50 protein-coding genes (1 of these 50 running past the window's edge) are annotated in these 57671 nt (G+C 63.1%); 20 read left to right on the plus strand and 30 right to left on the minus strand.

The window, feature by feature from the left end; all coding sequences use genetic code 11:
* Window positions 1–314 precede the first annotated feature (314 nt).
* Together SLW74_RS26500 and SLW74_RS26505 are read right to left on the minus strand one after the other, a co-directional pair.
* Complete coding sequence (locus SLW74_RS26500; RefSeq protein ID WP_410930611.1) at window positions 315–806, minus strand: copper chaperone PCu(A)C; 492 nt, start codon at window positions 804–806, stop codon at window positions 315–317.
* Window positions 806–1414: an SCO family protein gene (locus SLW74_RS26505; protein WP_410930612.1), complete on the minus strand. Its 609-nt coding sequence runs from the start codon at window positions 1412–1414 to the stop codon at window positions 806–808. The genes SLW74_RS26500 and SLW74_RS26505 overlap by 1 nt, the downstream gene beginning before the upstream one ends.
* Window positions 1415–1849: 435 nt before the next feature.
* Between SLW74_RS26505 and SLW74_RS26510 the strand changes: the two genes are divergently transcribed.
* From SLW74_RS26510 to SLW74_RS26520, 3 genes are read left to right on the plus strand one after another with little or no spacing between them, the layout of a single operon-like run.
* Complete coding sequence (locus SLW74_RS26510) at window positions 1850–2896, plus strand: acyl-CoA dehydrogenase family protein (protein WP_410930613.1); 1047 nt, start codon at window positions 1850–1852, stop codon at window positions 2894–2896.
* Complete coding sequence (locus SLW74_RS26515) at window positions 2893–3654, plus strand: PIG-L deacetylase family protein (RefSeq protein WP_410930614.1); 762 nt, start codon at window positions 2893–2895, stop codon at window positions 3652–3654. The genes SLW74_RS26510 and SLW74_RS26515 overlap by 4 nt, the downstream gene beginning before the upstream one ends.
* Window positions 3651–4250, plus strand: coding sequence for a class I SAM-dependent methyltransferase (locus SLW74_RS26520; RefSeq protein ID WP_192135900.1), 600 nt, complete (start codon window positions 3651–3653; stop codon window positions 4248–4250). The genes SLW74_RS26515 and SLW74_RS26520 overlap by 4 nt, the downstream gene beginning before the upstream one ends.
* A gap of 29 nt (window positions 4251–4279) precedes the next feature.
* Here the strand turns inward: SLW74_RS26520 and SLW74_RS26525 are convergent, their stop codons facing one another.
* The 3 genes from SLW74_RS26525 to SLW74_RS26535 form a co-directional block, all read right to left on the minus strand.
* A complete protein-coding gene (locus tag SLW74_RS26525; RefSeq protein WP_410930615.1) occupies window positions 4280–5011 on the minus strand; it encodes a GNAT family N-acetyltransferase in 732 nt (243 codons plus the stop codon).
* Between the two features lie 170 nt (window positions 5012–5181).
* Entirely contained in the window at window positions 5182–5937 is a 756-nt protein-coding gene (locus tag SLW74_RS26530) for a DUF4239 domain-containing protein (RefSeq protein ID WP_065987123.1), read from the minus strand.
* A gap of 15 nt (window positions 5938–5952) precedes the next feature.
* Entirely contained in the window at window positions 5953–6318 is a 366-nt protein-coding gene (locus SLW74_RS26535) for a hypothetical protein (protein ID WP_065987122.1), read from the minus strand.
* Window positions 6319–6831: 513 nt separating this feature from the next.
* Here SLW74_RS26535 and SLW74_RS26540 point away from each other — a divergent pair.
* A complete protein-coding gene (locus SLW74_RS26540; protein WP_410930616.1) occupies window positions 6832–9234 on the plus strand; it encodes a glucose/quinate/shikimate family membrane-bound PQQ-dependent dehydrogenase in 2403 nt (800 codons plus the stop codon).
* Between the two features lie 98 nt (window positions 9235–9332).
* On the opposite strand, the gene SLW74_RS26545 is transcribed toward SLW74_RS26540, so the two are convergent.
* Entirely contained in the window at window positions 9333–9581 is a 249-nt protein-coding gene (locus tag SLW74_RS26545) for a hypothetical protein (RefSeq protein ID WP_296313978.1), read from the minus strand.
* A 575-nt stretch (window positions 9582–10156) separates the two neighbouring features.
* Here SLW74_RS26545 and SLW74_RS26550 point away from each other — a divergent pair.
* Entirely contained in the window at window positions 10157–10702 is a 546-nt protein-coding gene (locus SLW74_RS26550; protein ID WP_141695115.1) for a sterol desaturase family protein, read from the plus strand.
* On the opposite strand, the gene crtB is transcribed toward SLW74_RS26550, so the two are convergent.
* From crtB to fni, 5 genes are read right to left on the minus strand one after another with little or no spacing between them, the layout of a single operon-like run.
* On the minus strand, window positions 10584–11573 hold the full coding sequence (gene crtB, locus SLW74_RS26555; protein ID WP_410930617.1) for a 15-cis-phytoene synthase CrtB: 990 nt from the start codon (window positions 11571–11573) through the stop codon (window positions 10584–10586). The genes SLW74_RS26550 and crtB overlap by 119 nt on opposite strands.
* Window positions 11570–13060: a phytoene desaturase gene (locus tag SLW74_RS26560; RefSeq protein ID WP_410930618.1), complete on the minus strand. Its 1491-nt coding sequence runs from the start codon at window positions 13058–13060 to the stop codon at window positions 11570–11572. The genes crtB and SLW74_RS26560 overlap by 4 nt, the downstream gene beginning before the upstream one ends.
* 1 nt (window position 13061) lies before the next feature.
* Entirely contained in the window at window positions 13062–14252 is a 1191-nt protein-coding gene (gene crtY / locus SLW74_RS26565) for a lycopene beta-cyclase CrtY (protein WP_410930619.1), read from the minus strand.
* The gene (locus SLW74_RS26570; RefSeq protein ID WP_410930620.1) at window positions 14249–15523 is read right to left on the minus strand and encodes a glycosyltransferase; all 1275 of its coding nucleotides are present in this window, start codon (window positions 15521–15523) and stop codon (window positions 14249–14251) included. Before SLW74_RS26570 ends, crtY begins: the two co-directional genes overlap by 4 nt.
* Window positions 15520–16575 (minus strand): type 2 isopentenyl-diphosphate Delta-isomerase, encoded by a 1056-nt coding sequence (fni, locus tag SLW74_RS26575; protein WP_410930621.1) that lies wholly within the window; start codon window positions 16573–16575, stop codon window positions 15520–15522. Before fni ends, SLW74_RS26570 begins: the two co-directional genes overlap by 4 nt.
* A 198-nt stretch (window positions 16576–16773) precedes the next feature.
* On the opposite strand from fni, the gene SLW74_RS26580 reads away from it, so the two are divergent.
* On the plus strand, window positions 16774–17703 hold the full coding sequence (locus tag SLW74_RS26580; RefSeq protein ID WP_065987097.1) for a polyprenyl synthetase family protein: 930 nt from the start codon (window positions 16774–16776) through the stop codon (window positions 17701–17703).
* On the opposite strand, the gene SLW74_RS26585 is transcribed toward SLW74_RS26580, so the two are convergent.
* From SLW74_RS26585 to SLW74_RS26600, 4 genes are all read right to left on the minus strand, one after another.
* A complete protein-coding gene (locus tag SLW74_RS26585; protein ID WP_410930622.1) occupies window positions 17693–18169 on the minus strand; it encodes a hypothetical protein in 477 nt (158 codons plus the stop codon). The genes SLW74_RS26580 and SLW74_RS26585 overlap by 11 nt on opposite strands.
* 342 nt (window positions 18170–18511) lie before the next feature.
* Window positions 18512–18943: a RidA family protein gene (locus SLW74_RS26590; RefSeq protein ID WP_065987093.1), complete on the minus strand. Its 432-nt coding sequence runs from the start codon at window positions 18941–18943 to the stop codon at window positions 18512–18514.
* Between the two features lie 96 nt (window positions 18944–19039).
* Window positions 19040–20224: a DUF2252 domain-containing protein gene (locus SLW74_RS26595; protein WP_065987092.1), complete on the minus strand. Its 1185-nt coding sequence runs from the start codon at window positions 20222–20224 to the stop codon at window positions 19040–19042.
* Between the two features lie 117 nt (window positions 20225–20341).
* The gene (locus SLW74_RS26600) at window positions 20342–23173 is read right to left on the minus strand and encodes an EAL domain-containing protein (protein WP_410930639.1); all 2832 of its coding nucleotides are present in this window, start codon (window positions 23171–23173) and stop codon (window positions 20342–20344) included.
* A 377-nt stretch (window positions 23174–23550) separates the two neighbouring features.
* On the opposite strand from SLW74_RS26600, the gene SLW74_RS26605 reads away from it, so the two are divergent.
* The 4 genes from SLW74_RS26605 to SLW74_RS26620 all read left to right on the plus strand — a co-directional run bounded on the left by SLW74_RS26605 (window position 23551) and on the right by SLW74_RS26620 (window position 28906).
* Window positions 23551–24615 carry an NAD(P)-dependent alcohol dehydrogenase gene (locus SLW74_RS26605; protein WP_410930623.1) on the plus strand — a complete coding sequence of 355 codons (1065 nt, stop codon included), beginning with the start codon at window positions 23551–23553 and terminating at the stop codon, window positions 24613–24615.
* Window positions 24616–25005: 390 nt separating this feature from the next.
* The gene (locus SLW74_RS26610) at window positions 25006–25677 is read left to right on the plus strand and encodes a (2Fe-2S)-binding protein (protein ID WP_296310476.1); all 672 of its coding nucleotides are present in this window, start codon (window positions 25006–25008) and stop codon (window positions 25675–25677) included.
* A complete protein-coding gene (locus tag SLW74_RS26615) occupies window positions 25677–26660 on the plus strand; it encodes an FAD binding domain-containing protein (RefSeq protein ID WP_192131935.1) in 984 nt (327 codons plus the stop codon). Before SLW74_RS26610 ends, SLW74_RS26615 begins: the two co-directional genes overlap by 1 nt.
* A gap of 14 nt (window positions 26661–26674) precedes the next feature.
* Complete coding sequence (locus SLW74_RS26620) at window positions 26675–28906, plus strand: xanthine dehydrogenase family protein molybdopterin-binding subunit (RefSeq protein WP_410930624.1); 2232 nt, start codon at window positions 26675–26677, stop codon at window positions 28904–28906.
* Between the two features lie 253 nt (window positions 28907–29159).
* On the opposite strand, the gene xylB is transcribed toward SLW74_RS26620, so the two are convergent.
* The 5 genes from xylB to SLW74_RS26645 form a co-directional block, all read right to left on the minus strand.
* A complete protein-coding gene (xylB, locus tag SLW74_RS26625; protein ID WP_410930625.1) occupies window positions 29160–30644 on the minus strand; it encodes a xylulokinase in 1485 nt (494 codons plus the stop codon).
* An 87-nt stretch (window positions 30645–30731) separates the two neighbouring features.
* Window positions 30732–31730 (minus strand): LacI family DNA-binding transcriptional regulator, encoded by a 999-nt coding sequence (locus SLW74_RS26630; protein ID WP_065987080.1) that lies wholly within the window; start codon window positions 31728–31730, stop codon window positions 30732–30734.
* Between the two features lie 26 nt (window positions 31731–31756).
* A complete protein-coding gene (locus SLW74_RS26635) occupies window positions 31757–32698 on the minus strand; it encodes an ABC transporter substrate-binding protein (RefSeq protein ID WP_065987079.1) in 942 nt (313 codons plus the stop codon).
* A 64-nt stretch (window positions 32699–32762) separates the two neighbouring features.
* A complete protein-coding gene (locus tag SLW74_RS26640) occupies window positions 32763–33755 on the minus strand; it encodes an ABC transporter permease subunit (RefSeq protein WP_065987077.1) in 993 nt (330 codons plus the stop codon).
* A 16-nt stretch (window positions 33756–33771) separates the two neighbouring features.
* On the minus strand, window positions 33772–35349 hold the full coding sequence (locus tag SLW74_RS26645) for a sugar ABC transporter ATP-binding protein (RefSeq protein WP_192131925.1): 1578 nt from the start codon (window positions 35347–35349) through the stop codon (window positions 33772–33774).
* Window positions 35350–35879: 530 nt separating this feature from the next.
* Here SLW74_RS26645 and SLW74_RS26650 point away from each other — a divergent pair.
* Window positions 35880–36749, plus strand: a complete 870-nt coding sequence (locus SLW74_RS26650) for an oxaloacetate decarboxylase (RefSeq protein WP_065986037.1) — start codon at window positions 35880–35882, stop codon at window positions 36747–36749.
* 105 nt (window positions 36750–36854) lie between these two features.
* On the opposite strand, the gene SLW74_RS26655 is transcribed toward SLW74_RS26650, so the two are convergent.
* Window positions 36855–37883, minus strand: coding sequence for an alpha/beta hydrolase (locus SLW74_RS26655; RefSeq protein ID WP_410930626.1), 1029 nt, complete (start codon window positions 37881–37883; stop codon window positions 36855–36857).
* 218 nt (window positions 37884–38101) lie between these two features.
* Between SLW74_RS26655 and SLW74_RS26660 the strand changes: the two genes are divergently transcribed.
* On the plus strand, window positions 38102–39040 hold the full coding sequence (locus SLW74_RS26660; RefSeq protein WP_244656939.1) for an AraC family transcriptional regulator: 939 nt from the start codon (window positions 38102–38104) through the stop codon (window positions 39038–39040).
* Between the two features lie 21 nt (window positions 39041–39061).
* Here the strand turns inward: SLW74_RS26660 and SLW74_RS26665 are convergent, their stop codons facing one another.
* Entirely contained in the window at window positions 39062–39517 is a 456-nt protein-coding gene (locus tag SLW74_RS26665; protein WP_141695069.1) for a cupin domain-containing protein, read from the minus strand.
* 94 nt (window positions 39518–39611) lie between these two features.
* Between SLW74_RS26665 and SLW74_RS26670 the strand changes: the two genes are divergently transcribed.
* Complete coding sequence (locus SLW74_RS26670; protein WP_296310975.1) at window positions 39612–40511, plus strand: LysR family transcriptional regulator; 900 nt, start codon at window positions 39612–39614, stop codon at window positions 40509–40511.
* Between the two features lie 24 nt (window positions 40512–40535).
* Here the strand turns inward: SLW74_RS26670 and SLW74_RS26675 are convergent, their stop codons facing one another.
* Window positions 40536–42905 (minus strand): DNA polymerase II, encoded by a 2370-nt coding sequence (locus tag SLW74_RS26675; protein WP_410930627.1) that lies wholly within the window; start codon window positions 42903–42905, stop codon window positions 40536–40538.
* A gap of 132 nt (window positions 42906–43037) precedes the next feature.
* Between SLW74_RS26675 and SLW74_RS26680 the strand changes: the two genes are divergently transcribed.
* On the plus strand, window positions 43038–44273 hold the full coding sequence (locus SLW74_RS26680) for a M20/M25/M40 family metallo-hydrolase (protein WP_410930628.1): 1236 nt from the start codon (window positions 43038–43040) through the stop codon (window positions 44271–44273).
* An 849-nt stretch (window positions 44274–45122) separates the two neighbouring features.
* Here the strand turns inward: SLW74_RS26680 and SLW74_RS26685 are convergent.
* Complete coding sequence (locus tag SLW74_RS26685; RefSeq protein ID WP_410930629.1) at window positions 45123–46298, minus strand: aspartate aminotransferase family protein; 1176 nt, start codon at window positions 46296–46298, stop codon at window positions 45123–45125.
* Window positions 46299–46397: 99 nt separating this feature from the next.
* Here SLW74_RS26685 and SLW74_RS26690 point away from each other — a divergent pair, with 99 nt between their 5' ends.
* The 3 genes from SLW74_RS26690 (at window position 46398) to SLW74_RS26700 (ending at window position 49545) form a co-directional block, all read left to right on the plus strand.
* Window positions 46398–47300 (plus strand): LysR family transcriptional regulator, encoded by a 903-nt coding sequence (locus SLW74_RS26690; RefSeq protein WP_410930630.1) that lies wholly within the window; start codon window positions 46398–46400, stop codon window positions 47298–47300.
* A 132-nt stretch (window positions 47301–47432) separates the two neighbouring features.
* Window positions 47433–48449, plus strand: a complete 1017-nt coding sequence (locus SLW74_RS26695) for a zinc-dependent alcohol dehydrogenase family protein (RefSeq protein WP_410930631.1) — start codon at window positions 47433–47435, stop codon at window positions 48447–48449.
* Window positions 48450–48606: 157 nt separating this feature from the next.
* Complete coding sequence (locus SLW74_RS26700) at window positions 48607–49545, plus strand: hypothetical protein (protein WP_410930632.1); 939 nt, start codon at window positions 48607–48609, stop codon at window positions 49543–49545.
* Here the strand turns inward: SLW74_RS26700 and SLW74_RS26705 are convergent, their stop codons facing one another.
* The 3 genes from SLW74_RS26705 to SLW74_RS26715 all read right to left on the minus strand — a co-directional run bounded on the left by SLW74_RS26705 (window position 49546) and on the right by SLW74_RS26715 (window position 52073).
* Window positions 49546–49863, minus strand: coding sequence for a hypothetical protein (locus tag SLW74_RS26705; RefSeq protein ID WP_065986329.1), 318 nt, complete (start codon window positions 49861–49863; stop codon window positions 49546–49548). It lies immediately after the preceding gene.
* A gap of 267 nt (window positions 49864–50130) precedes the next feature.
* Window positions 50131–50568: a DoxX family protein gene (locus tag SLW74_RS26710; RefSeq protein ID WP_410930633.1), complete on the minus strand. Its 438-nt coding sequence runs from the start codon at window positions 50566–50568 to the stop codon at window positions 50131–50133.
* 101 nt (window positions 50569–50669) lie between these two features.
* A complete protein-coding gene (locus SLW74_RS26715) occupies window positions 50670–52073 on the minus strand; it encodes a transglycosylase SLT domain-containing protein (RefSeq protein WP_410930634.1) in 1404 nt (467 codons plus the stop codon).
* Window positions 52074–52270: 197 nt separating this feature from the next.
* Here SLW74_RS26715 and SLW74_RS26720 point away from each other — a divergent pair, with 197 nt between their 5' ends.
* The 3 genes from SLW74_RS26720 (at window position 52271) to SLW74_RS26730 (ending at window position 55104) form a co-directional block, all read left to right on the plus strand.
* A complete protein-coding gene (locus SLW74_RS26720; RefSeq protein WP_410930635.1) occupies window positions 52271–53095 on the plus strand; it encodes a TatD family hydrolase in 825 nt (274 codons plus the stop codon).
* 166 nt (window positions 53096–53261) lie between these two features.
* Window positions 53262–54740 carry a methyl-accepting chemotaxis protein gene (locus SLW74_RS26725; protein WP_410930636.1) on the plus strand — a complete coding sequence of 493 codons (1479 nt, stop codon included), beginning with the start codon at window positions 53262–53264 and terminating at the stop codon, window positions 54738–54740.
* A 142-nt stretch (window positions 54741–54882) separates the two neighbouring features.
* The gene (locus SLW74_RS26730) at window positions 54883–55104 is read left to right on the plus strand and encodes a hypothetical protein (RefSeq protein WP_065986324.1); all 222 of its coding nucleotides are present in this window, start codon (window positions 54883–54885) and stop codon (window positions 55102–55104) included.
* A 75-nt stretch (window positions 55105–55179) separates the two neighbouring features.
* Here the strand turns inward: SLW74_RS26730 and SLW74_RS26735 are convergent, their stop codons facing one another.
* From SLW74_RS26735 to SLW74_RS26745, 3 genes are all read right to left on the minus strand, one after another.
* Window positions 55180–55974: an acyl-CoA thioesterase gene (locus SLW74_RS26735; protein WP_065986323.1), complete on the minus strand. Its 795-nt coding sequence runs from the start codon at window positions 55972–55974 to the stop codon at window positions 55180–55182.
* A gap of 131 nt (window positions 55975–56105) precedes the next feature.
* Window positions 56106–56876, minus strand: coding sequence for a CHAD domain-containing protein (locus tag SLW74_RS26740; RefSeq protein ID WP_410930640.1), 771 nt, complete (start codon window positions 56874–56876; stop codon window positions 56106–56108).
* A gap of 45 nt (window positions 56877–56921) precedes the next feature.
* A protein-coding gene (locus tag SLW74_RS26745) for a DUF3488 and DUF4129 domain-containing transglutaminase family protein (protein ID WP_410930637.1) crosses the window boundary here: on the minus strand, window positions 56922–57671 show its end. It continues 1251 nt past the right edge of the window; 750 of the gene's 2001 nt are visible here — the last part of the coding sequence; its start codon lies beyond the right edge, outside the window; the stop codon is at window positions 56922–56924.

Consider the following 57671-nt stretch of genomic DNA (forward strand, 5'->3'; position numbering starts at 1 on the left):
TTGATCGTATGCTTTTTCATGGGCTCGCCCTCGCTGTCGTTGGCTTCTTAAGAATGCCACCGTGGCGCTACTGACGCCTCGGCTTGGGCGAGTCCATCCAATTACGAGGGTACGTGGTGGCTTTGTGGGACTGGTTCTAGCAGGTCCCACAGTGAATACGCGGTGTCTTTGTGGGACTGGCTTTAGCCGGGAAGACGTCGGTTTGAACGACACCACTTCTCCGGTGTGCCCCCGACCTGAACACCATCAATTCTGCGGTATGGCCGCCGGCGCTTTCCCGGGTGAAGCCGGTCCTACCGGATACGCGATCCCACTTAATGCGTCATGCCGTGATCATGGCTCATGTCCATCGCGGCGCGGGCCGGGGCGCTTACGTTCAGCACTTCTGTCTCGCCTTTGGCGTTTTTCACGGTCAGGGTCAGCGGGACCTGATCGCCCTCTTTGATCTGGCCGTTCAGGCCCATGAGCATCACGTGGTAGCCATCCGGGTCCAGCGCCACGGTCTTGCCTGCCGGCAGCGGCACGGCGTCGACCGGGCCCATGCGCATGACGTCGTTGGTCATGCTCATCTCGTGGATCTGCACGTCTTTGGCCACTGGCGAGGTGACGCTGAGCAGCGTGCTGTCGGTGTCCGCGGTGATGCGCATGAACGCGCCTGACGAAGCCTGCCCGGCCACCGTCGCACGCACCCACGGATCCTCCACCCGCGTCTGGGCAACCGCACTCAGACTGACCCCGGCCAACAGGGCGACCCCCAACGTGCGCGAAACCAACGAGCGTGAGACAGCAGCAAACACAGTATTCATCAGCAGACTTCCATGACAGTGAGCAGGTCTTCCGCGCATTGCTTGGCGGAAAGCGAGGGTGACAGCCCCAGGCGCAGGTTGCCCCGGGAGTCGAAAACGAAGCTGGTGGCGGTATGGGACATCGTGTAGGTGTTGCCCGCCGGGACCTTTTCGTAGAACACGCCGAATTCTTTGGCGACGTGGGCGGTTTCTTCCAGGGTGCCGCGCAGGGCGACAAACGTCGGATCGAACTGTTTGACGTAGGCGTCGAGGATGTGCGGTGTGTCGCGCTCGGGGTCGACGGTGATGAAGATCACCTGCAGCGTCTTGCCGTCCTCGCCCATCATCTTTCTGATCTGCGCAGCACGGGCCAGCGCGGTCGGGCACACCGCCGGGCATTGGGTGAAACCGAAAAATACCATCGGCATCAACCCGCGATAACTCGACAGGGTTTTGACCTCACCGTCGGTGTCGGTCAGCTTGAACGTGCGGCCCATGATCTTGTTGCTCAGATCTTTGCCGTACTTGAAATCCAGCGCAGTGGTCGAACCGTCACAGCCGGCCAGCAGGCCCAGCCCCAACAGGCCCATGCCGGTGACCACCTGACGGCGGGTTAGAAACTCATTCATCTGGCGAACTCTCGAAAGCAGCGGCTGGCGCCAACGCCAACCCTTTTTTCGTCCACCTCGCGGCACCGCAGGCGTTATTGGCAGCCGCACTGCAGCGGCGAGGGACGAAGCGAAAAAAACAGGTGCCCGACAGTGTCGCGCAAAACCGGGCCGAATGCGTTACAAGCGGATTTTACCGACACCCCTCAACGGCGCTGCATGCCTTGACGCCCATGGGTTGAGAAACGCTCGCTGCGACAAAACCGCGCACCCGTTCACAAAACAGGGATCAGCGCGCTGGCGAAGCCGCCCGGCCGAACGCACGTGGCCCGGCTGGCCGAAGAAATGTTTGAACCCCTCCCCGCCTGCGCTGCCGAATTTCATCAGCAGGCCGCGCAACGGGCCAGGCAAACAGCCCGCGCAACTCGCGTCGGCGTCAACGGGACGGAGACAGTCATGCGGGACGATGCACAAGGACTTGAATCACTGCTGGCGGATTTCGCCCACCGTCACAACCCCCACGTGCCGGACGCACCCCTGCGTCACGCCATGCAACGCTGCCTCGACAGCGGGCTCGATCAATTGCCGTTGCCCGGCAGCGGTCGCACCCTCGAACGCTGGCGCCAATTGGCGACGGTGGCGGGCGTCGATCTGGCGCTGCTCAAACTCTACGAAGGCCACACCGACGCCCTCGCCATTCTTCATGAATTGAGCGCTGATGAACTTAATTCAGCGCCTTTCGATGCACCCGGCATCTGGGGCGTATGGGCCGCTGAACCGCCCGACGCCAGGGTAGGCGTCAGCCAACGCCATGGCGACAAGGTGCGCCTCCACGGCCGCAAGGCCTGGTGCTCTGGCGCACAACAGCTGGATTACGCCCTGCTCACCGCATGGGCCAGCGATGAAACGCCGCAGCTGGTAGCCGTTGATTTGAAGCAGTCCGGCGTGCGCTTCAACAGCGACACCTGGCAGGCCGTAGGCATGGCGGGCACCGCCAGCGGCGACGTGCACTTCGACGACGCTGTCGGCATTTGCGTGGGCAACAGTGGCGACTACCTTTCCCGGCCAGGATTCTGGCAAGGCGGCGCCGGTATCGCCGCGGCCTGGTATGGCGCGGCGGTAGCGCTGGCGAAGACCTTGCGCGCGCACCGACACAACGGACGGCCGGAACCCCATGCTGACGCTCATCTGGGCAGCGTGGATGCGGCGCTGTGCGGCGCGGCGGCGGCCTTGCGCGAATGCGCCTCATGGATCGACGCACATCCGCAGCACGACGCGAGCCTGCCGGTGCAGCGCCTGCGGGCCCAGGTCGAGCTGGCGGTCGAACAGGTTTGCCGGCACGTCGGGCGGGCGCTGGGCGCAACGCCATTCTGCCGCGATCCGCACTTTGCCCGGCTGGCCGCCGACCTGCAGGTGTTTATCCGACAAAGCCACGCCGAACGCGACCTGGCGCATCTGGGCCAGCGAGTCGCCTCGGGCGAAAACGAGGATTGGTCACTATGAACGAAGCGCAGCCTTTCGGCGTCACCGGCACCCCGTTGAGCGCCTGGCAGAACAGCGTGGCGTTGCGCGGTGTGCGCCCGATCACCCTGGAGGAACTGATTCCACCTGGCGCACGCCTGATCGTGCTCGCGCCGCATCCCGACGACGAAGTGCTGACCTGCGGCGGTGTGCTCGCGGCGATGGCTCAACGGCAGCACGATGTGCAACTGGTGGCTGTCACCGACGGCGAAGGCAGTCATCCGCACTCTCCCCTGTGGCCGGTACAGCGCCTGCGAACCGAGCGGCGCCGGGAAAGCGAACAGGCCGTCGCGCACCTGGGCCTCGACGTGTCGAGGCTGTCCTGGCAACGGCTCGGCATGGGCGATGGTCAAGTTGCCGGGCATGCCGAGTCGTTGATTGCCCTGCTCAGCGAAGACCTGCGTCCCTCGGATGTGTTGTTGACCACCTGGCGCCACGACGGCCACTGCGACCACGAAGCCGTCGGCCATTGCGCGGCCCAGGCGGTGGCCAACAGTGGCGCGACGCTGGTGGAGATGCCGGTGTGGGCCTGGCATTGGGCTGAACCGAACGACCCGCGCATCCCTTGGGAACAGGCCCGTAAATTCTGGCTCAGCGAGGAGCAACTGCGGCGCAAGCGCGAGGCCATCGGGGCGCATTTGAGCCAGCTGGAAAACGACCCGAGCACCGGCGCTCCTCCGGTGTTGACCCCTCAGACGCTTGAGCGTCTGCTGCAACCCTTCGAACTGGTGTTTCTGTGAGCATGACAGGTGAGTATTTTGAGACATTGTTCGCCAACAGCGACGACCCCTGGGCCTTCCGTACGCGCTGGTACGAACACCGCAAACGCGACCTGACCCTCGCCGCTCTGCCGCGCCAGCGCTATGGGCGCATCTTCGAGCCGGGATGCGCCAATGGCGAACTGAGCCTGCGCCTGGCCGAACGCTGCGACGCGCTGCTGTGCATGGACCTCAGCCCCCGGGCCGTCACTCTGGCCCGAGACCGCTTGAGCGAACATGCCCATGTTCAGGTGCTGGAAGGCTGTTTGCCTCAGGACTGGCCGGCGGGAGAATTCGATCTGGTGGTGATCAGCGAATGGGCCTATTACCTGACGCCGGATGCCTTCGGCGAGATCATCGAGCGCATTCGCGAAAGCCTGACGCCGGAGGGTGCGGTGCTGGCATGCCACTGGCTGCACCCCATCGAAGGCTGCCCGATGGAGGGCCGCGAGGTGCACCAGGTCCTGGCGCGGCACCTGGCCATGGAACGCACGCTGCATCACGCCGAGCGGGATTTCCTGCTGGAAATGTGGAGCAAGGACTCAGGCGGGATCGACCTCAACGAGGCCGTTCGCTGATCGCTGATCGCTGATCGCTGATCGCTGGATTAGACGAGCCGCGGGCCGATGAAGGCTTGCGCGCCTGACTCGCCCAACAGTCCGTTGACGAATAGCCGGGCCTGGCGGGTCAACTGATCGATGTGGCGATCGCGCTGTTTCTCCGCATCGGTCATGGCGCGCTTGCCGTGCTGCTTCAACAGATAGCTGTGGATCTGCCGCACTTCCAGCGAGTTGTAGATCGGCGCAATGTCCAGCACGGCCAACAAGCCCTCGGTCTGCCGCTCACGGGTGTTCATCACCACCTGCGGCCCGCGCGCACCCAACACCTGAAAACCCAGCGCCTCGAACACCGCAACTTTGGAGACGAAGCACGCCAGCTCCGCATGGGGATAGCGTTCGGTCATCTTTGTCAGCATGGCCCGCGCCACGCCCTGACGACGGCGTACCGTTTGCACCGCCATGTACGCCACGGCGCACGCCTGCGGGTCCTGTTGAACCGGCAAATAGAGTAAAAAGCCGATGACGATCGACGGATCCTCGGCGTCCAGCGCCACGATCAATTCCACCGCAATCCCCCGCGAGCCATCCATCGCCTGCACGTACTGATGCACTTCATGGCCGACGCCGTATTGGTACAGCGGGTACAACGGATTGCTCGGGGCGATGGCGACCATGCTGAGGTCGGTGACGTAGTCGATCACCATTTGCATGATCTGGCTCTTGATCGATTCCGGGGGCGTGGCATCGAGACGCATGACGGTAAACGTGGGGCTGGGCATTGTGATCCTGAATACGGGCTGGCACGGTAGCGTGCTGAGTGGTGACGTGCAGAGCGCTGCATCATACCCGGCCCACCTCGCAAATCCCTCCTTTTCTGCCCTCCGACGCTTCGTTATAAAGGACCGCAACCCGAGCGCGACCACGACCCTAAAGCGGTTAAAGCGCACGCTTACAACTGCATCTCCGCCAAGGCCCGGCGAAGCGGCTCATCAGAAATCTGGATGGGGCCGTGAAAGGGAATGTCCATGTCCAGGACCAGGTAGACCGACGCGGCAATCAGCAGTGCTGATACGGTGAACATGCCAATGACCATCGGGTTGCGCGGCGCCCGGTAGCCGAAGGTGGCGAAAATCAGCGTCATCCACGCGATCAGCATGCCGATCAGCGGGCCGGGTATCGCCCCTTCGGACTGCTCGACGATTCGCCAGCGCTGTTCGATCAGGCCGTGGTACTGCTGGCGAATGTCCAGCATCAAGGTTTCATGGAAGCGATCCGCCGGGCGCACCCCGGCGAGGGATTTGCCGATGTCGTCCAGGTACTGCGCGGCCTGGCTCTTGCGATGCTGCAGCGCTTCGTCACCGCGATACGGATTGGCAATGGCCCGCTCCAGGTACGTCACCAGCAGCCCGCGTGTCTGTTGCGCGGACTCGCCGTAAGTGCGCAGCGTTCGGTCGAAGATGATCAGATCAGTGGCGTAGGCATGGAAGCTCGCGTCGATGGATTCATAGGTGTTCTTGGCTGAATTGATCATCAGCCCGAACACGAGCGAGGTCATCACCACGAAGATGTTGGCCACCAAGCGGATGACCGTGTTGGTGTCCTCGTCTCGATGACGGCTCGAAAGCCTGGGATACCAGTGCATCATCAGCAACGATGCCGCCAGCAGGCAGGCGAAGGTAGCGGCTGCGATCCACACCGACTGCATTAACGCACCCCGCCGCTACTGCGCAGCCCAGTGGGAAAGTTTGCGCTGGACGTCATCGGCGCCTCCCTGGCACTCGCTGGCGGAGAGACTTGGCGCACCGCGTTCCAGCGTGGTCACCGGCCTTCCTGGGGGCGAATAAATAGTGATGCGCTGCGCACCCGCCGGCTGAAATTCAATACGGGTGCCGTCTTCCAGATACAACGCCTCGTCGGCATATTTTCCGTCCATCGCGCGGTAATAAGGCGGAGCGCTCAGGCAGGTGCGCAGGTCGCCGTCCTCGAAGATTTCCACGTAAAAAGTGCCGCCGGCGTGGGGACCGGCCCAAAGGCCGGTGAGTTTGTGTGGCGGTGAAGATGCGCTGACTGAGGTGTAATCGACCAATGACGCACCGGTCGTGGCCTGGGTCGTGCACCCGGATACACACACAAAAACCGCCGCTGTGATCAGCAGCGTCGTGGCTCGCGTCCTGCTTAACCGATTGTGCATAGAGAACTTACACTTCCAGCGCGTTATGAGAGCGCAGACCAGAGGGAATCGATGGACTCCGTCTCATGCGCCTGCCGTAAGTTGAATGGCCTGTTGACGACTCTAGTCTGCGCCCACACCCCCCCGCAACTTTGAGCGATGGGATGCACCATAGCGGGCATTACCTTGCCGCCCTGTAGCGCCATCTCGCCGGTCCTTTCAGCCCCTCTTCAGGCCCCGAACCTGCGTAAGGCCGGGCCGATTGCCCTCTGAATGCTTTTCCCCCGGGATCAGTTCGTGAACACGGCCTATGCTTGGAAAGAGCGTGTGGTCAGTGATGCCGAAAAAATTCATCCAACCGGCTGATCGGGGAGTTGAACCCCCTATGAGGCGCACAGTCCATGCACTACATCCCAAGGGGGAACATCGATGAATGACTTATCAAAAGCTTCAGGGCTGAGGCGTTTCACTTCCATCATTGCAGGCATCTTTGCCTTGTTTCTGCTGGTAGGCGGTATCTGGCTGCTCACATTGGGCGGCTCTTTTTATTATCTGTTCCTGGGCGTCGCGCTGCTGGTGTTCGCCGTCCTGTTGTGGCGACGTTCCGCGGCATCGCTCTGGCTGTATGGCGCGCTGATGCTGATCACCGTGGTCTGGGGTCTGTGGGAAGCAGGCACGGACTTCTGGGCGCTGGTGCCGCGATTCGACATCCTCGGGGTGTTGGGTCTGTGGCTGCTCATTCCGGCGGTGACCCGGGATATTCCGGAGCGCATCAAGCCCGGCAAAACCTTTTTATCCGCGACATTGGCGCTGGCCATCGTGGTGATGGTGTATGCCATCTTCAACGACCCGCAGGAAATCAACGGCAGCATGGCCACCGCGCAACCCGCGCAGCATGAGCCTGTCGAGGGCATCGCCAATGGCGACTGGCCTGCTTATGGGCGCACCCAGTCGGGCACGCGCTATTCCCCGCTGACCCAGATCAACGAAGGCAACGTCAAAGACCTGCAGGTGGCGTGGACCTTCAACAGCGGCGAATCGAAAACCGCGAGTGACTCCGGCGAGACCACCAACGAGCTGACGCCGATCAAGGTAGGCGACAACATGTACATCTGCACCACCCACCAGATCCTGGTGGCGCTGGACCCGGCGACCGGCAAAGAGAAGTGGAGATTCGATCCCAAGCTCAAATCCGACCCGTCCTTCCAGCACTTGACCTGCCGAGGCGTTGCCTACTTCGATCAGGCTGACACCACGCAGTTTGCGAAAAGCCTGGAAGGCACTCAGCCGGTCGCCACCAGTTGCCCGCGCAAGGTATTCCTGCCGGTCAACGACGGTCGTCTGTTCGCCATCAACGCTGACACCGGCGCACCGTGTACCGACTTCGCCAAAAACGGCGAGCTCGATCTGCTGCACTTGCAGCCCTACCCGTATCCGGGCGGCCTCGAACCCACCTCCCCGCCTGTGGTGACCGGCACCACCGTGATCATCGGCGGTTCGGTGACCGATAACTTGTCGGTGCACGAGCCATCCGGTGCGATCCGTGGCTACGACGTGAACACGGGTGCGCTGAAGTGGATCTTCGACACCGGTGCCGAAGACCCGAACGCGATTCCGGGCGACGGCAAGACCCTGGTCAATAACTCGCCGAACGCCTGGGCACCGCTGGCTTACGACGCGAAAACCGACGTGGTCTACGTGCCAACCGGCAACCCGACGCCCGACATCTGGGGCGGCAACCGCACCCCGATGATGGAGCGTTATGCCAGCTCGATCGTCGCCATGAACGGCTCCACCGGCAAACTGGTGTGGAGCTTTCAGACCACCCACCACGACCTGTGGGACATGGACGTACCGGCTCAGCCAACCCTGGCTGACGTAAAAACCGGCAGCGGCGAAGCTGTCCCTGCGGTGTACGTGCCGACCAAGGCCGGCAACCTGTTCGTGCTCGACCGTCGCGACGGCAAGCCAATCGTGCCGGTCCATGAAATGCCGGTGCCTGCGGGTGAAGCGGCGCCAGGCGATCGGGTCAGCCCGACCCAGCCGCGCTCGGACCTGAACCTGACGTCGATTCAAACCCTGTCCGACAAGGAGATGTGGGGCGCGACCATGTTCGACCAACTGGTCTGCCGCGTGATCTTCAAGCAGCTATCGTACAACGGCCAATACACGCCGCCGTCCGAGCAAGGCACGCTGGTGTTCCCGGGCAACCTGGGCGTTTTCGAATGGGGTGGCATCTCGGTCAACGCCGACCGTCAGGTCGCGCTGATGAACCCGATGGCGCTGCCGTTCGTGTCCAAGCTGATCCCCCGAGGCCCGAACAACCCGTTGTGGCCTAAAGAAGGTGCCACCGGGACCGGTACCGAAATGGGCATTCAGCCTCAGTACGGCGTGCCTTATGGCGTCGAAATCAACGCCTTCCTGTCGCCCTTGGGCCTGCCATGTAAAGAGCCGGCCTGGGGTTATGTGGCGGGTGTCGACATGAAGACCCACGACGTGGTGTGGCGCAAGCGTATCGGTACCATCCGCGACAGCCTGAAAGGCATTCAACTGCCACCGCTGAAAATCGGTGTGCCGATGCTCGGTGGTCCCATCTCCACGGCCGGCAACCTGATGTTCATCGCCGGCACCCAAGACAACTACCTGCGTGCCTTCAACGTCACCAACGGCGATCTGCTCTGGGAAGCGCGGTTGCCGGCTGGCGGTCAAGCCACACCGATGACCTACGAGAGCAATGGCAAGCAGTACATTGTGATCATGGCCGGCGGGCATGGCTCGTTCGGTACCAAAATGGGCGATTCCCTGATTGCCTACGCCCTGCCGTCGAAGTAATCGGCGGATGAGCGACAACAAAAAGCCCGAGTGATCGGGCTTTTTGTTGTGTGCGGTTTCACTACAGCAACCGCCAGTGAAGGTCGGACGCCGACCGCTCACTCAGTCTCGATAACACCCGTCATCGCCGTAAAGCGGCTCTGCGGGTTCTTGAGCTTGTCGAGCACCTCATCGGGTGTGGACTCACGGAACACAACCATGTGTCCCACCTCCTCGCCGCCTTCGGTGACCCGCTCGATGTCGTTGATCATCCAGGTTTTCAGCTCTTCCACGCTGATGCCCAGCTGCTCGGCGACCTGACCGTGGAAGCGCTCTGCGTCATATTGATTGAATTCGTCGTTGTTCATGGCCTTGGCCTCCTTTAGCGGGTGTAAGTCTGAGGCCGCAGGAGGCCGGCACAGTTCAGTCGGTTACGACCCACGGCGACTGGCCATCCCACTGATAGTGTTCAAACCGGCCCCTTCCCGGCTAAAGCCGGTCCCACGAAAAGCAATTCGCTCGATCCGTAGGACTGGCTTCAGCCGGGAAAGCGTCGTGCGTCACGCTACAAAATGAAGGTGTTCATGCCGGCCCCTTCCCGGCTAAAGCCAGTCCCACTAAAAGCAATGCGCTCGGCCCGTAGGACCGGCTTCAGCCGGGAAAGCGTCGTGCGTCACGCTACAAAAATGAGGCGTTCACACTGGCCCCTTCCCGGCTAAAGCCGGTCCCACGAACAGCAGTGCAGTCCCATTGGCACACCGCGTACTCATAGTGGGACCGGCTTCAGCCGGGAAGGCGTCAGATGTCACGCTACAAAACAACGGAGGGCCACGCCCAATCGGCAACTGACAAACCGATCTCCGCCTTCAGCCACCGGCATGCGACAATCACGCACCGAACAGCGTCGGCCTTTTCACGGTCTGACGTCGAGACACTTGCGTGGATGAGCCCGATGATCAATGCCCTCGTATTTTTCGCAACCGTGATCGGCATGGAGGGCTTTGCCGTGTTTGCGCATAAGTACATCATGCACGGTTGGGGCTGGGGCTGGCATAAGTCGCACCACGAGCCGAGAACCGGCTGGTTCGAGAAGAACGATCTGTATGCCGTGGTGTTCGCCGGGTTCGCCATCGTGCTGATCGCGCTGGGCACCGCGGGGGCGCATCCGCTGGAGTGGATCGGCGCAGGGATGACCGCTTACGGCTTTCTGTATTTCGTCGCCCACGACGGCCTGGTGCACAAGCGCTGGCCGTTCAAGTACGTGCCCCGCAATGGCTACCTCAAACGACTGTATCAGGCGCATCTGATGCACCACGCGGTGTCGGGCAAGGAGCGCTGCGTGTCGTTCGGCTTTCTCTACGCGCCGAGCGTCACTCGGTTACGCGCTCAGCTCCGACGCTTGCATGACGGCCCGTTGCACAAATCCGATCCGGACGTTGCCACAGGCTCGCAGGTCGCGCCGGCCACTGCCGACCACGAGTCACGCTAGCCTTCCACGCCCCCACCAACACCAGTCGCAGCTTGTCCAGCTTGCTGGTCGAGACCCGCGCATCCCAGGCCCGCGCGCCGCGCTCCCTGACCTTCACCCCGATCTCGCGGTAGACGCACCCCGCTGTCGCCACTGCCCAGGCCGATCGCCATGGCAGGGCGGTCAAGCCGGCATTGGCACTCTCGTAGTACGGCTCGGCCATGTCCACCAGCCGCTTTGCCAATACGGCTACCGCTGGACGGTATTCCGGAGATGCAAGGCGATCGTGGGGAATGCCCAACTCATCCAGCCAGTCGCCCGGCAGGTAGCAACGCCCCACCGAAGCGTCTTCGACGATGTCCCGGGCGATGTTGGTCAGCTGAAACGCCAGTCCCAAATCACAGGCGCGGTCGAGGGTCGCCTCGTCGCTGACGCCCATGATCTGCGCCATCATCAGGCCGACCACGCCGGCCACGTGATAGCAGTACTCCAGCGTGTCCTCGACGCGCCGGTATTCGCGCTGGCTGACGTCCATCGCGAAGCCATCGAGATGTTGCAGGGCGTAGCGCTGCTCGATGCCATGGCGCAGGACAACTTCCCGGAACGCTTCGAACGCCGGGCTGTGGGTCGGCGTGCCGGCATACACGGCGTGGGTCTGGGCGATCAGCCGTTGCAGGCGCTCGGTGACTTCCTGCTGACTGACCACCGTTGCCGAGTGCCCCGCTTCCTGGCCGTCAATGACGTCGTCGCAGTGCCGGCACCACGCATAGAGCATCACCGCGCTGCGACGGGTCACCGGATCGAAGAGTCGCGACGCGGCCGCGAAGCTTTTCGAGCCGACTTCAATGCTCTGGGTGGCGTGATCGAGGAGTGCCTGATCGGCCACGCTCATGAGTGCAGGTCCTCCAGCATCAGCCCGGCCGTGGCCTTGGCGGAACCGATGACACCCGGCACACCGGCGCCCGGGTGCGTGCCGGCGCCGACCAGGTACAGATTGCTCAGGCTTGCGTCGCGGTTGTGGGGGCGGAACCACGCGCTTTGTCGCAGGATCGGCTCAAGGGAAAACGCCGAACCGAGGTGCGCGTTGAGTTCGCCCTTGAAATCCTGGGGCGTGAAGATGCGGCTGGTGACCAGATCCTCGCGCAGGCCCGGCATGTAGTACTTCTCCAAGTACGCGAAGATGCGGTCGCGGTAGCGCGGCCCTTCCACTTCCCAGTCGATATCGGCGTTGCCCAGGTGCGGCACCGGTGACAGCACGTAATGGCTCGAACACCCCGGCGGCGCCAGGCTCGGGTCGGTGATGCACGGCGCGTGCAGGTACAGCGAGAAATCCTCGGCCAGCGCCGCGCCCTTGAAAATCTCCTGAATCAGCGCCTTGTAGCGCGGGCCGAAACACACGGTGTGGTGCTGCAACTGTGGCTGCGGACGCTTGAGCCCGAAGTGGATGACGAACAGTGAGTTGCTGAAGCGCTTGCCCTTCAGCCGTGCGCCTTCCTTGACCCCGCGCGGGTGGCCGCCGAGCAGTTCGGCGTAGGTGTGCATCACGTCGGCGTTGGAGGCCACGCAATCGGCGCTGATCTGCCGGCCGTCCTTGAGGCGCACGCCGGTCACTCTCTGGCCACTGGTGTCAATGCTGGCGACATCGGCGTTGAGCTCGAAACGCCCGCCGATGTCTTCGAACAGCTTGACCATGCCCTGCACCAGCGCGCCGGTCCCGCCCTTGGGAAACCACACGCCCCACTGGCGTTCGAGGGCGTGAATCAGCGTGTAAATGGAGGACGTTGCAAACGGATTGCCCCCCACCAGCAGCGAGTGAAACGAAAACGCCTGCCGCAGTTTGTCGTCCTCGATGAACTCCGACACCATGGAATACACGCTGCGCCATGCCTGCAACTTCGCCAGCTGCGGCCCGGCCTGAATCATGTCGCGGAACGACAGGAACGGCACGGCGCCGAGCTTCAGATAGCCTTCCTGAAACACCGCTTTGGAATACGCCAGAAAGCGCTGATAACCGGCGACGTCCTTGGGGTTCAGTGCCGCGATCTGGGTGTCGAGGGACTGCTGATCGTTGGCGTAATCGAACTTCGTGCCGTCTTCCCAGCACAGGCGATAGAACGGCGACACCGGCAGCAACTCGACGTAATCCTTGATGGATTTGCCGGCGGCGGTGAACAGCTCTTCGATGGCCGTCGGGTCGGTGATCACCGTCGGCCCCGCGTCGAAGGTAAAACCCTGATCTTCGTAGACGTAGGCGCGGCCACCGGGCTTGTCGCGTTTTTCCAGCAGCGTCGTCTGCACGCCCGCTGCCTGAAGCCGGATGGCCAACGCCAGGCCGCCGAAACCGGCACCAATCACAATTGCGGTTTTTGCTTGGGTCATTTCAATTCTCGTTGTGCTTAGGCGGGTGATGCCTGGCCTGGTAGTGCTTGGGCAGGTAACGAACAGCGGCCTTGACCGCCTCGTCGATCGGTACGGGCGGTTTGCCGGTGAGCACGCGCAGCTTGTCGGCCAGGCTACTGCGCCCTGCGTAGAAACGGCTGATCAGGCCTTCGGACAGCCCGTAAAACCGCTGCATCACCTGCCAGCGATTGGACGGACGTCCGGCCAGGAACAGCATGCGATTAAGCAGCCGATAGAAACCCTGGGAGTGCCACGCGTGCCGCGCGATAGCGCGAATGCCGGCGTCCAGCGACTCGGCATCCAGCCTGGACTGAACGGCGATCCACTCCGCCAGCCGCACGGCATGGGGGAGCGAATAGCCGGTGGTGCAATGAAACAGCCCGGCCCGCAATCCGGATCGTGGCTGGCCCGCCGCTTCGCACCAGAACCCGGCGAAATCCCCGGCCAGGGTGATCGGCAACACGCCCTGCTCTTCGCGCAGGCACTCGGCAATCGCCCAGCCTTGGGCGGCGGCGTAGTCGGCGATGTGCTGACGAAGCTGGTCAGATGAAAACGAATGCTGGTCGACGTAATGGGTGTCCTCGATCAGCAGGGTGTCAGCTGAAAAAGGCAGCACGTAGACGAAGCGGTAGCCCTGCCCCTGCGCGACGCGGGCATCCATGATGATCGGCGCGGTCAGGCCATGGGGCGCCTTCAAACGCATCAACTGACCCAGAAACGCCTGCTGCCCCAGCACCATGTGCGCCGTGGCCTGCACGCCACGGCCATCGATCACCGCGCTGGCCTGAAGCCGCTCGCCGCCTTCCAGCACCACGGCGTTCGGCGTGAGTTCGGTGATGCGTCGGCCGGTCAGGAGCGCATCGCCCAAAGCGGGCTCGATGACCTCGGCAAAGCGTTCCGACGTGATGCTGGCATAGCCACTGTTCAACCGTCGCGAGCGTTGGGGGAAGTGCACGTCATAGGCCGACCAGCGCTGAACCACCAAGGGCTGCAGCCATTGATGCTGCTCGGCCGTGAGGTCGCCTTCGTGGTAGGACCAGGTGTGATTGCCGCCCAGGTGCGTCTGCTCTTCGATGCACAGCACCCGCAGCTCCGGCCGCAGCTGTTTGAGGCGCCAGGCGATCAGCCCGTTGGCCAGGCCGCCGCCGGCAAGAATCAAATCGTACGTCATGGCATCAACCCCGCCAGCACTGGCTCACCCGTGCGCACCACGGCTTCGACAATGTCGGCGGCGCGGGAGGTGCCGCCAGCGTTCGCCAGCTCGGTCGCCAGGCGCTCAAAAGGCTCTGCGGACAGCCCGCGCAGTTGCGTAAGGCGCTCGCGAATCTGCCCTGCCCCGGCGCCGCGCCGCAGTTGCAGGCCAATCCGGGCATGGGTAACGCGCGAAGCAACGCCCGGCTGATCAAACGCGATGGGCATCACCAGCATCGGCGTGCGCGCCACGATAGCGTCCATCACGGTGTTCAAGCCGCCGTGGGTCACCACCGCATCGGCGTGTTGCAGCGCCCATTGCTGCGGCGCGAAATCGGTCACCCAGGTCGCGCCGGCCTGGATCAGCCGCTGCTCTTGCCGCGCATCCAGCCCGCCGCAATGGGCGACCAGCAACTGCGCATTCAATTGTCGGCTGGCCGTGGCGATGCGTTGGAACATGTCAAAGCGACTGCCCTGCAGCGTGCCGAGGCTGGCGAAGATAAATGGCCGGGCGGGGTCAATCGGCCATTCGCCCGGCTGTTCGGTCTGAGGCGCCCGCAGTGGCCCGACCGCGTGAAAATTGGCCGGTGGATGCTGACGGGGGAAATCGAATCCGGGAAGCGTCTGGCTGATCTGCGCATACGGCGAGAGGCATTCATGCAGCCCGTCGCGGGGCTCGATGGCCAGACGCCGTGACGCATCACGCAGCACCTTGCTCAACGGACTCATCAGCCAGTCGTACACCTTGCGGCTGCCTTCGAACACATGCTGACTGCGTTCATCGGTGGCGTAGGCAAAGGGCATCACCGGGAGCGGCAACTGCGGCTCGCGGTTGACCGGCAAGGCGCAGGCCACCGAGACATACGGCAAGCCCAGCCCTTCGGCGACCATGCCGCCCGCCGCTTCCATCTGATCGCACAGCAGGGCCTCGATCTGCCGCACCGCCAGTGCAGAGGGCAGCTCGGCACACAGCATGCGCGTGGTGTCGCACAGGTCGCGGATCACCCGGCGCAGGCGCAACGGATTGTTCGAGCAGGCCGCACGGCGCAGCGCCGCTTCAAGACTACCCGGCGGATGACTGAGGGCACCGAGGGCGTGAAAGCCGATGCGCGGATCGGTCAGCCAGCGGCGGGCATCGGCCTGCTGGAAAAAGGTGACCTGATGACCCCGGTCGATCAGCGTCCCGGCCAGGGCCTGAAACGCCTGAAAGTGGCTGTAGAATGCCGGCGCCACCACCGCAAAATGGGTCATGACAGCAACGACTGCAGGGTGTTGGGCGCCACCAGGCGAGCACTGCGCAACGCGCGCAGGTCCTCTGAACCGGTGCAGAAACAGGCGATGCGTAACTGGCGGATAACGATGTCGAAGTGTTCGATGACGGCGGCAGTGGACACGGTCGCGTTGCGCAGCACGCCTGCGGCCTGGCCGACGACATCCGCGCCCAGCCGAATGGCCTTGGCCACGTCTATGCCATTGTGAATGCCGCCGGAAGCAATCAACGGCGTGTCCGGGAGCGCCTGGCGAACCATGGCCAGGCTGACGGCGGTGGGGATGCCCCACTGCGCAAACGCCATGGCGACTTCGCGATCGGCCGGGCTCTCTGCGCGCTCGGCCTCGACGGCGGCCCAACTGGTGCCGCCCAGTCCGGCAATGTCCAACACCTGCACTCCGGCATTCACCAGCGCCAGTGCAACATCGGCGGACAGGCCTGCGCCCACTTCCTTGACCACCACCGGCACGCCGACATCGAGCACCACGCGGTGGATGGCGTCGAGAATGCCCTGCCAGCGCCGGTCGCCACCGACCTGCACCGCTTCCTGCAAGGGGTTCAGATGAATAATCAACGCGTTGGCCTGAAGCATGTCGACCGCACGGCGGGCCATGTCCAGGCCGTCAGGCTCGATCAGTTGCGCGGCGCCGATGTTGCCCAGCAGCGCGATGTCCGGCGCCAGACGCCGCAGTTCGCGGGTCAGACCCTGATCTCCGCCGTTCTGCAAGGCCACCCGCTGCGAGCCGACGCCCATGGCGATGCCCAGTTCCTGAGCGGCTTCGGCCAGATGACGGTTGATCGCGGTGGCCCGCTCGGCCCCGCCGGTCATGGAGCTGATAAGCAACGGCGCGCGCAATGCGATGCCCAGCAGGGAGCCGCTCACGTCAATGTCGTCCAGATTCAATTCCGGCAGCGCACAGTGTTCGAAGCGGATGTCGTCCAGTCCGGAAAAGGAGGTACGCACGCTGGCGCGCCTGTCCAGCACGATATCGAGGTGATCGTCTTTGCGACGACCCATATCGCTGTGAGTCATACTCGCTCCATGCAGCTGAATTATTGAACGGGCCCTACGGTCTTCTGCAGATGCAATCTTGTACAAAACCGATTTTCCTGTACAACTTTGCCGTATCTTGAGGCATTTAGAAACAGCAGTCGTTCCGTGATGACCGGTCTCGCACGCCGAACCGCTCCGCGACGAACAGTTTTACCGCTAAAGCATAGGGAAAGACCGATGGCAGGTAACGTCGACACAACAATCAAATCGGGCTTTGCCGGGCGACTGGGAGACGTCCGGGCGGCAATCGAAACGCGCCTCTCCGAGCTGCTGCCCGAATCCGGCAACGAGCGCGATCTGGTGGCCCTGGCCATGCGTGAATCGACGTTGGCGCCGGGCAAGCGGATGCGCCCGGTGCTGTTGGTGCTGGCGGCCGAAGGGCTGGTCGAGGCCAGCCATGAGAACAGTCGCACGATCAGGCGACAGGCCGTGGACCTGGGCTGCGCCGTCGAGATGATTCACGCCGCATCCCTGGTGCTCGACGACATGCCGTGCATGGACAACGCGTCGCTGCGACGCGGCCAGCCCACGGTTCACCTGAAGTTCGGTGAAGACGTGGCCATTCTGACCGCCATCGCCCTGCTCAGCCGCGCCTTCGGCGTCGTCGCCAGCATCAGCGATCTGGCCGCCACCACCCGCACTGAACTGGTCGAGGTGCTGGCCAATACGGTAGGCATGCAAGGGCTGGTGCGCGGGCAGTTTCAGGATTTGCGCGACGGCCAGCGCAGCCGTGACGCGGACGAGATCGCCCTGACCAACAACCTGAAAACCGGCGTGTTGTTCGGCGCGATCATGGACATGGTCTGGCTGATCAGCGGCGCGCGGGACGATCAGCGGCCGCTGCTGCAGAACTTCGCCATGGAGCTGGGCCAGGCGTTCCAGATGTACGACGATTTGCGCGACCGCTGCGCCGACAGCGACAAGGATCAAGGCAAGGACGACGGCAAATCGACCTTCGTTTCGCTGTACGGCGAGGACAAGGTCAAGCGGCAACTGGCGCTGCACCTGTCCAGCGCCGAGCAGGCGCTGCGCGAGGTCTACGGCGATGCGTCGACCATCGCCGGCTACCTGCGGCTGATCTTCGAGAAGGCCGGGCTCAACGGCTAGCCGACTGCGAACCCAGCTTGGCAATGGCTTGCTTGAGCTGTTCGCCGTCCGAGAACCGTTCCTGACGGACGACCGCGCCGTTTTTCAGGGTCAGCCACTGCACGGTGTCGCGGTCGCCGTCGTAGGCCGAGGCGACCCGGGCTTCGCGGTCCAGCAGGATGCGGTACTTGGCCGAACGCATGGCAGGCACAGCCACCATCTTTACCAGGGACGGCATCTTCTCGATGTCTGCCACGTAAACAACGTGGCGCTGCTCCAGGTAACCCTCGGGATTGTTTTCCAGTGCGGCGTTGACCATCTTCGCCGCCGCCATGCTGCGGGCGATCAACAGCACCTGGGCCTGATCGTCCAGCGTGTAGGCCTTGTCGAACTGGTCGAGCAGCGTCCATTTGGCGATCGGCTGGGGCGCGTCCTGGGCGAATGCATTGAGACTGAGAAACAGAGCGAGGGCCGCAAATTGCCGCATGGTTTAAATCCCTTCAGCAGGAAAGATTGAACAAAGATAAGCGTCGAGGACAGGGCTGGTCGACCCGCGCCTGTCCGCCATTCTGGAGCCAATGATGGCTCAACAAATGACGCGTGCGCCAATTTACCAGCAAGCGGTCCGCCCGGTTCGCCTGTTATGGGCTTTGCAGGTGATTTCCCGGCTGAAGCCGGTTCCACTAATCGACCGCGTACCCCCAGTGGGATTGACAAACCTTGACTGTGGGACTGGCTTTAGCCGGGAAGGCGTTGGCGGTCACGCTGCAATAGTAATGGTGTTCACACTGGCCTCTTCCCGGCTGAAGCCGGTCCCACTAAAAACCAGTCAGTCTCTGGGCCTAAGCGCCGCCACTGCTTCGATCTCGATCAGCATGCCGTCCAGCGCCAGGCGTGGGACGGGGATGAGTGTGCACACCGGCTTCATGTTGTCCGCCCATGCGAGATCCGCCTGCTCGACCCACAAGCGCAACCGGTCTTCGGAGTGATCAACCATCAGCAGCGTCAGTTTGAAGATATGCCGAAGGTCGGCCCCACGCGATTGCAGGGCGATGCGGACGTTAGCTATGGCGTGGGCCGCCTGATCGGCAAAATCCGGGGACAGCTGGCCTTGAGCGTCCTCCCCGCCCTGGCCGGCGACGAACAGCCACTCGGCGCCCGGGCCAACTACGGCAAGGTGGGAATAGGCGTTGGGGGCGGGATCGTACAAGCCTTCCGGGTTGTACAAGGTGAACGGAGCAGCAGCGGAGGTTGGCGTCATGGCAGTGATCCTGAACATAAGGGCCCCCAGTCTCGAACCTCCACCTAAGTAGAGGTCAAGTGGGCCTCACCGTCCGAATCGAATCCTGAGCCGGTATCAATTCTCCAGCGCATACCGCCGGCAATGCTCGAGATAGCCCTGCTCATGGCTCCCCACCAGATGCACGACGTTGCTCCACAGCCACGATGGCGCATCCAGGGTGTGCGAACGGTTGAGTTGCAGTTCTCGCATCCACGACGAGCGCGTGGAGAGGTCCATCTGCCGGGCGTGGGCCAGTCCGACGACGCGGGCCAGATAACCGGCGGCTTTCATGGCTTCGCGTTCGCTCAGTTGATCGAGTTCAAGCTTCATGTCTTGGGGCAGCAGCTCGCGGACGAAGAAGCCATGATCCAGCATGCGCGTCGCGATCATCCGGTTGCCGAGCCCCGGCGAAAGATGCCGGGCCCCTTCCACCACGCGCTTGCCGTTGTCCCGGGGCATGCCCGCGCGCGGGGTGCGCGGCGCGGCGGCAGCGACCGCTTCCTTGACGTCGAGCAGGCAATATTCCTGATCCTCATCGTCGCCCACGCTCAGCAGGACCGCATAACGCAGCAGGCCCAGGGAGCTGCAACCCTTGACCCAGTAGGCACAATCGAGCATCTCGACGCGGTCATCCTTGGATCGGCCTTTCAACGAGGTGACCAGAGCATGAATCTCCGGCGTCGAGCACAGGTCTTTCAGGCCATGACGCTCATCCCGGGACAACGACCAGAAATGCTTGCCCAGCGGAATGGTCGGCCGGGTGTCTTCGATGCGCTCTTGAGCCAGGTGCTTCCAGGTCCTCTGAACCGCGCTGCGCATCCCCGCCTTGACCTGTGCCGGACGTGCGGGCTCCTCGTCGGCGCCGTCTTCGAACGCCAGCTCATAACCCTGCATCATCTCTTCGAGCATTCTGGCGGTGGCGACGCCGGGCAGATCGGACCCCCGGGCAGCGGTGGCCAGAGACAACGCCAGACGCACCAGATCGTGGGCCGGGTTGCCGATCACGGTCTGATCCAGGTCGCGGATGTGGATGTCGATGCGCCCTTTCGAATCGCCGGTCGGGCCGAGGTTACCCGCGTGGCAGTCGCCGCAGATCCACACCGGCGGGCCACTGGGCAAGCGTCGGCCAGACTGGCTGTGCAGCCATTCGTAAAACTGCACCGTGCTGCCGCGCACATACGCGTGGGCAGAACGGGCCATCTTCAGATTACGTAATTCGTTGAGCGGCTTGAGACGTGCGGAGGGTCGAGGCGTTTTCATGAACAATTCTTTGCAGGGAGATGTAGCGTTGACTCGCCCCGGAGAGAAATGTTGCGGAATGTTTCACGATATCGCGACGGCCGACCTGAGTCATCTCTCCAGACCGGCAGCCCTGTGTTACAGCAACGCGCTCAAATCCAGCTTGTCCTGGGGCACCGGCATCGAGAAGTAGTAACCCTGCGCCTGACCCGCGCCCATTTCCCGCAGCAGATCGAGGGTCGCGGCGTCCTCGACGCCCTCCGCCACCACCGTCAGCCCGAGGGATTCGGCCATCCGCACAATGGCGCGAACGATGGCCCGGCTGCGGGAGCTGGTGGTCAGTTCCAGGGTGAACGACTTGTCGATCTTGAGCCCGCTGAAGTGGTACTGATGCACGTAACTGAGGGAGGAGAACCCGGCGCCGAAGTCATCAAGGACCACCGACACGCCGTTGTCCGCCAGGTGCTTCATGGCCTGGCGTGCCAGCTCAGGCTCGGCCACCAGCGCGCCTTCGGTGAGTTCCAGGCAGATACGCGATGCCGCCACGCCATGCTGGTTGAGCAAACCCAGCACCTCGCTGGAAAATTCCGGACGGGTGATGCTGTAGCTGGAGCAGTTGACGTGCACCGTCGGCCAGTGCGTATGGTCGGGATGGGCAAGGATCGCCACCACTTGCTGCAGCATGTACAGGTCCAGCCGGCCGATCAGGCGCAGGCCTTCCAGCGCCGGCAGAAACTGCCCCGGCGCGACGATCCGGCCATCGGCCTGACGCCAGCGAATAAGGGCTTCGAGGGCCAGAATCCGGCCGCTGGCGACATCGATGATTGGCTGGAAGTACGGCACCAGTTCGTCGGTGCGCTTGAGGGCATTGCGCAGCGCGGTCTCCTGCTCCATCTGGTCGGACACCTCGCGGCGCACTTCCTGGTTGAACACGGCGTAGCTGTCGCGCCCGGCATTTTTCACCCGGTACATGGCCGTGTCGGCGTCGCGGAGCAAATCCGCCGGCTCGCTGTGAAACTGCAGGTCAGCGCCGACCACGCCGATGCTGCACGACGAAAACACCGCATGGCCGTCGATGTAGAACGGCACGTCGAAGGCCAGCAGAATGCGCTCGGCAATCGCCACGGTGATGTCCGGCGGCGCGGCGTAGGCCAGCACGGCGAATTCATCACCGCCCAGCCGGGCGAGCAAATCACTGTCGCGCATGCACTGGCGCAGCCGGTCAGCTGCCTGGATCAGCAGCAAGTCACCTGAATGATGGCCGAGGCTGTCGTTGACCATTTTGAAGCGGTCGAGGTCGATAAACATCACCGCCAGTTCCTCGCCCTTCTCACAGAATTTCTCCCACGCGTCCCTCAGGCGCTGCTGCAAATGGCTGCGGTTGGGCAGGCCGGTCAGCGCGTCGTGGGCGTTTTCGTGTTGCAGCTTGGCGTTGGCGTAGTCCAGCTCCCGGGTGCGGTCCTGAACCCGCGCTTCCAGACGCAGATTGGCGGTATGAATGGCCTCGGCAGCGCTGCGTCGGGACAAGGCCGTGTCGATGTGGCGTGATACAAACGTCAGCAGCTCCTGGTCGCGCAACGAGTAGCTGACATGGGAGGTGTAGCTCTGCACCGCCAGCACGCCACGCACCACGTCGCCGTCGAACAACGGAATGCCCAGCCACGAACTCGACCGGTTGACCTCGTTCTGCAGGGTGATCTCGCCGATGCTTTCCAGCCAGCGCGCCTCGGCACCGTCGATCAGGCACGGCCGGCGCTGGCGGATGACGTACTCGGTAAAGCCCCGCTCGCCACGGCGCGGATCGGGGCGGCGGGTCAGGCGTTCGTCCACGTAGTAGGGAAACGTCACCTCGCCGGTGGCGTCGTCGAACAGCGCGATATAGAAGTTAAGGGCAAACAGCAGTTCGCCAACGATGCCGTGCAGGCTTTTGAACAGGTCGGTCATGTCGCCAGGTTGGCTGGACAGCTCTGTGATCTGGAACAGCGCGCTCTGCAAGTGCTCGGCGCGTTCGCGGTCGGCCACTTCGTTGCGCAGGGCGTCGTTGAGGCGCGACAGCTCGAGGGTCCGGCGGGCCACGGTTTCTTCCAGCTGCGCGCGGTGCAGGATGCGGTCCAAGGCCATCGCGACGTGGCGCGCCACCACCAGAAACAGCTCCTGATCCTCGACGCTGTAGACCCGGGCCACATCGTAGACCTGCATCGCCAGCATGCCGAACACGTCGTCGGAAGCGTTTTTCAGCGGCGCGCCCATCCAGAATTCGGGGCGATGGCCCACGCAGTGAAACCGATCCAGCACGCGTGCCCGCTCGATGGCGGCGGCGTCAACGAACAGCGCCTGCTCGGTGGTCAGCACATAACCGGTCATGGACAGCCGCTCGGGATCGAGAAACTCGTAGGTTTCCGCTTCGAGGGCGTCGAGGTCAGTGATGTCAATGTAATAAGGGTAGGTGATCTTGCCGCTGTGGCTTTCGTAGAGCGCGAGGTAAAAGTTTTCTGCGTCGATCAGGGTCGAGAGCTGCTGGTGCACGCCCTGCAAAAACGCCGAGCGGTCACGGGTGGAGCTGGCCAGGTAAGTGATTTCATAGAGCACCCGCTGGGTGGCCTGGGCCCGGGCCAGCGCATCGGTTTGCAGGCGCAGGCCGAGGCGGCCGGCCAGCTCGGCGAAGTACGGATCGTCGGAGTGCGCCTCCGGCATCAACAGCCAGCCCAACGCGGACTCGCCATGGCCGGTCACCCAACGCTGCAGATGGTGCTGGCGGCAGTAGCCGTCGAATTCCTCCCGGGGGATCAACGTTGGCCAGTCCGTGGCGGAACAGCCCTGCCCCAGCAGGTGCATTTGCTGGCCGGCACGATAAGCGGCCCAGGTCAAGGTGGGTGCAGTCTGCCGGGCGGCGCGCAGCAAGGCGTCCAACGAACTTTCCCCGGACAACCCGACCGCGGTCAGGGCGTCGTCATCGACGGGCGCAGGCATACAATCGTCGGCAATGGACGTGTACCCGCAGGGGGTCGAAAGTGGGAAATTCATAGGCGCTCCATTGCCAGCGTCGGACTGCGCTATCTTCATGGGGTGTGACAGAAGGTTGCAAGCGGCATATTCGGATTTGCAGTCTATTCGCAACGAAAAAACCGGTTTCCACGACATTTATTGCAATTACCCGCCGCACGGCACGGTAGCGCCCTGCAAATTGAAAGATTTGACCCGGCACCCTGTTGACTCAGTGCGCTTCACACAGCTCGCCAAACAGCCCGGCGGCGACGGTTTCATGTTTCGGCATTGACCTTTGAGCGCCCTCGCCTGTCACTGATTGCTGTTACCCGTCTTTTTGCCTCACTGGAGATGATCACCCAATGATAAAGACTTACAGCTACGCCGCGCAAAAACCCACTGACAAACTGGCCCCGCTGCACATCGAGCGCCGCGAGCCGGGGGCCGACGATGTGCAGATCGACATCCTGTTCTGTGGCGTCTGCCACTCGGATCTGCACACCGCACGCAACGAATGGAACAACACCCTGTATCCGTCGGTGCCGGGCCACGAGATTGTCGGCAAGGTCACGGCCGTCGGCGCCAACGTCACCCACTTCAAGGTCGGCGACCTCGCCGGCGTCGGCTGCATGGTCGACAGCTGCCAGCACTGCGCGTCCTGCGCGGAAGGCGAAGAGCAATACTGCGAGAACGGCTTCACCGGCACTTACAACGGCCCGGTGTTTGGCGGCGAGAACACCTTTGGCGGTTACTCCGACAAGATCGTGGTGAAAGAGAAGTTCGTCCTGAAGATTTCCCACAGCGACAATCTGGCCGCCGTCGCCCCGCTGCTCTGCGCCGGGATCACCACTTACTCGCCGCTGCACCACTGGAAAGTCGGCCCGGGCAAGAAGGTCGGCGTCGTCGGGCTGGGCGGTCTCGGTCACATGGCGGTGAAGATCGCCCATGCCATGAGCGCTCACGTGGTGCTGTTCACCACGTCGCCGAACAAGCGCGAAGACGGCCTGCGCCTGGGCGCCGATGAAGTCATCGTGTCGAAAAACGCCGATGAAATGGCGACCCAGACCAATCAGCTCGACTTCATCCTCAACACCGTGGCGGCGCCGCACAACCTTGATCCGTTCCTGAACCTGCTCAAGCGCGACGGCACCATGACCCTGGTGGGCGCGCCGGATCAGCCGCACCCGTCGCCAGGGGTGTTCAACCTGATCTTCAAACGCCGCAGCATCGCCGGCTCGCTCATCGGCGGGATTCAGGAAACCCAGGACATGCTGGACTTCTGTGCGAAGCACGGCATCGTCTCCGACATCGAGATGATCCACATGAAAGACATCAACGAAGCCTACGAACGCATGATCAAGGGTGACGTGAAGTACCGCTTTGTCATCGACATGGCGACATTGAAAGAAGAAGCGTCGGCCGCCTGACGCTGAACGTCCCCGGGCCGGATTCCGCGGCCCGGGCACTTGTAACATCCTGTGATTTTTCCGCTCGAGAAATATCCGCAACCATCCCCCGGTGCCTCGGTCACAACCCTTGAGCCATGGCCAGCACTGCCTGCTTTAACTGAGTCCGACAAGGCGCCAGCCCTCGTTGCTGACACAAACGCCACGGATTAGAAAGCACAGCTCACAAGTGCATGCACGGATTCAACGAAATGCCATGCCTGCGCATTGGTTATCGTTAACGCCTGCCGTCACTTTGAAAACTGCCGTTGCCCCAGCCCTACTGCATGCCGCTCCACCTGCCGTCCCTGCCCGCGCGTCCGCCCACCGTCGGCCGCCAGGTCTGACCCAACGCTGACGAGGAACCCTTTCATGACCGATCAGCCTGATCGCCCCAATAAAGAAGAACTGGCTTGTGACCTCAAGGCCTTCACTGTCCCTTCTCGCCGCAATTTCCTGAAATCCATCGGCGTGTCCAGCCTTGCTGCCGCGACGGCGCCGATCTGGACCCAGGCGCTGGAAGCCCAGGCCGCCGTCGCCGATGACCTCGACCCGCCCGCGGCCGACGAGCGGCGCATGACCCTGAAGGTCAACGGCCAGGCCCACACCCTGAACCTGCCGGCCAACGCTGCGTTGCTGGATGTACTGCGCGATCGCCTGCAACTCACCGGCACCAAGAAAGGCTGCGACCACGGCCAGTGCGGCGCCTGCACGGTTCACGTGAATGGTGTGGCGATCAATTCGTGCCTGTCCCTCGCAGCCATGCACGAAGGCGACGACATCACCACCATCGAAGGCCTGGCGCAAAACGGCACGCTGCACCCGGTGCAGGAAGCTTTCTGGGAACACGATGCCTACCAGTGCGGCTATTGCACTTCCGGGCAGATCATGAGCGCCGCGGCCTTGCTCAAAGACAAGAACATCGGCACCGACGACCACAGCGTGCGCGAAGCCATGAGCGGCAACATTTGCCGCTGCGGCGCGTACAAGAACATCCTCGCGGCGATCCAGTCGGCGCGCATCAAAGTCCAGGAGGTGAGCTGATGAGAGCCTTTGATTACGTACGCGCCAGCAGCGTCGAACAGGCCGTGACGACCCACGCAAAAAGCCCGACGACCTTCTTCCTAGCCGGTGGCACGACGCTCCTTGACCTGGTCAAGCTCGACATCATGCCGGCCGATCAGGTGATCGACGTCAACCACCTGTCCCTCAAGCAGATCGAGGTGCAGAAGGACGGCAGCGTGCGCATCGGTGCGCTGGTCAGCAATACCGAACTGGCCCATCACTCGCACATCGTCGAGCACTACGCCGTGCTGTCCCAGGCGCTGCTCTCCGGCGCCACGACTCAGTTGCGCAACAAGGCCACCACGGCTGGCAACGTGATGCAGCGGGTGCGCTGCAACTATTTCCGCGACGGCTATTCGCCCTGCAACAAGCGCGAACCGGGTTCGGGCTGCGCCGCCATCGACGGCCATAATCGCAGCGTCCACGCGGTGCTCGGCACCAGCGACCAGTGCATCGCCAGCCACCCTTCAGACATGTGCGTGGCGATGGTCGCCATTGGTGCGACGGTCGAGGTGCAGGGTCCGAAAGGCAAGCGCAGCGTTGACTTCGCTGACTTCCACCTGCTGCCCGGCTCGACGCCGTGGAAAGAACACGCGCTGCTGGACGATGAGTTGATCACCCACGTGGTGCTGGCCGCGCCGCTGGCCGGCAATAAGTCCGCGTACCTGAAGCTGCGGGATCGCGCCTCCTACCAGTTCGCCCTGGCGTCCAGCGCGGTGATTGTCGTCATGGACGGCCAGACCGTGCGCGAAGCGCGGGTGGCACTGGGCGGCGTCGGCACCAAACCCTGGCGTTCGATCGAAGCCGAGCAGGCGTTGAAGGGCCAGACCCTGACGCCGCAGACCCTCGAGAAAGTCGCCGCCATCGCCCTCAAGGGCGCCAAAGCCTATCGCCATAACGCCTACAAGATCGCGTTGGGGCAACAGGCCATCGTGCGCAATCTCGGCACCTTGAACGCCTGACCGGAGGATTCACCATGACTGATGCAATGATTGGCTCGGCACCCCGCCGCATCGATGGCCAGCGTAAGGTCACCGGCAGCGCGATGTACGCGTCCGACCATCACCTGAACAATATGGCTTACGGCTACGGTGTATTTAGCACCGTCGCCAGCGGCAAGATCACCGGCCTGGATCTGGACGCGGCGCGTAAATCGCCGGGCGTGCTGGAGATTCTGCATCACGGCAACTTCCCGCCGCTCTATCACAACTCGACGCTGCCGATGTCGTTTGCGCAGATCCTCAAGGCAGCCAAATCCGATGAAAGCCGCCTGCCGTTCGAGGACGACACCGTGCACTATGCCGGGCAGTTCGTCGCCCTGGTGGTGGCCGATACCTTCGAGCATGCGCGGGCCGCGGCCTACAAGATCAAAGTCAGCTACAGCAAGACCGACGCGGTCGCCAACCTCGAACAAGGCCTGAAAGCCGGCGCCTTGCAGGACGGCAGCCCGAACCACACCCGGGGTGACGCCGCCGCTGCGTTCGACAGCGCGGCCCACAGCATCGACGCCACCTACTCGACCCCCGTTGAAACCCACAACCCGATGGAAATGCACGCCACGGTCGCCAGTTGGGAAGACGGGCGCCTGATGGTCTACGAAGCCACCCAGGGCGTGGTCGCCCACCGCAATTCCCTGGCGAAGATCTTCGGCCTGATCCCGGAGAAGGTCGAGGTGCGTGCACCGTTCATTGGCTCGGGGTTCGGCAGCAAGCTGTGGATCTGGCCGCACTCGGTCGCCGCCTGCGCCGCCGCCAAGGTGCTCAAGCGCCCCGTGCAGCTGGTCGTGCCGCGCCAGCAAATGTTCACCACCACCGGCCATCGCCCGGAGACCCGTCAGCGCATGCGCCTGGCAACCGACGACAAGGGCAAGCTGCTGTCGGTGCGCCACGAATCCATCAACACCACGTCGTTTACCGACCCGTACAAGGAAAACTGCGGCACCTCGACCAAGAGCCTCTACAGCTGCGCGAACGTGCTGGTCACCCACAAGATCATCGAGGTCAATCGCGGCACGCCGACGTCAATGCGCGCGCCGGGTGCAGCGCCGGGGCTGTTCGCTTTGGAATCGGCCATGGACGAGATGGCCGATAAAGTGGGCATGGACCCGCTGGCATTCCGCAAGCTAAACGTCTCCGAACGCGACGAAAGCCAGAACCTGCCGTGGTCGAGCAATCATTTGCAGGAGTGCATCGACAAGGCCGCCGAGCGCTTCGGCTGGAACAAACGCAACCCGGCGCCGGGTTCGATGAAGGACGGCACCGAGATCATCGGGTATGGCATGGCCGCCTGTAACTGGGACGCCTATCGTACGCCGGCAGAGGCGCAGGTTGCGCTGCGCGCCGACGGCACGGCTTGGGCGATTTGCGGGGTGCAGGACATCGGCACCGGCACGTACACCATCGTGGCCCAAGTGGTCAGCAGCATCACCGGCATCCCGCTGGACAAGATCGAGGTCGAGCTGGGTAATTCGTCGTTCCCGCCGGCGCCGGTGTCGGGCGGATCATGGGCAACCGCCAGTGTGCTGCCGGCCATTGCCGAGGCCACGCGCCAGGCCGTTGACCAGTTGAAGGCGTTCGCGACTGCGCCCAAGGGCGTGTTTGCCGGGGTCAAGGCTGATCAGGTGAGGTTCGAGCAGGGTCAGTTGAAAAGCGGCGACAAGACCTTTGCCATCGCCGACGTGCTCAAGGCGCAGAAGCAGTCCAGCGCGTTCGGTGAAGCCAAAACCGGCATGAACGACACCAGCAAGCATTCGTTTCGCTCGTTCGGCGTGCATTTCGTTGAAGTACGCTGGGACCCGGGCATCTCGCGGCTGCGCGTGTCGCGGGTGGTGAGTGCGATTGACGTGGGCAAGGTGATCAACCAGAAAACCGCGCTCAATCAGGTCGAAGGCGCCATCGTCATGGGCGTCGGCATGGCGCTGTTTGAGGCGACGGACTTCGACGAGCGCAACGGCATGCCGGTGAACAATAACTACGCCGAATACGTGGTGCCGGTGCACGCCGACCAGCCGGAGATCGACGTGATCTTGCTGGACTACCCGGACTTCGAGCTCAACGAGTTCGGCGCTCGCGGTATTGGTGAAATCGGCATCACCGGCCTGGCTGCGGCGGTGGCGAATGCGGTTTCACACGCCACCGGCAAACGCATTCGGGATTTGCCGATTACGCTGGACAAGCTGATGGAGTTGCCGCCGACGATGAATGTCTGAGCCGGAAACTCCAGCGCCCTGACCGTCCTCTTCCCAGCTGTAGGACCGGCTTTAGCCGGGAAGCCTTTTGATCGTTCCCACGCTCCGCGTGGGAATGCAGGACTGGACGCTCCGCGTCCCAAAGCTGACGCGGAGCGTCATGGTATGAATTCCCACGCAGAGCGTGGGAACGATCATTACTCACTGCATGCAGTCAGTGGGACCGGCTTTAGCCGGGAAGCTTTTGATTTGATGATCATCGATCATCATGTTGTCAGGCACGTAATCCCTGCGCAGCACCGAGCAAGCCTTTGAATTTCCCGTAGCGGGCCTTCAACGCCCCCTGCACCGCCGGCATCGGCTGATACCGCGCCTTCACCGCCATCCCCCGCTTCAGCCACTCGGCCCCCTCCCCGATCGACAGAAACCCCAGCTTCGCCGCGCCAATGCACGCGCTGAGTTCGCTTCCGTGCAAGGTGTACACCTCGCGATCAAGGATGTTGGCGAGTAACTGCGCCCAGTATTCGCTGCGTGCACCGCCGCCCACCAGGGCGCAGGCGTTGACCGTCGCGCCGGCGGACAGCGTGGCGTTCATCGCGTCCAGCAGCCCGAAACCGACGCCCTCCAGTACCGCATAACCCAGCATCGCTGGCGTGCAGTCATGGGCCAGGTTCATGAATCCACCGCGCAACAGCGGGTCGTTGTGGGGCGTGCGCTCGCCCGCGAGGTAGGGCAGAAACAGTGGGCTGGAAACCGCCACCGGCTGATCGACCGGCAACTCAGCGTGAACCTGATCGAGCAACGCCTGCTCACTGGGCTGACCCAGCAACCGAGTGACCCAGCGCAGGCAACTTGCCCCGGCCAGCATCGCGCCCATGGTGTACCAGCGCTGCGGCAACGCGTGGCAAAAGCTGTGCACGGCGCTGGCTGGATTGCCCGCCGGATGATCGGTGATGGCGACGATGGCCGCGCTGGTGCCAAGGGTGACGAACGCATCACCGGCGTTGATCGCGCCGATGCCCACTGCGGAAACCGGGTTGTCGCCACCGCCTGCGGCTACAGGCAGACCCAGCGGCAAGCCCAACGCATGCGCTGCCTCGGCACTCAGCCCGGCCGACGGTTGATCGGCCTCCAGCAACCGGGGCATCTGCTCGATGGTCAGCCCGGTGGCGTGGAGCATCGGCGCGTACCACTCGCGCTTGGCCACATCCAGCCACAACGTGCCAGCGGCGTCAGACATGTCACTCACCTGCTCGCCGGTCAGCAGCAAACGCAGGTAATCCTTCGGCGACAACACGCTGGCGATGCGCGCGAACACCTGGGGTTCGTGTTGCTGCATCCACAACAGTTTCGGCGCGGTGAGCCCGGCCATGGCCAGGCTGCCGGTGACGTCGGCGTACTCCGGAAAATCGTTGTTCAACTGCGACGCCTGAAGCACAGCGCGGGAGTCGTCCCAGAGAATCGCCGGGTACAGCACCTGCTCCGCCGCACCCAACAGAACGGCACCGTGCATCTGCCCCGACAAGCCGATGCAGCCGACCCGCGCCCATGCCTGGGGATCGTTTGCCCGCAACTGCCCGAGCGCTGACAGGCAGGCCTGCCACCAATCGGCGGGGTTCTGCTCCGACCAGCCCGACTGCCGGCGGCTGACTTCCACCCGCGCACCGGCCTGGGCCAGCACCACGCCTTCGCCGTCCAGCAGCACGGCCTTGAGCTCGGACGTGCCAAGGTCGATGCCCAGGGAAACAAGGTGATTCATGAAAATTCGGTTCCTGAAAGTTCGGTGCTTAAGAGTTCAGTGCTTGAGAGTTCAGTGCCTGAAAACCCGGTGACTGGCAGCGGACGCTCAAGGGCAACCGCACGAGTTGCGAATCCGTAAGGTCGGCGCCAGTCGCTCCGACACTCGTTTGCCCTCGGGCTTATCGATGCGCTGCAACAGCAACTGCACCGCCCGCGCGCCCAGGGCCTGCACCGGCTGAGCAATCACGCTCAAACGCGGCAGGAAAAAATCCGCCCAGTCGAAATCATCAAAACCCACCAGCGCCATTTGCTCGGGCACGTCGATGTGGGCGTCACGCAAGGCGTGCATGGCGCCAATGGTCATCAGGTTATTCGCCGCCAGAATCGCCGTGGGCGGCGGGTTCAAGCGCAACAACTGAGCAGTGGCGACCCGTGCGGATTCGCTGTTCGACTCGCCGTCGATCAGCAACTGCGGATCCCACGGTACGTCAGCGTCCAACAGCGCCTGCCGGTAGCCCTCGATCCGCTCCTCCGTCGTGCTCAGGCCGCGATGCCCGGCAATCATGCCGATGCGCCGGTGACCGTGGCCGATCAGATGAGCGACCAACTCGCGGGTGGCCTGGCGATTCTCGACGCCGACCTGATCGAAACCCTCGACCGCCATCCGGTCCACCAGCACGCTGGGAATGGCGTTGCTGCGCAGGTAGGCCAACGCAGCCTGCTGCGGGTCGCTGGACGGCGCGAGCAGAATCCCGTCGACGCGACGATGGTGCAGCGCCTGAACCACGCGCAGTTCCTGGGCGGGATCGTCGTGGGTGTCGACGAACAACATCATGATGCCGTGGCGCGCGCATTCGGTTTCGATGGCGTGCACGGTCTCGCTGAAATAGTGGTTCGACAGCGCCGAGATCGCCACGCCGATGGTGTTGGTGCGCGAACGGGCCAGCGAGCGCGCCAGGGTGTTGGGGACGTAGCCCAACTCCTGAACCGCCCGCTGCACCGCTTCCACCGTCTTGGCGCTGACCTTGCGCGTGCCGTTGAGCACGTGTGAAACGGTCGACGTCGACACCCGCGCCCGCTTCGCCACGTCTTCCATTTTGATCACGGCAACGACTCCTTCAGGCCTGCGTCTCAGTGCTTGCTGGACCAGCCGCTGTAGGAACCGACGTTGTCGCGGGTGATCAGTTTCGGCGTGAGTTGGGTGACCGCTTCAGCCGGCTTTTTGTCGTTGAGCAGATCGTTACCAATGACCACTGCTTGCTGCGCCATGGCCCAAGGGTCCTGGCTGGCAGAGGCCTGAATCGAGGTGTCGGCCTTGAGGGCCTGCTCGATGTCTGGCGCGCCGTCCACCGATGTGATGACGATGCCGCTGCGTTTCAGTTGCTTGGCGGCCAGGTCACTGCCGATCGCCTGGGGGTCGTTGATCGCGAACAGGCCGTCGATTTTCGGGAAGCGCGTCAGGTAACCCTGCATCGCGTTCAGGCCACCTTCGCGGGAGCCTTTGGCGTCCTGATCGTCGGAGAGAATCTTGATGTCCGGCGCGGCGGCGAAGGCCGATTTGCAACCGGTGACGCGATCGGTGACGGCGGTCACCTGCGGGCCGTTCTGGATGATCACGTTGCCCTTGCCCGACAGCTTGTCGACGATGAACTGGCAGGCCAGCTTGCCCGCTTCGACGTTGTCGGTCTGCACGGTGGCATCGACGCCGGCAGCGCTGACGTCGACAGCCACGACCTTGATGCCGGCGGCCTGGGCCTTTTTGACGGCCGAGGCAATGGCCTTCGGGTCCACCGCGTTGATCAGGATCAGGTCGACGCCCGAGGCAATAAAGTTGTCGATCTGCGAGAACTGCTTGCTCAGGTCGTAATCGGCGGAGACGGAGGTCACTTTGACAGCGGGGTTGAGCTCCATGGCCTTGGCCTTGGCGCCGTCGGCCAGGGTGACGAAATACGGGTTGCCCAGGGAACCGAGGGTGATGCCGACGGATTTCAGCTCGCGGGCTTCAACGCCCTGGGACAGCAACGCGGCCAGGCACAGGGACACGACAGCGGGGAATTTGCGTTTGACGTTCATGGGTTCTCTCTTGTGATTATTGTCGGAGTCTTCGTTGAAACGCGTGCAGCCATACAAGGTTGGATCAGGTCCGCGCACCGGATTGGCGATAGCGGTCCAGGGCCACCGCCCCGATGATGACGATGCCTTTGATGATGTATTGCCAGATATCGGAAACGCCCAGCAGCACCAGACCGTTGGTCAACACGGCGATGATCAGCGCGCCAATCAGGGTGCCGCCGATGGTACCGACGCCGCCGGTGAAACTGGTGCCGCCAAGGATCACCGCCGCGATGGCGTCGAGCTCGTAGGACTGGCCCAACTGCAGGCCGTTGGCAGCGAACAGGCGGGAAGCGCTCATCACCGCGCCGAGACCGGCCAGCGCACCGGAAACCGCGTAGACGAACAGCAACACCTTCCACACCTTGATCCCGGACAGGCGCGCCGCTTCGGGATTGCCGCCCACCGAGTAGATCTGCACGCCCATCACCGTGCGGCGCAGGATGAACCACGATGCCGCGATGACCGCCACGGCGATGATCACCAGCCACGGCACGCCGAGCACCGAATCGTTGCCGATGAAGGCGAACGGCAGGTCGGGGTTGAACACGGTTTTGTCGTCGGCCAGCAGACGCGCCAGGCCGCGCATGGCGGTGAGTGCGCCGAGGGTGACGATGAACGGCGGCAGGCGCATGAACGCGATCAGTCCACCGTTGACCAGCCCCAGCAGCAGGCCGAAACCGACACCGGCGGCGATGCCGAGCATGCCGAACTGCGGTGACATCGACGCTTGCAGGGCGACCACTGCAGAGGCCGCGAGAATCGCCCCCACGGACAGGTCGATGCCGGCGGTCAGAATGACGAAGGTCATGCCCGCCGCCAACACCACGTTGACCGAAGCCTGCTGGGTGATAATCGACAGGTTCTGCCAGCTCATGAAGGTGTCGGTCATCAGCGAAAAGCCGATCAGCAACAGGATCAGCACCGGCAGCATGCCGACGGTGCGCATCAGTTCGCGGACCCGTTCACGCTTGCTGATGGCGGCAACGGTGGGCGAGTTTTCCAGGGGCAGACTCATGGCCTGGGTTCCTTTTTTATTGTTGTTGAATGGGGTGGTCGAAAGTATCGCGGGCGCCGTGGGCCGCAGCGGCTGCGGCGTTCTCGCTCCCCGTTGCCAGATCGATGATCCGTTCCTGGGAAATCTCTTGCCCCGACGCCCCGCCGACTTCGGCCACCAGCTCGCCTTCGCGCATGATCAACACACGGTCGCAGGTGCCGATGATTTCCGGCAGCTCGCTGGAGATCACCACAATGCCAACGCCGGCCTTGGCCAGCTCGTTGATGATCCGGTAGATCTCGGACTTCGAGCCGATGTCCACGCCGCGGGTGGGCTCATCGAGAATCAGCACGTGGGGCTTGACCTCCAGCAGCCGCGCCAGCAGCACTTTCTGCTGATTGCCGCCGGACAGCGCGCCGACATTGACCTTGCCCGACGCCACGCGGATCGACAGCGAACGGATCGCCTCGATTGCCCGCTGTGCGCCACGGCCGCGATCCAGCACGCCGCCGGCATGGGCGTCGGGCACGCAGGCGCAGACGTTGATGTTGTCGCGCACGCTCATGTCCAGAAACAGGCCCTGGGCCTTGCGATCTTCGGTCAGGTAAACCACCCCCGCACGGATGGCGTCGGTGGGGTTGCGCAGATCGGTGATCGCCTTGCCGGCCACTTCAAGGCTGCCGGAGGTGCGCGGATCGGCAGCGAAAATCAGTCGCGCCAGTTCCGTGCGCCCTGCCCCGACCAGCCCGGCGATGCCCAGCACTTCGCCCGCATGGAGATCGAAGCTGCACGGCTTGACGCGCTTGCCGTCGGCCATGTCGCGCACGCGCATCACCACCGCGCCGGGGTCGTAGGCGGCATGTTCTTTCTTGTAGAAACCGGAGAGGTCGCGGCCGACCATCATCTTCACCAGCGCCTCGGCCGACAGCGCGTCGCGCTCCAGCATGCCGACGTACTCGCCGTCGCGCAGCACTGAGACCCGGTCGGACAGCTCGTAGATTTCGGCCATGCGATGGCTGATGTAAATGATCGCCAGGCCCTGGTCACGCAGCTGCTTGATCAGCGCAAACAGGCGGTCTGTCTCCCGGGACGACAGCGGCGTGGTCGGCTCGTCCATCACCAGGATTTTCGCGTTGGCGTGCAGCGCCCGGGCAATCTCCACCAGTTGCCGCTCGGCAATGGACAGCACGCTGACCTTGGTGGAGGGTTTGAAATCGGCGCCCAGTCGCACCAGGACGTCGACGCAACCGGCCTCCATCGCTTTGCGATCGATGCTCCAGCCACGGCGCAATTCGCGGCCCAGGTAAATGTTCTCGGCGACGCTGAGGTTGGGGCAGAGACTCAGCTCCTGATAGATCACCGCGATGCCACGCGCTTTGGCAGACAAGGGGTCGAATGCGCTCAGGGCCTGGCCGTCGATGCGGATCTCGCCACCGGCGTCGGCCTGGTAAGCGCCGGACAGGATCTTCATCAGCGTCGACTTGCCCGCGCCGTTCTCGCCCATCAGGGCATGAACTTCACCGGCGTACACCTTGAGGGCGACATTTTTCAGCACACGCAGGCCGTTGAAGGTCTTGGAAATGGCGGTCATTTCCAGCACGGGCTGGGGAGACATAGCGGGGACGGCACTCATGGCCGGGCGGCCGATGAAGCAGCAATGACGAGCGCGGACAGCACACGCGGCAATCGAGCAGACGAGCTGATCATGTGAATCTCCGAGGTTTCTTGTTTTTATGCCTGGGCCACCTCTTTGCGGGTGACACTCGGGAATTGCTTTGAAATATTTCGGAACAGCTGAATCCTAGAACAGCTGAATCGATTCACGCAAGCGCTTGCTTTGTTATTTGGAGTTGAGGTCGTGTGGTGTGAGGCCTGGCGCCTTCCCGGCTGAAGCCAGTCCTACTGCGCGGTGTTTCAGTAGGACCGGCTTCAGCCGGGAAGATGCCGGGGTGATCACCCTCGATTCTGCGGTATAAGGTCTGGCGCCTTCCCGGCTGAAGCCGGTCCTACTGGGCGCGGTGGAGGTCAGTCCCGTCGGGGTGCAATGGCAATTCAATGCACGTCGCTCATCGAGGTGAGACGTTTCAGCCTGAATTTGCGGTAGCATTGCTGGCATTTCGATGACGGCCTGAATCAGGAAGCCTTATGTCCAGAATTTCCCACTCCGCTTTGCGTCGCAAATTCCGTGAGCAGCTGGCTTCGCAGCACTGCGTCGAGACGGCTTCAGTGTTCGATCCCATGTCGGCGCGCATTGCGGCGGATCTGGGGTTTGAGGTCGGTATTCTGGGCGGATCGGTGGCGTCGCTGCAGGTGCTGGCAGCGCCGGATTTTGCACTGATTACCCTGAGCGAGTTCGTCGAGCAGGCCACCCGGATCGGCCGTGTCGCGCAGCTGCCGTTCATTGCCGACGCCGACCATGGCTACGGCAACGCCCTGAACGTCATGCGCACCGTGGAAGAACTGGAGCGCGCCGGTGTGGCGGCGCTGACCATCGAAGACACCTTGCTGCCCGCGCAATTTGGCCGTAAATCCACGGACCTGGTCTCCATCGAAGAAGGCATCGGCAAGGTCAAGGCCGCCCTTGAAGCCCGCGTCGACCCGGAACTGACGATCGTCGCCCGGACCAATGCCGGCGTGCTGCCGGTCCAGGACATCATCGAACGCACCCTGGCCTACGAAAAGGCCGGTGCCGACGGCATCTGCATTGTTGGCATCAAGGACTTCGAGCACCTGGAGCAGATTTCGGAAAAGCTCACCGTCCCGCTGATGCTGGTGACCTACGGCAATCCCGAGCTGAATGACCGGCAGCGCCTGGCTGATCTGGGGGTGCGGGTGGTGGTCGCCGGTCACGCGGCGTACTTTGCCGCGATCAAGGCCACCTACGACAGCCTCCGTGCCCAGCGTCAGGTCACCCACAGCACCTCGAACCACAGCGCCACCGAACTGACCCACACCTACACCTTCCCGGAAAATTACGTGGCCTGGGCCAAGGATTTCATGGATGTGAAGGAATGAGGCTGTGGCGTGACGCCAATGTGCGTCACGCCACGTAAACCCCTGATCTACCCCTTCGATCCGTCGACACCGCGCCGGATCAAGCGGCTTGAAACAGCCTGGGGGTTACTTCAGGTGGGTCTGAAAGAACGCCGTCAGCCTGTCGAAAGGGATCAGATTCACCCGGTCATACAGGTCCACGTGCCCGGCACCCGGAATGATCACCAGCTCTTTGGGCTGACCGGCCAGGCGATACGCCTCCTCGCTGAACTCACGGGAATGGGCATTCTCGCCAGCGATGAACAGCATCGGCCGCGGTGAAATCGTCTCGATGTCAGCGAAAGGATAGAAGTTCATGAACTTCACGTTGCTGCTCAGCGTGGGGTGCGTGGTCAATTCAGGCGACTGGCCCTTGGGGGTGAACTCGCCCCGTGGGGTCCGGTAGAAGTCGTAAAACTCACGCTCGATCGGGTTGGACTGCTCGGTGAGTGTGTCCACGGTGCCGCTGGTGTACTGGGTTTTGCCGCCGGCGAATTCGACGTCGCGTTGTGCAGCGGCGGCCGCGATGGCTTCTTTGCGTTGCTCGACACTGACCAAATGATGCAGGCCGTTGCGATTGACGCCGCCCATGTCATACATGCTCACCGTGGCGACGGCCTTCATGCGCGGATCGATCTTCGCGGCGCTGATGGCGAAACTGCCGCTGCCGCAGATGCCCAGCACGCCGATGCGGTCGCGGTCGACGAAACCCTGGCTGCCGAGGTAATCAACGGCGGCACTGAAGTCTTCGGCGTAGATCTCAGGGGACACCAGATTACGCGGCCGGCCTTCACTTTCGCCCCAGAAGGACAGATCGATCGCCAGCGTAATGAACCCCTGCTCGGCGAGTTTCTGCGCGTACAGGTTCGAGCTCTGTTCTTTCACGGCGCCCATGGGGTGACCGACGATGATCGCCGGGTACTTGCGGCCGCTGATCATGTCCTTGGGCACGAACAGGTTGCCCACTGTTTTCATCTGGTATTGATTGTTGAACGTCACCTTCTGCCGGGTGACCTGTTCACTGGTGTAGAAATTGTCAGCTCCGCTGGACATATCGGCTCCCATTGTGGCGAATGAGCTGACCAGCAAGGCCAGCCCCATCATCAGCTGTTTCATGAATGTCTCCGGCGCCGGGGCGCGGCGCGAATGAAGTGTGCGATGCACATATTCATGGGGCAGCCCGGGCAGGCAGTAGAGCGATCCGGTGGCTTTCTTGCCCGATCCGATCAATCCGCAGGGGTGAGGCTGGACGGCTGTTTTACCGGGCCCGTACAGTTCCGGCTCGGCACGACAGCAAAACCACGGCAACGCCGCGGCAAAACCAGGGGGGGAACATGGGCGACACCGCGATTTCAATGCAGGCAACAGGCAGCGACACCCGAGCCCAGTTGCAATCGCTGACGCGCATCATCGGCAGCCTGACGCCGGCCTCCGGTGATTTCCCCACCGTCATCACCGGCCTCGGCCTTTTTCGCCGAGAAGCGCCCTCGCCGCCGGTCACCTGCATCCTGGCCCCGAGCATCGTGCTGGTGGTTCAGGGCGCCAAGGAAATGGTCATCGGCAGCGATGTCTATCCCTACGACACGACGCGCTTTCTGATCACCTCGCTGGACGTACCGGCCAACTCCGCCGTGACCCTCGCCAGCGCGGACGTGCCCTGTCTGGGACTGGTCTTCAAGCTGGACCTGCGCACCTTGACCGAGCTGATCGCCCAAGGGGACATCCCGGCACCGAAGGAGCGCACCGTGCGCAAAAGCGCGGGCATTGCCAGCCTGACCGCAGCGCTGCTCGATCCCCTCGCCCGACTGGTCAATCTGTTGCAGGAGCCCGACGCCATTCCGGTGCTCTGGCCCCTGTTGCAGCGCGAGATTCACTTCCGGCTGCTCCAGGGCGATCGGGCGCCGCTGCTGAGGCATATTGCTTCGGTCGACAGTCAGGGTTACCGGATTGCCAGGGCCATCGACTGGCTGAAGCTCAATTACACGACGTCCTTGCGCGTCGAAGAGCTGGCCGCGCGGGTGCAGATGAGCGCGCCGAACTTCCACCTGCACTTTCGCAACCTCACGTCCATGAGCCCGCTGCAGTACCAGAAATGGCTGCGCCTGAACGAGGCGCGACGGCTGATGCTCAACGAACACCAGGACGCCGCCAGCGCCGCGTTCAAGGTCGGTTACGAAAGCCCGTCGCAGTTCAGTCGCGAGTACGGTCGGCTGTTTGGCGCACCGCCGAAAAAGGACATCGCGCGGATGCGCAGCCAGGCTGCGGCGGGGTGAAGACCAACCCTCGCCAGCCCCTTAGTCTTTTTTCACCGGCCCGGCCAGGTAGGTCTGCTCGGTCACCGGCTCCAGCCAGTCAACCGGCTTGCCGTCCAGCGCTTCGTTGACCGCGACGTGTTGCATGGCGGTGGTGTCGGTCGCGCCGTGCCAGTGACGACGGCCGCAATTGCACCAGATCAGGTCGCCCGGACGGATTTCGGTTTTCGGCCCGCCTTCGCACTGGGTCCAGCCGACGCCGTCGGTGACCAGCAGGATCTGCCCCAGCGGGTGGGTGTGCCAGTTAGTGCGCGCGCCGGGCTGGAAATTGACGATAGCCAGGCCGACCCGCGCCGGTGCCGGGGCGTTGAAAATCCGGTCGATTCTGACGTCGCCGGTGAACCAGTCTGCCGGCCCCTTGATGGCCTTGGCCGAGCCGGCGCGGTGGATCTGCATGTCTTCATTAGCGGTATCAGTGGCGCTCACGGTGGCATTCATAATGATCTCCAGAAAATGTGCAGCCAGCGTAACAAGGGCTTATTGCCGACAGTATCCGTAGAATGCTTTGATCAAAATGAAGGGATGCTTCGCAATGGCGGACTACAAACTCGATGACCTGGCGGTGTTCCTTGCGGTCGGCCGCGAAGGGAATTTCACCCGTGCCGCCGCCGCGCTGGGCATCTCACCCTCCGCCGTCGGCCAGACCATACGCCTGCTTGAGGAGCGTCTCGGCGTTCGCCTGCTCACCCGCACCACACGGAGTGTGACCCGCACCGAGGCCGGCGAGCAGTTGTTCAAGGGCCTGGCGCCACTGCTTGACGGCATCGAGGAACAGGTCAACGCCGCCATCGAGCATAGCGCCCGACCTTCCGGCACGGTGCGCATCACGGCGGACGAGTTCGCCGCGCGTTACGTGCTCTGGCCGCGACTCAGACCGTTGCTCGATCAATACCCTGACATGACCATCGAGCTGGTCACCGACTACGGCCTGACCGACATCGTCGCCCAGCGCATCGACGCCGGCGTGCGCCTGGGTGACACCCTCGCAGCGGACATGATCGCCGCGCCGATTGCCCCGCCGTTGCGGCTGATGACCGTGGCGTCCCCCGATTACCTGGCGCGGCATTCCACGCCCCGGGTGCCGGAAGACCTGCCCGGCCATCGCTGCATCAACCTGCGATTGCCGACCCATGGCGCGCTGTATCAATGGGAGTACGCCAAAAACGGCCGCGAGACCCGCGTGCGCGTCGACGGCCCGCTGATCATGAACAGTGTGTTTCAGATTCTGCAGGGGTGCCTGGATGGCGTCGGTCTGGCGCAGCTCCCCGAGGGGCTCGTGGCTGGGCATATCGAGCAGGGCGAACTGGTGGAAGTGCTGGCCGATTGGTGCGAGCCGTTCGAGGGCTATCACCTGTACTACCCAAGCCGGCGCCAGCACACGGCAGCGTTTCGCGTGGTGCTGGAGGCGCTGCGGATCAATCCGCTGGTTTGAGAAGACGGGTCAGAAAAAAAGGGTTCAGAAGTCGAAGCTGAACTGATCCTGGGAGCTCAGATCGATGGTCCGCGAGATCACGAACGGCAGGATCGCGTCGGCGATCGGCTGCAGCTGTTTGCTGATGTAGTGGTCGTAATCGATGGCCGCCGTCCGCACTTCCAGCGGCTCCGGGCCGGCGACCGTGATCACGTAGCTGATCCAGCCGCCATTCTGGTACTGCAACGGCCGACCCTGTTGGCGGTTGTACTCATCGGCCAGCCGCGCGGCTCGCACATGGGGCGGCACGTTGCGTTCGTAATCGTCGAGGGCCCGGCGCAGGCGCTTGCGGTAGATCAATTGACCGTCGAGTTCCCCGGCCAGGGTTCGGCTCACGTATTCCCGAATGTATTCCTGAAACGGCTGACGCTGGAAAATCCGCAGATACAGTTCCTGCTGAAAGGTCCGGGCCAGCGGCGACCAGTCGGTGCGCACCACCTCCAGGCCCTTGTAGACCATTTCGTCTTCGCCATTGGCGCGGGTCACCAAACCCGCATAACGCTTCTTGCTGCCCTCCTCCGCACCGCGAATCGTCGGCATGAGGAAGCGCTTGAAGTGGGTTTCGAATTGCAGCTCGAGCGCACTCTCCAGCCCGTATGCCTCTTTCACATGAGCACGCCACCAGTCGTTGACCAGCTGGACCAGCGCGGTGCCGATCTGCGCGGCATCGGCCTGCGCGTGGGCTTTTTTCAGCCAGACAAACGTCGAGTCAGTGTCGCCGTAAATCACTTCATAACCCTGGGCTTCGATCAGCAGCCGGGTCTGGTGCATGATCTCGTGCCCGCGCAGGGTGATCGACGAAGCCAGCCGCGTGTCGAAAAAGCGGCAGCCGCTGGAACCCAGCACGCCATAGAAGGCGTTCATGATGATTTTCAGCGCCTGGGACAGCGGCGCATCACGCTCGCGTTTGGCGACTTCGCGCCCTTCGGCCACCCGCGAGACGATGGCTGGCAGACAGTGCCGCGTCCGGGAAAAACGCGCGCCACGAAAGCCTTCCACCGACGCACTGTCATCGGGGTGCTTGAGGCCCTCGATCAAGCCCACGGGGTCAATCAGAAAGGTGCGGATGATCGACGGATACAGGCTTTTGTAATCAAGGACCAACACCGATTCGTACAGCCCGGGGCGGGAATCCATGACAAAACCGCCGGGGCTGGCTTCCGGCATGCGCTCGCCGAGGTTCGGCGCGACGAAGCCCTGGCGGTGCATCAGCGGGATGTACAAATGCTCGAACGCGGCCACCGAACCGCCGCTTCGGTCCACCGGCAGGCCGGTCACCGTGGCGCGTTCGAGAAGGAACGTCAGCAGCTCGGTCTTGGCAAAAATCTGCGTGACCAGCTCGCAGTCCTTGAGGTTGTAACGCGCCAGCGCCGGCTTGTCCTCGGCGAACATACGGTTGATCTCGTCCATGCGCTGATACGGATTGTTGATGGCCTTGCCTTCTCCCAGCAGCGTTTGCGACACGTTTTCCAGACTGAACGAGGGAAAGCTCCAGGTCGCTGAACGCAGCGCCTCGATGCCGTCGATGATCAGACGCCCGGCCGCCGCCGCGAAAAAGTGATTGTTGCGCGCGCCGTGTTCGCGCCAGGTCATCACCTCCCCGCCGCGACCCAGGCGCAGCGGCACGTTCAGGCGCCGCGAGTGCTCGTGCAGCACGCGCAGATCGAACTGCACCACGTTCCAGCCGATGATCCCGTCGGGGTCATGACGGGCCATCCATTCGTTGAGTTTTTCCAGCAGCGCGACGCGAGTGTCGCAGTATTCGAGCTTGAAATTCACCTGGGCGTGATCGCCGTTGGCCGGGCCGAGCATGTACACCTGACGCTCGCCGCAGCCATGCAGGCCGATGCAATACAGCTCGCCGCGCTCGGTGGTCTCGATGTCCAGGGACACCAGTTTCAGGGTCGGTCGGTAACCGGGATCAGGCCTGAGTTGCGCGTCCAGCAACAGGCCACTGGCATCCGGCCGGCCACTGAACTGCACCGGCGCGGTGATGAAACGCTCCATCAGGTAACGCTCGGGCGGGCGGATATCGGCTTCGTAGACGTCGACGCTGGCTTTGCGCAGGTCACCTTCCAGGTTCATCAACTGGCGATGCTGCCGCGTGTACAGCCCGAGCACCGGGCGGTGGCGGAAATCACACAGCGCCAGCGGCTTGAGCTCGACATGCCGCTCGTTGCGCAACACGGCTTCAGCGCGCTCGCGGTGCTGCTCCGGAATGAACGCGACGGAGGTCTGATACGGCAGGCGCACCTGACGCGGGCCCTCATCGGTGGCCAGCCAGAATTCCACCTCGGTGCCGGCGTCCGTGTCGCGCCAATGCCGGGTCAGGACGAAGCCCTGCTGTAAATCCACCGCTGTAACCTCGTCACTGTTTATTTCAGAGGAGGATTCTACGGTGAATGATGCAGGAAAGCGCGGCGGCTGCCGGAACGATGTGGTTCCATGGACATCACAACAACTCGACCATCATCTGAGGGATCCAGCATGCACGTTCGACGTACCGCCCTGAGCGCTTCCATCCTCGCCGCCCTTTTTGCCTGCAGCGCCTACGCCGCCGATGTCTCCCCCGAGCAGTTATTGAAGAAGGCCGAAGCCGAGCAAAAACCCTATCTGGCCACGGTCAAGCAACTGGTCAACATCGACACCGGGACGGGTCAGGCGGCGGGCCTGAAAATGGTCAGCGCGGTGCTGGTCGAACGACTAAAGGCTTTAGGCGCGACAGTCGAAACCACGCCGGCGACACCCTCGGCAGGCGATAACATCGTCGGCACCCTCAAGGGCACGGGCAGCAAATCCTTTCTGCTCATGATCCATTACGACACCGTGTTCGGCCCGGGCACTGCGGCCAAGCGACCTTTCCGCGTCGACGGCGAGCATGCGTACGGCCCCGGTGTAGCCGATGCCAAAGGGGGCGTGGCAATGGTGCTGCACACGCTGAAGCTGCTGGAATACGAGAAATTCAAGGACTTCGGCACGATCACCGTGCTGTTCAACCCTGACGAAGAAACGGGCTCGGCCGGCTCGAAAACCCTCATCGCCGAACTCGCCCGCAAGCACGACTACGTGTTCTCGTTCGAGCCACCGGACAAGGACGCCGTGACGGTCGCGACCAACGGCATCAACGGCGTGTTCGTCGACGTCAAAGGCAAATCCTCCCACGCCGGTTCGGCCCCGGAAGCCGGGCGCAACGCCGCCATGGAACTGGCCCACCAACTGGTGCAGCTCAAGGACCTGGGCGACCCCGCCAAGGGCACCACAGTCAACTGGACGCTGATCAAAGGCGGCGAGAAGCGCAACATCATCCCCTCCAGCGCCGCGGCCGAAGGCGACATGCGCTACTCCGACCTGAGCGAATCCGACCGCGTGCTGGCTGACGGACAACGCATCGTGCAAGGCAAAATGATCGACGGCACCGACGTCACCTTCCGCCTCGACAAAGGCCGCCCCCCACTGGCCAAAAACCCCGCCACCGACGACCTCGCCAAAACCGCGCAAGCGATCTACGCCAAAACCGGCCGCACCCTCGAACCCATCGCCATGCGCTTCGGCACCGACGCCGGTTACGCCTACGTCCCCGACAGCCAAAAACCCGCCGTCCTCGAAACCATGGGCGTCGTCGGCGCCGGCCTCCACGCCGACGACGAATACATCGACCTCAGCAGCATTGCCCCCAGGCTGTACCTGACCGCGGCGATGATCATGGAGTTGGCCGGGAAATAAAGCGGGGCTGACGCTCCTCAGGGCTTACTGAAAGGCCAGTTCCGGTGGGACGCGGAGCGTCAGAGGCGGCATTACCCCGCGGGGCGTGGGAACGATCAGGCATAGAACCGCAAGATTGATGGTGCCCAAACCGGCCCCTTCCCGGCTAAAGCCGGTCCCACTAACAGCAGCGCGTGCAGCCTGTGGGATTGGCTCGGACTGTAGGACCGGCTTCAGCCGGGAAGCTTTTGATCTTGATCTGCTTTTGATCTTCATGCGCAAAAAGCCCAGTCACCACCACGCGGAGCGTGGGAACGATCAGGCATAGAACCGCAAGATTGATGGCGCCCAAACCGGCCCCTTCCCGGCTAAAGCTGGTCCCACTAACAGCAGCGCGTGCAGCCTGTGGGATTGGCTCGGACTGTAGGACCGGCTTCAGCCGGGAAGCTTTTGATCTTGATCTGCTTTTGATCTTCATAAGCAAAAAGTCCAGACACCGCCAATCGCGACTTGGGTGCAGGCCGAACGCAGACGACGCGCAGTGGGTCGAGCCGCATGGATGCGGCGAGAGCGCCGTCAGGACATGGATGTCCGTTCGGCGCGGGCCCACGGAGCGTCGTCGGAGTGAGGGTATCCCGACGGAGGAGGGACCTAACCAGGAGCAAGCACCCTTGGTTACTTGGGGTGCTTTTCCAAGTAACTCGCCGAAGGCGAAACAGTCTGCCCCCAGGCAGACGCCCTTGGTCTTCATGAGCCCCGCCGCAGTTCTAAAACCGGGGACAGATTAATTTACGATGAAGCGCTGTAAATAAATCAGTCCCCTTTCAGAGTCCGATGAAGCGCTGTAAATAAATCAGTCCCCTTTCAGAGTCAGTCCCCTTTCAGGGCGCCCACGACGCCTGCCACTATCCGGTCCACCTCATCCCCATCGACCACCAACGGCGGCAACAACCGAATCGTCTGCCCCCGCGTCACGTTGATCAACACCCCATACTCCCGCGCCGCCACCAGACACACATCCCGAATCGGCCGCGTCAACTCAACCCCGATCATCAACCCCATCCCCCGCACCTGCGCCACATCAGGGTGCCCCGCCAGCGCAACGCGCAAGCCCGCCAACAACCGCTCACCCTGCACCGCCGCATTACGCAAAAGCCCCTCCCCCTCAACAATATCCAACACCGTACAACCCACCCGGCACGCCAACGGATTACCGCCAAACGTACTGCCATGACTGCCCGGCGTGAACAACCGCGCCACCGCCGCCGTCGCCAGACACGCACCAATGGGAATTCCATTGCCCAACGCCTTCGCCAGCGTCATCACATCCGGCACGATCCCCTCATGCTCAAAGGCAAACCAGCGCCCCGTCCGACCCATGCCAGTCTGAATCTCATCCAGCATCATCAGCCAGCCGTTTTGCGTGCAATGATCGCGCAGCGCCTTCAGATACCCCGGCGGCGGTAACGCCACGCCACCCTCCCCCTGAATCGGCTCGACCAGCACAGCGACAATGCGCTCGCCATACGCCGCCGTCGCCTGTTTAACCGCGACGATGTCACCGAAACCCACCTTCACGAACGCCCCCGACATCGGCTGATAACCCAGCCGCGCGGCGCCGTTGTCACTGGCCGACAACGTGCCGAGGGTGCGGCCGTGAAAGGCGTTGTCCATCACCAGCACCAGCGGGTGCTCGATACCTTTGGCCCAGCCATACAAACGCGCCAGCTTGAGCGCGGTCTCGTTGGCCTCGGCGCCGGAATTGTTGAAAAACACCTGCTCCAGCCCCGACAGCCGGGTCAGACGCTGCGCCAGCTTCTGCTGCCAGTCGATGCGGTAATGGTTGGACGTGTGCAAGAGCAGCCCGGCCTGCTCGCTGATCGCCGCGACAATCTGCGGATGGCTGTGACCGACGTTGGTCACGGCGACACCCGCGACAGCGTCCAGGTACTGACGGCCGCTGTCATCCCACAGCCGCGCGCCTTCGCCACGAATGAAGCTCAAGGGCATCGGTTTGTAGGTGTTCATCAGGCAGGCGGCGGTCATGTCGGTGGCTCCATCACGGGTAAGTGAGGCCAGTATCGTTAGCCCGTTCTGATGTATAAAGATCGCCATCCTTCAGTGACTTTAAAGCAGGGCTTGATAATGGACGTGTTTCTGGCGATGACGGTGTTCGTCAAAGTGGTGGAAGGCGGCAGCATGACCGCGGCCGCGCGCCAGTGCGAAATGTCGACGACCATGGTCGGCAACCACCTCAAAGCCCTGGAGCAACGCTTGGGTGTGAGCCTGTTGCAGCGCACCACGCGCCGGCAAAACCTCACTGAATTCGGCCTGGAATACTACCGGCGTTGCGTCGAAGTGCTGGGGCTGGTCAACGACTCCGAGCGCATGGCTGAACAGGCGCAGACTGAGCCCAGCGGCACCTTGCGCGTCACCGCCCCGCCGGCCTTCGGCGCCGAGCGCCTGGCGCCGCTGCTCAGCGAGTTCGTCCAGCGCTACCCGCAGATCAAGGCCGAGGTGGTGCTCAGCAATCAGACCATGGACCTGATCGAGCACGGCTTCGACGCCGCCATCCGCCTCGGCACCCCCGAATCATCGGCGTTGATCACCCGGCCACTCCAGGACTACACCCTGACCATCTGCGCGGCCCCCGCCTACTTGAAACGTCGGGGTACCCCGAAAACCGCCGACGACCTGCGTGACCACGATTGCCTGGCGTTCGCCTACCCGGCCGGTGACGACTGGCGTGCCGCCGAAAAACTGTGGCGCCTGACCGGCCCCGACGGCGTGATGGAAGTGCCGGTGTCGGGCTCGATGATCGTCAACAGCACGCCGGCGCTGCGCCAGGCCGTGCTCGCCGGGATGGGCGTGTCGATGCTGCCTGACGTGCTCATCAGCGAGGACCTGGCCAGCGGAAAGCTCGTGCCGTTGCTGCAGGATTACCAGCCGCCCAGCCGCACGCTGTGGCTGATGTACCCCCAGGACCGCTACCGCCTGCCCAAGGTGCGGCAGTTCGTCGAGCACGCGTTGCGCGCCTGGGGCAAATAAGCGCTCACGCCAGAGACGTCCTCAACGCGAATTGATAGCAGGCATGTCGGCTATCGACCGACAGAAATAGTGCCCCGTTGCCCCCATCGATACAGTCGTCGCAACACTCAACGACAGGCATCGAGGTTGACAATGTCACGGGCCATCAAATTTCATCGCTTCGGCAAAGCCGATGTGCTCTGTTGCGAGGAGCAGCCTGACCGGTCCCCCGGCCCACAGGAAGTGCTGGTGCGTGCCGAAGCCATCGGCATCAGCTGGGACGACGTGTTGTGGCGGCAGAACCTGTCACTGGCACCGGTGCAACTGCCAGCCGGGCTGGGCAGCGAAATGGCCGGCGTCGTCGAAGCCGTGGGCGCTGGCGTGACCGACCTGAAGGTGGGCGACCACGTGGCGAGCTTCAAAGCCATGAGCGTCAACCAGTACCCGGTGTGTGGCGACCACGTGATGGTGCCGCGCAACGCGCTGACCCGATACCCGGACGCACTGACACCGGTGGAAGCCAGCGTTCACTTCACGCCGATGCTGCTGGCCTGGTTTGCCTTCGTCGAGCTGACCAACGTGCAACCCGGCCAGACCGTTCTGGTCACCGACGCGACCTACAGCCCCGGAATTGCCTTCGTGCAGTTGGGCAAAGCGTTGGGGCTACGGGTCATTGCCGCGACGCCCCACGCGGAGGACCGTGAATACCTGCTGGCGAACGGCGCCCATCGGGTGATCGTCACCGACGAGGACGACATCTGCCTGCGCATCGAGTCGCTGACCCACGGCCACGGCATCGAAGCAGTGTTCGACGGACTGGGCGGCATGCAGATGTCGATGCTGGGCGACGTGTTGGCGCCCCGCGGCGACCTGGTGCTGTACGGCCTGCGCGGCGGCAACAAGACACCCTTCCCGGCGCAGCAGGCGTTTCGCAAGAACATGCGCTTCCACGTGCACTGCCTGGAAAATTTCACCGGCAAGCCGGAGCTGGGCATCGAGCAGAACGGCCCTGCACTGCAACGGGCACTGGACGCCATCAACGAACTGACCGCCAAAGGCCTGCTCAAGCCGGACATTCACCGCGCCTGGCCGTTCGAGCAGTTCGGCAAGGCCCACAACCACCTCGACGAGCACCCGGTGCGCGGCCGCGTGGTCCTGAAAGTCAGATAAGCACACGCCGCCGTTCACATCGGGTAACAGACCTGAAGAACTGCCTTGGTTGACGTCGGAGACGCGACGGCCACACTCCAGAAAAGGACTTTCCGAGCGAATGACCGCTCACCCCGCTCCGCCCGCGGAGCTCCATCACACGTCAAGGAATGACTGTATGCCCCTCAACTCATCCGCTGCATCCCGCCCGCCCCATGTCGACTGGATGGCGCAAACGGCTGAACTCGGCCGCTTGCGCATCGACCAACTCATCCTGCCCGGCGCCCACAATTCCGGCAGTGACAAGCTGTCCCCCAACTTCGCCGTACCCCAGGAGATGGCCCAGGACGTCGCGCCCCTGGAACAACTGCGCCAGGGGGTGCGCGCGCTGGATTTGCGCGTGGCGTTTTATTCAAAGTACGAAAAGGGTGACCCGCGGCGTTTTCAGCTGTTTCACCTGACCTCGTCGGGGCGCACGGTCGCCGGGGATATTCTGGCGTGCGTCCAGGGCTTTTTTGAAGAACTGGAGCAGAACGGCTCCCCGGCGCGTGAAATCGTTGTGCTGGATTTCCACCAGTTCAAGGATTTCACCGAACTGACCCATCGGGAATTTCAGGGCCTGCTCAGCTCAACCCTGGGCACTAGGACAGTGCCGCGCACCCTGCGCCAACTCACCCTGGAAGACATCTGGAACGATCACCCGGGCAAGAACGTGGTGCTGGCCTACAACCGGAATTCGGGTGACGAGCTGCTGTGGCCCGGGGTCAAGCAACGCTGGCCCGGGGCGAACCTGTTCAACACCAACACCCTGAAGGCGTTCATCAACGAAGTCGCGGTGGAGTACAAACCCGAGTTCAGCCTGACCGCCATCCAGTGCGCCAAGTATTCGCTGCCGCTGCACGCACCCAGTGACCTGAGCCGGAAGATCGATCAGTGGTTCGAATCGACGGACGAGAACAGCTTCATTCAGAATTTCTACATCATCAACACCGACTGGACCCTGCGCAGCGCCTTGATCGCTCAGTGCCGTCACGCCAATGGTGTGCGTGCCCGCTTCACTGTGCGCCATCCCGATCTACCGCTGCAGCCCAAGCGGCGAGCCGTCAGCGTCGGGTGATCAGCAGCGGGTGATCAGACCCTGGCGGGCGACGCGGATCAGCTGGTGAATCACCGCCTCCGCGCGCTCGGCCGTGGGCGCCTGGATGACCGCCAGATCAAACTGATCGTTGCTGAAGCGCTCGAGGGCGTCGTGGGTTTCGATGAATTGAATGAGGAAAGCGTGGGGGCCGCCCTGGCGACGCGGCCAGCCGTCGAGGTAACGCAGCAGCGTCGGCTGATGGGCACCGCCCAGAAGGATTTGCGGATTGCGACGATTGAACTGGCTGGCGATGGGCGCCAGACGAACGAGGGGACGCGGGTGGGAATGACTGCTCATAGTGTCGTTTTCTCTGCCTCATTGATCCGCTGGGCAGCGGTGAGAGGCAACACCGAACCAGCGCTTTAGCGGAATTTCGATGACGATTGACCGTCACCCGGCGCCCCGCAAGTAGCTGTTTAAATCGGCGCATGGACGGCATCCTAGAGAAGCGGCGTGGGCATTGTCAATCAGCGGCTCCTGTCGTTTGTTGGCTGAACCGAACGCAAAAAAAATCCCGGCGTCGCCAGAGGCCGGGATTGGGTTGCCAGGAAGCTGGCCGGGGAATCAGCGACGTGCGATCAATCGGTCAAGCGAAAGGCGGCCGGCGCCTTCGAAGAGCACCGCCACAGCGCCGGCGATCAACGCCAGGCCGAACTCATAACCGTTGTTGGCCATGAACAAGCCGTTGTGGATGTGCACCGTGAGGATCGCCACCACCAGCATCACGATCACCACCAACGCCGCAGGCCGTGCCAGCAGGCCAAGGAACAGCGCCAGACCCCCGAAGAATTCTGCGCTGCCGGACATCAACGCCATCAGGTAGCCAGGGTTCAGGCCCAGGCTCGCCATGTACTGGCCGGTGCCTTCAAGGCCATAGCCGCCGAACAGGCCGAACAGCTTCTGGCTACCGTGGGCCATGAGAATGATACCGATTAGGACCCGCAGGGCGGTGATGCCGAAACCGGCGTGGGTGTTGAAGATCGATTTGAGTTGAGCATTCATGGCGGGCATTCCGAGGGATGTGAGAATGGCGCCATCTTAATCGGTTCTACAAATATGAGAATCGCAAAATACGCGCCATACCTATCGAACTATTAGATCTTTCAGCGCGTCGCCGGACGCTCCAGTGAACTGCGGACCTGATCAAATGCGAGGTAGTACTTGTTGACGCTGTTGACGTAACTCACGACGTTCTTGCCGCCCTGCTCCATCGCCACGCGCTCGACCTGAAAAAACCACTGGTTCGGGTTAAGCCCCTGGCGCTTCGCTTCCGCGCGCATGGCCTGCACCCGCTCCGGGCCGAGGTTGTAGGCGGCCAGGGTGAAGGCCATGCGCTCGCGCTCGTTGATTTTCGGGCTGGCGAAAAACTTGCGCCGCAGCAGCGCCATGTATTTGCTCGCCGCCTGCACGTTGCCGTCGAGGTCATGAATATTGTCGACGCCGACGCGCTGGGCGGCCGACGGCGTAATCTGCAGCAGGCCCGTTGCGCCGCTGCCGCCCTTGGCAACCGGGTTGAGGGAAGATTCCTTGAACGCCACGGCGGCGAGGTCCAGCCAGTCCATCTTCTGTTTGTCGGCATGCAGTTGCAGCGTGGGGCGGAGTTTTTCCAGGCGCTGACGGTCTTCGCGGGCCAGCGGATTGTGGATCTGGTAGCGGTCCTTGTAGGCGGTCTGGAAGGCAGCGTCCTGATTGCGCGGCGGTTCGTAGGTTTGCAAGAAACGGTCAACGGCGCCGCGCAACACCACGGCGTCCTTGCGCACAAACCAGTTCATGTCGCCCGGATCGCTCAAGGCCGCAGCGCGGTCGATGCGCAGTTTCGGCATCACTTTGGCCCAGCGCTCGGCGATCGGTTGCTCGACCACGGTCAGGTGATAAACCCCGGCCTGGACCATTTCCAGCACGTCTTCCACCGCCAGGCTCGGGTCGACCCACTCGATCTTCACCGGCGGCAACTTGCGCAGGGCCAGTTTCTGGTTGAGCTGAAGAATGGCTTCATCGGCGGCGCTGCCGCTGGTCAGCATCAGTGTGCGGCCGGAAAGTTGTTCCGGGTGTCGGAGCCCGCGCTCACCCTTGACGCCGACCACCACCAGCGGCACCTGGGCCACCACCGGTTCAGACGCGTCAACGTAATGCGCGGCGCTGGCGTCGAGCAGTTCGCCCGGCGCAACCATGTCACCTTCGCCCCGCTGCAGCGCGGCAAGCAATTGATCCTTGGCTTTGGGAATGAGTTTGAGGGAGATTTTCTGACCGTCGCGGGCATGGCTGTTGAGGTAGGTTTCGAACGCCTGCAAGCGACGGCACTCGACGCCCACGGGCTCACCCTGAACTTCAGCGGAGCTGTTACGGCTCTGATTGACCAGCACCCGCAGGACTTTGCCGCTGCGGATTGCCGGCAGGTCGCGCACCTGATTCTTCTTGATCACCACGGGCGGGCCGGCGGGTCGCGGCGACGCATGGCCGGGCACGGCCATGACGCACATCAGGGAAAACAGGGACGCTCGGATCATTGACGCTCCGACGAAAGGCCGAAAAAGACGGGCTTGAAGTCTGCGTCGCGCAGCTGACAGGCTCGCGGCGTGCATCGCGGCGTGCGTCAACAAAACGGGATCACAGGGTTCGGGTATTCCAAGCAGTTGAGCCTGCTTGTTTTTTATCGCTTCAATCGCTCTGTTATTCTTCTCGGCCTCTGGCCTGAGGTAGCACCATGCAACTAATAGACATTGGCGTCAACTTGACCAACCCCAGCTTCGCCGCCCGCGAACGCGAGGTGGTGGAGCGCGCGTACGCCGCCGGCGTCGGTCAGTTGATCCTCACCGGCACCGACGTCGAGGGCAGCGAAAACGCCCTTGTGTTGTCGCGCCAGCTTGATGAAAGCGCCGAGCGATTGTTCAGCACTGCCGGCATTCATCCGCACTCGGCAAGCGCCTGGACGGGCGAAACCGAAAACCAGCTCAGGGCGCTGCTGCGTGAAAAAACGGTCTGCGCCGTGGGTGAATGCGGGCTGGATTTCAATCGCGACTTCTCCCCTCGCCCGCAGCAGGAAAAGGTCCTGGAAGCGCATCTGGCATTGGCTGTCGAGTTGCAGCTGCCGGTGTTTCTCCATGAGCGCGACGCCGACGAGCGCCTGCTCGCCATTTTGCGGGACTACCGCGACCAGCTCCCGGCGGCGGTGGTGCATTGCTTCACCGGGGAAAAACGCGCGCTGTTCAACTATCTGGACCTGGACCTGCACATCGGCATCACCGGCTGGATCTGCGACGAACGCAGGGGCACGCACTTGCACCCGCTGGTCCGCGAAATTCCGCGCGGCCGCCTGATGCTGGAAAGCGACGCGCCCTACCTGCTGCCCCGCACCTTGCGCCCCAAGCCGAAGAACGGCCGCAACGAACCGGCCTATCTGCCCGAGGTTCTTCGCGAAGTGGCGCTGCATCGAGACGAGAGCCCGGAGGATGTCGCGGCCCACACCACTGATTGCGCACGGGCGTTTTTTGCGTTGCCGGTGGTGGAAGCTGCCACTCAAGCGTCGTAACAGTCGCAACAGTCGCCGGCATGTTTCGCAGGTCGAAGTTGCAGGCGCGCCGTCTGACGTGTCATCCCATAAACACCCATTGACCCAGATCAACGCTTCGCGTCTTCAAAGGGCACAAAATGATGGCACCTTGCCTTATCTCGTGCACCCACAGAAGACTTCCACCATGGCCCGCTGGCTGAGCAATGTTTCGCTGAAATACAAGTTCTGGGCGGTCAACGCCGTTGCGTTTTTCACCACGCTGTTGCTGGTGCTTTATGCTCTGCAGCTGGAACAACAAACCCGCGCCAACGACGCCAGGGCCGCCGTGCAGGCCGAAGCGCAGTTGTTGAGCGCCTGGCCCGCCGGGCAACCACTGCCAGCGGCGGCCCACCGTTTGACGTATCCAGCGGGACAGGTGCCGGTGTTCAACGGTCAGCCCCTGCCCTCCCTGAGCACGGTCACCGGCTGGGCCGACCTGAAGGCCGAAACAGACGGTACGCCTCTGATCGGCGCCTATGTCATCCAGCGCGGTGATCAACGCATCGCTGTGCTCGCCGCTGCGCCACACCTGCTGCAACTGGTGGGCGAGCGCTTTGTCCAGTACGCGGTCGCGGTGTTCATTCTGATGCTCGCCATGCTCGGCGCGTCGCAACTGCTGATCCGCTTTCTGCTGACCCACCTCAACACCCTCAAAGACGTAATGCTGCATGTTGAACGCAGCGGCGACCTCTCGGCGCGCGTGCCACTCGCCGGTGAAGATGAAGTCGGGCAGATGGCCAAGGCCTTCAACGCCATGCAGGCCGGTTATCAACGCATCGTCACCACCGTGGCCCACTCCGCCGCCCGCCTGGATGCAGGCGCGGGCCAACTGGCGTCGGGCATGAGCGAGGTGCGCCAGGGCATGCTCGGCCAGCAGAGCGAGACCGACCAAGTGGCAACGGCCATCAATGAAATGACCGCCACCGTCCACCACATCGCTCAACACGCCGGCGCCACCCGTGATCAATCCCGGAACGCTGATAAGCTCGCGGGCACCGGCAAAGCCGTGGTTGATCGCGTAGAGACGTCCATCGCCGGACTGTCCAGCGGGGTGCAACAGACGGCCGGGATGATCCAGCGGCTGGCCGAGGACAGTCAGAAAATCAATGGTGTGGTGAACGTGATTCACAGCATCGCCGAACAGACCAATCTGCTCGCCCTCAACGCCGCCATCGAAGCGGCCCGCGCTGGCGAGATGGGACGCGGCTTCGCGGTGGTGGCCGACGAGGTGCGGCATCTGGCGCGTCGGGTGCAGACGTCCACCGACGAGATCACCACCATGGTCTGCACCCTGCAGGCGGGCACCCGCGATGCGGTGGATTTCATGCAGGAGAGCTCGCACAAGGCCGACGACTGCGTGCAGCGCGCGCGGGAAGCTGGTCAGGCGCTGACGGCGATCACTGAAGCGGTGGCGCAGATGCGCGAGAGCAACACTCAGATTGCGGTGGCCGCGCAACAACAGAGCCAGGTGGCCGAAGAAATGAACCGCGCCGTGGTGAGCATCCGCGACGTGACCGAGCGCACCGTCCGGCAGACCGTGGACTCGGCCGGCACCAGCGATGAGCTGGCGACACTGGCGGGCGCCTTGAACACCGCCATCGGACAGCTGAAATTACAGGGCTGATTGCCTCGCGCGGCTGCGATTACTCAGAGGCATGCTGCCTATCAAGCTGATAGCAATCCTCGATTCGCCGAAGTAAAACGCCGGGCCTATTCTCACCTCAATCGAAAACACTTCTTGTTAATGTTTCACCGAGGTAAGCGTCATGCCCAAGTTCATTACGGATCTCCACATCGGCGAATTCTTCCACCCATCGCGCAAGGAAGGCCTGCCGTCCCATGTCGTGCTGTCGTCCCTGGCGTTTCCGCTGGCCATCGTCTCCGGGCTGTTGCTGCTCGACGGCGCGTTCAACGGCAGCCTGACCTCCGCCGCCATCGGCGTGCTGGGTCTGGTCGCTGCCCAAGCCATCAAAGCCCGAGGCCAATGAGGCCTCAGGCGTTTGACAGGTTCATAAATGCATCAGGTGAGCACGTGTCACTAAACTCGCGGCATGCACGACTGATCAGCCGAAAACCGTCACCGTCTGGCGACTGATCGCCACCAACTCCCCTTTCGGCGTCCACAACGCCGCCGCGGTATGACCGTAGCCATCGCGGGCATGCTCGATCACCGCTCGGTACTGCGTCCAGTCATGGGTGGTCATGGCGGGCAACGGCTGCACAAACTCGATTGTCCACGTCAACGAGCTCCCCGGTGCCGGCTTGTTCAGGTGCGGCAGCACCGCAGGCGGCCAGGTGTCGACCAGTGCCAGCAGGTGCGCTTCGGTCAAGGGTTCCTCTTCCACGTCACGCAACCGCGCGTAACCGCCAATCGCACCGGACGGCGTATTGGAAAACGGCAGGCCACCCAGCGCCCAGCGCAGGTCAATAAAGCGCAGGTATTCCGGCATCACCCCTGACACAAACGGAAACGGCTGGATCTCGTCCACCGGTGTGAACACCGGCGCTGGCTCGGCCTGCACCGAAATCATCGACTCGCGGGGGGCGCCGAAGCTGCCCTGAATCAGGGTCATGACCTCGCCGTTCTGCATCGCCCGCCCCAACACCTGGCTAACGGCCTTGCCCTCGCGGAGGATCTCCACGTCAAACGAGATCGGCGTGTCGATGGCCGGCGGGGCCACAAAACAGATCGCCAGCGACCGCACCGGCCGCTCGGCAGAGACCTTCGCGCGCATCGCTTCATACATCAAAGCGGCCATCAGCCCGCCGAAGCAGGCACGCCCCTGGGCCCATGAGGCGGGGATGCTGACGGATTCGGGACGGGTGCGGACGGCGTCGAGCAGCTCGGAGAATTTCATGGACGTTCCAGGGTGGCAGGCGGGATGTGCAAATGGTAGCGAGGCAGCCGCCGCAGGACAGGGTTTATAAACGCCAATCCTGCGGACCAGACGGTTAAAAGGCTGCGCTGGACAATCCTGCGCAAGGGCCCTTAGCGCGAGGAATGCTTACCAAAGCAAGCCTTGTACAAGCGTTCCAGCACCTGGTCAGACTTTTGCTCGGCACGATGAATGCCCAATTCCCACCCGGCCACGCAAGGCGAAAGATCGGCCTGATGCCGCGCCTGCTCCAGCCATTGCAGGTGATCGTGCCAGTCGCCCAGGGCGCCCTGGGCCGCTTTCAACCGGCGCTCCATGTTCTTCGGCTGATGACTGAGTTCAGGGTAAGCCTCACCGGCGTAACGCACACGCTTGATCAACAGCCGCAGGCGATGGCGGTCGTGGGCAGGGTCGCCCATGGCTTCGCGCAGTTGCTTCCACTGTTTGTCCAGGCGCTTTTCGATGCGCTGGCGCAATTTCTCGAGCAGGCCGTGGCGTTCCTGGGTGCGCAGCAGGGCTGGCAATTGGTCCAGCACGCCGAACAGCCGATTGAGCTCCGCCGAACTGGCCACTTTCGGGCACGCGGTTTTCAGGTATTGATCGCGCTTGGCCGCGGCCTGGGGCAGACCCTGTTCCTCGAGGAACGCCGCCAGTACCTGCATGTCGCGCAACGGCGTGGTCAGCGCACCGACCTCCTTCGCCGCCCCTTCCACTTGATCCAGCCCTGGCAGACCGCGCAGCGGCCGCAAGACACTGCGCAGGCGGCGGACGTTGGTGCGCAGGTCGTGCAGCGCTTCGCTGTCGGTGGAGACTTCCAACCGCGCGTGGCAGGCAAGCAGTTTGATGTTAAGGCCGATAATCTCGGCGACCAGGTGATCGACCATCGCTGACATGAAACACTCCTTGGTTGAAGATGAATGTCTGATGACTTACGGCCGCTTGTCCCTCACAGCGGACAAACGCCACGGCAGGCTGCGGCGCAGGGATTTCAGGTGCTGGCGCAGGGTACCGACCGAGCCGTCCGCCCCGGCATAGCGCTGGGCTTCAAATTCGTCGACGAAATCCCTGATCGCCCCGGCGTGCGCCGGCAGTTGCGCGGCAGCACGTTGGGAGAAGGCCTGAGCACCCTCACCCGGCTGACGTTTAAGACCCTGCCGGCCGAGCAGACGTTCGAAATGGTTGAACAGGCGCAGCTGCGAATCGCTTTCGCGCCGCCACGGCTTGAACAGCCACAGCGCCAGCAGCCCGAGAATAACCGCCGCACCGCCGGCGAACACCGGTGCCTGAAACCCCGAAAACCAGCGGCCGAGCACTTGCAGTTGCTGCTGCCCCTGATAGCCCAGCACCCAGCGTTGCCAGCCGTAATTGAGGTTGTCCCAGCCCATGCGAATCGAATTGACCCAGGCCAGGTGCCGATAGCGCAGCGGGGACATTGGCGAATCGCCGAGAAAGTCTTCGTCCGCCGCCAGCGCCTGTTCAAGCCCCTGCTCGACCCGGGCAGGCGCCACCGCTGCGGTGGGATCAACGCTGCGCCAGCCCACGTTCGGTTGCCAGTATTCGACCCAGGCGTGGGCGTCGAACTGGCGCACGGTCAGGTAGTTGCCGTCCGGGTTCAACTCGCCGCCCTGATAACCAGCGACCACCCGCGCCGGCACGCCTGCCGCGCGCAACGCGAAAGT

It is taken from the genome of Pseudomonas sp. W5-36, assembly GCF_046540455.1.
Classification (GTDB): Bacteria; Pseudomonadota; Gammaproteobacteria; order Pseudomonadales; family Pseudomonadaceae; genus Aquipseudomonas; species Aquipseudomonas graminis_B.

Excerpts from the sequence above, each read along its gene's own strand:
- SLW74_RS26500 (WP_410930611.1), bottom strand. The coding sequence starts at position 806 with ATGAATACTGTGTTTGCTGCTGTCTCACGCTCGTTGGTTTCGCGCACG.
- SLW74_RS26505 (WP_410930612.1), bottom strand. The coding sequence starts at position 1,414 with ATGAATGAGTTTCTAACCCGCCGTCAGGTGGTCACCGGCATGGGCCTG.
- SLW74_RS26510 (WP_410930613.1), top strand. The coding sequence starts at position 1,850 with ATGCGGGACGATGCACAAGGACTTGAATCACTGCTGGCGGATTTCGCC.
- SLW74_RS26515 (WP_410930614.1), top strand. The coding sequence starts at position 2,893 with ATGAACGAAGCGCAGCCTTTCGGCGTCACCGGCACCCCGTTGAGCGCC.
- SLW74_RS26525 (WP_410930615.1), bottom strand. The coding sequence starts at position 5,011 with ATGCCCAGCCCCACGTTTACCGTCATGCGTCTCGATGCCACGCCCCCG.
- SLW74_RS26530 (WP_065987123.1), bottom strand. The coding sequence starts at position 5,937 with ATGCAGTCGGTGTGGATCGCAGCCGCTACCTTCGCCTGCCTGCTGGCG.
- SLW74_RS26540 (WP_410930616.1), top strand. The coding sequence starts at position 6,832 with ATGAATGACTTATCAAAAGCTTCAGGGCTGAGGCGTTTCACTTCCATC.
- SLW74_RS26545 (WP_296313978.1), bottom strand. The coding sequence starts at position 9,581 with ATGAACAACGACGAATTCAATCAATATGACGCAGAGCGCTTCCACGGT.
- SLW74_RS26550 (WP_141695115.1), top strand. The coding sequence starts at position 10,157 with ATGAGCCCGATGATCAATGCCCTCGTATTTTTCGCAACCGTGATCGGC.
- crtB (WP_410930617.1), bottom strand. The coding sequence starts at position 11,573 with ATGAGCGTGGCCGATCAGGCACTCCTCGATCACGCCACCCAGAGCATT.
- SLW74_RS26560 (WP_410930618.1), bottom strand. The coding sequence starts at position 13,060 with ATGACCCAAGCAAAAACCGCAATTGTGATTGGTGCCGGTTTCGGCGGC.
- crtY (WP_410930619.1), bottom strand. The coding sequence starts at position 14,252 with ATGACGTACGATTTGATTCTTGCCGGCGGCGGCCTGGCCAACGGGCTG.
- SLW74_RS26570 (WP_410930620.1), bottom strand. The coding sequence starts at position 15,523 with ATGACCCATTTTGCGGTGGTGGCGCCGGCATTCTACAGCCACTTTCAG.
- fni (WP_410930621.1), bottom strand. The coding sequence starts at position 16,575 with ATGACTCACAGCGATATGGGTCGTCGCAAAGACGATCACCTCGATATC.
- SLW74_RS26580 (WP_065987097.1), top strand. The coding sequence starts at position 16,774 with ATGGCAGGTAACGTCGACACAACAATCAAATCGGGCTTTGCCGGGCGA.
- SLW74_RS26585 (WP_410930622.1), bottom strand. The coding sequence starts at position 18,169 with ATGCGGCAATTTGCGGCCCTCGCTCTGTTTCTCAGTCTCAATGCATTC.
- SLW74_RS26590 (WP_065987093.1), bottom strand. The coding sequence starts at position 18,943 with ATGACGCCAACCTCCGCTGCTGCTCCGTTCACCTTGTACAACCCGGAA.
- SLW74_RS26595 (WP_065987092.1), bottom strand. The coding sequence starts at position 20,224 with ATGAAAACGCCTCGACCCTCCGCACGTCTCAAGCCGCTCAACGAATTA.
- SLW74_RS26600 (WP_410930639.1), bottom strand. The coding sequence starts at position 23,173 with ATGCCTGCGCCCGTCGATGACGACGCCCTGACCGCGGTCGGGTTGTCC.
- SLW74_RS26605 (WP_410930623.1), top strand. The coding sequence starts at position 23,551 with ATGATAAAGACTTACAGCTACGCCGCGCAAAAACCCACTGACAAACTG.
- SLW74_RS26610 (WP_296310476.1), top strand. The coding sequence starts at position 25,006 with ATGACCGATCAGCCTGATCGCCCCAATAAAGAAGAACTGGCTTGTGAC.
- SLW74_RS26615 (WP_192131935.1), top strand. The coding sequence starts at position 25,677 with ATGAGAGCCTTTGATTACGTACGCGCCAGCAGCGTCGAACAGGCCGTG.
- SLW74_RS26620 (WP_410930624.1), top strand. The coding sequence starts at position 26,675 with ATGACTGATGCAATGATTGGCTCGGCACCCCGCCGCATCGATGGCCAG.
- xylB (WP_410930625.1), bottom strand. The coding sequence starts at position 30,644 with ATGAATCACCTTGTTTCCCTGGGCATCGACCTTGGCACGTCCGAGCTC.
- SLW74_RS26635 (WP_065987079.1), bottom strand. The coding sequence starts at position 32,698 with ATGAACGTCAAACGCAAATTCCCCGCTGTCGTGTCCCTGTGCCTGGCC.
- SLW74_RS26640 (WP_065987077.1), bottom strand. The coding sequence starts at position 33,755 with ATGAGTCTGCCCCTGGAAAACTCGCCCACCGTTGCCGCCATCAGCAAG.
- SLW74_RS26645 (WP_192131925.1), bottom strand. The coding sequence starts at position 35,349 with ATGTCTCCCCAGCCCGTGCTGGAAATGACCGCCATTTCCAAGACCTTC.
- SLW74_RS26650 (WP_065986037.1), top strand. The coding sequence starts at position 35,880 with ATGTCCAGAATTTCCCACTCCGCTTTGCGTCGCAAATTCCGTGAGCAG.
- SLW74_RS26655 (WP_410930626.1), bottom strand. The coding sequence starts at position 37,883 with ATGAAACAGCTGATGATGGGGCTGGCCTTGCTGGTCAGCTCATTCGCC.
- SLW74_RS26660 (WP_244656939.1), top strand. The coding sequence starts at position 38,102 with ATGGGCGACACCGCGATTTCAATGCAGGCAACAGGCAGCGACACCCGA.
- SLW74_RS26665 (WP_141695069.1), bottom strand. The coding sequence starts at position 39,517 with ATGAATGCCACCGTGAGCGCCACTGATACCGCTAATGAAGACATGCAG.
- SLW74_RS26670 (WP_296310975.1), top strand. The coding sequence starts at position 39,612 with ATGGCGGACTACAAACTCGATGACCTGGCGGTGTTCCTTGCGGTCGGC.
- SLW74_RS26680 (WP_410930628.1), top strand. The coding sequence starts at position 43,038 with ATGCACGTTCGACGTACCGCCCTGAGCGCTTCCATCCTCGCCGCCCTT.
- SLW74_RS26685 (WP_410930629.1), bottom strand. The coding sequence starts at position 46,298 with ATGACCGCCGCCTGCCTGATGAACACCTACAAACCGATGCCCTTGAGC.
- SLW74_RS26690 (WP_410930630.1), top strand. The coding sequence starts at position 46,398 with ATGGACGTGTTTCTGGCGATGACGGTGTTCGTCAAAGTGGTGGAAGGC.
- SLW74_RS26695 (WP_410930631.1), top strand. The coding sequence starts at position 47,433 with ATGTCACGGGCCATCAAATTTCATCGCTTCGGCAAAGCCGATGTGCTC.
- SLW74_RS26700 (WP_410930632.1), top strand. The coding sequence starts at position 48,607 with ATGCCCCTCAACTCATCCGCTGCATCCCGCCCGCCCCATGTCGACTGG.
- SLW74_RS26705 (WP_065986329.1), bottom strand. The coding sequence starts at position 49,863 with ATGAGCAGTCATTCCCACCCGCGTCCCCTCGTTCGTCTGGCGCCCATC.
- SLW74_RS26710 (WP_410930633.1), bottom strand. The coding sequence starts at position 50,568 with ATGAATGCTCAACTCAAATCGATCTTCAACACCCACGCCGGTTTCGGC.
- SLW74_RS26715 (WP_410930634.1), bottom strand. The coding sequence starts at position 52,073 with ATGATCCGAGCGTCCCTGTTTTCCCTGATGTGCGTCATGGCCGTGCCC.
- SLW74_RS26720 (WP_410930635.1), top strand. The coding sequence starts at position 52,271 with ATGCAACTAATAGACATTGGCGTCAACTTGACCAACCCCAGCTTCGCC.
- SLW74_RS26725 (WP_410930636.1), top strand. The coding sequence starts at position 53,262 with ATGGCCCGCTGGCTGAGCAATGTTTCGCTGAAATACAAGTTCTGGGCG.
- SLW74_RS26730 (WP_065986324.1), top strand. The coding sequence starts at position 54,883 with ATGCCCAAGTTCATTACGGATCTCCACATCGGCGAATTCTTCCACCCA.
- SLW74_RS26735 (WP_065986323.1), bottom strand. The coding sequence starts at position 55,974 with ATGAAATTCTCCGAGCTGCTCGACGCCGTCCGCACCCGTCCCGAATCC.
- SLW74_RS26740 (WP_410930640.1), bottom strand. The coding sequence starts at position 56,876 with ATGGTCGATCACCTGGTCGCCGAGATTATCGGCCTTAACATCAAACTG.